The following is a 57,671-nucleotide window of genomic DNA, read 5'->3' as shown; positions in this document are numbered from 1 at the left end:
GCCAACTAAGAAAATAAGCTTACCTTTTTTATATGGTTGAGCTGAAGAAATCGCCTTTTCAATTGCATCAGGCGTATGTGCATAATCAATAAACATCTGCACCGGTAAATCTGAGCAAACTTTCTCCATACGTCCCTTTACTGGTGGTATTTGCTCAATTTGCTCAATAATTGTTTCAATTGAATAACCACGTCCATAAAAAGCAACCATAGCGGCAAGTACATTGTATATATTAAATTCCCCAAGTAAATGCATTTTCACGCGGTATATTCCCTCTGGCGTTTCAACGTCAAAAGAAGTCATGAAATCATGATACTCACAGTTAATAGCTCGGAAATCAGCTGTTTCATTGTTCAAACCATATGTCCATACTGGAAATGGTGTCATCGCAGCATAGCGTTCTGACCAAGCATCATCGGCATTTAACACGACAAATTTATTCTTTTCTAAGTCTTGTCCGAGTTGAGAGAATAATAAGCCTTTCGCATGGCCATATTCCTCCATCGTTCCATGGAAATCAAGATGATCATGTGTAAGATTTGTAAAAATAGCTACATCATATTCTACACCAGCTAGACGTCCAAGTGCTAAACCGTGTGAAGATACCTCCATAGTCATTAATCGGCAGCCTTCCATTTTTGCACGGAATATCATTTGTTGAGTCGATAATGCATCGCTTGTAGTATTGGCTGATTCATATAAAATACCATTTAAATTAAAGCCGATTGTCCCTGATAACGCTGATTTCTCGCCCATACCATGCATGATGTTTTGAATAATTCCTGTTACTGATGTTTTTCCATTTGTTCCTGTTACACCAATCATCGCCATATCTTTTGATGGATAGTCAAAAAACTTTGCAGCTAACAAGCCAACTGCTCGATCCGTATCTTTCACGATAACTTGCGCAATCGTTTCTTCTAATGGTAATTGTCGTTCTGTCACAACAATTGTTGCGCCACCTTCAACAGCTTTCTGTGCATATTCATGGCCATCTACCGTATAACCTTTAATACAAACAAACATACTATTTGGTTGCACACTACGTGAATCAATTACAATATCAGTCACTTGATCAGGTAGCACTCCAATTATTTTTTTCAAAGGTAATGCATTCAACAATTCCTCTGCATACATTTCATAGTCCTCCATTCAATCTCTACATTCATTTCATCATTTGTTGTTTATTCGACAATAAATGACAAGATGAGTCCCCCACAATCTATTGAATTTATTTTACTACTTATTCGCCCATAAAGAAAATGCTTGTTAGGACGTTTTTTTGATGAAAACGCTATCATTTTAATATATCTTTAATATTTCAATAAAATTTTGCTTATCATCACCACGTGGGGTTGATTTCCATCCGGCTGAGCGTCTACTCGGAACATCCGATGAGCTCTTTGATGCAACGCGCAGTTGCACCATCTAGCTAGTCAAAAGAGCGCTTACAGTTGCTTTTAGCCTTCGTTCCTTTTCTGCGCATGCTAAAAGTTTTCAACCCATGCTTCCCCTCCAAACAGCTTATATATGGCTTAAAAGCTCGAAATGTACTTACTTTATAAAAAAAACGACATTTATCGACAACTACATTTTCCCTAAAAAAAGTGAGGTGTCAAGAATCTTTAGTGATTCGACACCTCCTTTTACTATTTCATTATAGTTCTCACAAGCTTAACCTTTTGTTTATAAGGTGGAAAGAGAACATTCGTCTCTAACTTAGAAGATTTTTTTAATATTGATTTGGGATGTGTAAAGTTTTCAAAACTTGCCTTCCCATGGTAGGCTTTTACCCCTGATGATCCGACACCACCAAATGGCAAATGTAAATTTCCAACATGTGTAATCGTATCATTTATACATCCTCCACCAAATGGTAATTCCTCTAAAAAGTACTGGATAGCTTTCTCATGCTCGGAGAAAAAATACGCCGCTAGAGGCTTTGGTAACTGACGAATTTGGTGAATGGCTAGCGGTAAATCATCATACATCATCACAGGTAAAATTGGACCAAATAGTTCATCCTGCATCGAAGGATTTGACCATTTTACATATTCAATAATGGTAGGCTCCATATACAAATCATCACGATCTGTTCTACCTCCAAATGTAATGGCATCACGTTCTTCTACAATAATTTGTTGTAAGCGATCAAATTGTCTTAGATTGACAATACGGCCGTAGTCAGGGCTTTTTATTGCGTTTTTACCATAGAAAGAACGAATAGTTGCTTTCAATATTTTCATAAATCGGTCATAAACTTCTTTATGGACAAGGACATAGTCTGGTGCTACACAAGTTTGTCCAGTATTTGTGAATTTTCCCCATGCAATTCTTTTCGCCGCTACTTCTAAATTGGCTGTTTGATCGACAATTGCAGGACTTTTCCCGCCAAGTTCCAGGGCAATTGGTGTTAATCGTTCCGCCGCTGCCTTTGCAACAACTTTTCCGACTGCCACACTTCCTGTAAAAAATATATAGTCAAAGGACGCATGAATAAGTGCCGTCACTTCATCTTTCTCTCCTTCCACAACACGCACGTATGAAGGATTAAACGTTTCTACAATTATTTTTTTAACAATCGCTGCTGTATGCACAGATGTTTCTGATGGTTTTACAATAGCCGTATTACCACCAACAATTGCACCGATTAATGGCTCCATGACAAGTTGAAATGGATAATTGAAAGGACCAATGATTAATGTTACGCCAAAAGGCTCTCTTACAATAAAGCTTTTTCCCACCTGGTATTGAATCGGTGTTTTTACAGCTTCCGGTTTCATCCACTCTTCAACATGCTTTACCATATAAGAAATACTATCTAAAACAATGCCAATTTCTGTTGCATATGCCTCAAACTCACTCTTACGTAAATCTAAATATAGAGCATTCAAAATTTCTTTTTCATATTTTAAAATTGTTTTCTTCAGTTTTAGTAATTGCTCTTTTCGAAATTTTGTACTCTTCGTCGCTCGAGAAAAATAAAATTGACGTTGCTCTGTAATCATATTTTCTACATCTTGTGTCGTAAAATTCATAATAAAAGCACCCCTTTTTTTAAAATGGCATACATAGTTTTTTCATTTCGAAACAAACTATCTTTGTCTATACGATACAACATTGACAAGCAAAATTCCTCTTTCTAAACGAGGGATGTGTAAAGAATATGTTAGAACTGTAGACGGTTTTGTGACTCCGAGAAACTTACAACTACATATTGAAAATTTGAAATGGGGGCGTAGATGAATGACAATAACAACAGGAACTTGGTGGGAGTCCATTTTTTCTGGACCATTAGCGCACGGTATTAGTGAAGAAAAAATATCGCTATTGCAAGATGAGGCTTTCTTATATCTCACTACAGCACCGATTGAGAAAAAAGAAGAACCTGAAGTTAATTAAAAAACAGCGCGTTATAGGAGGTGGTTATTTCCTATAATGCGCTATTTTTTTCAGATGAATACTTTGAAGATTTATCGGAATACAATCTCATTTTATCGGAACAACTTTAACTTTTATCGGAATATTTTCTCATTTTATCGGAATAATTGTAGCTTTTATCGGAATAACTTCAGTTTACTAATACATTTTTCTGTAATTGTTTTAATTCTACATCAAGTCGGTTAATTGCTTCTTCCTCGATGGCAAAGCTTCCATCTTCAAGGCGAATAATTTGTTTATCAACAATATAAACAGAATGTGCAATATTTGTAGCCCCTAATACAGCTAATATTGGTTTTAATGCAAATTCTAATGCGAGTAAATGTCCAATAGAGCCACCTACAGCAATTGGTAAGATAATTTTTCCTTGCAACGCTTTTTGCGGCAGTAAATCCAAGTAAGTTTTAAGTATTCCTGAATATGAGGCTTTATAAATAGGCGTCAAAATTACGATAATATCTGCTTCTTCAACTTGTTTATTTTCTGTAATGATGGCCTCACTTGCAAAATTAGCCGTAATTAAGTCCTCAGCTGGCAATTCATGTACGTAATTTGTGTGCACTGCTATTCCTTGTACCTTTAAAGAGTTTTCCACCTTATCATGAATAGCTGTCACGCGTGAATTTCTCGAATTACTGCCATTAATAATAACTGCTTTTATCAATTTAACCACTCCCCTTTACATAGTGACTACAAAAATACTTTACGAAAATTGCAATGTCTTTTCATATTGACGTAATGTAGCACCTAAATATTTGGCCACAGCTAACATGCCATATTTTCCTACGGCTCTTTCGGCTTCTGCATTATAGTTTGTATTGGTATTTACGTCATATGTAAAAATATTCCCTTCTTCATCGATAATCGACTCAATCCCTGCGACACTTACTTTATTTTTCTCTAAAAATTCTTCATATCGCCCTATAAGCTCCTCTGAAAAACTGTCTATAATTTGAAATTTTGATTTCTTAGTTGCTGTTTCACCTACTGGGCAAAACTGATCCACTATTTGACAGCTATCAGCAGGACAAAGTTCAAATCCTTCTGATGTATCTACACGAACTGCATATAAAAATTTACCACCAACAAATTCACATCGTGTTATATAAGAATCAGGTGATTTTATATATTGTTGAATAAGCGTAATACCATCTATAGGTGACTCAAAAGTATCACTATTTACATATGCTTCTAGCGCTTCAACTGAATGAAATAGTTGTACTCCAAGTCCTTTTCCTGCTCGATTATGCTTCGTAATAAATGGTGTTGTACCAATTGTTCTTGCCGCTTCTATTAGCTGTGATTTACCAACTGTCGCTATCGTTTTAGGTGTTTGAATGCCAATAGCTTCAAGTGCACAATATTGATTGACCTTACTTACTTCTAATCTTAAGGCACGGCTTCCATTTATAACTGGACGGCCATGATACTCTAGCCAGGCGAGCACTGCCTCCGTTAGTTCAGGTGCAAATTCATGCCCCCTCGTATGTGATGAAGCACTCATACGACTATAAAAAATTCCTTGTGGTGGCTCTTTTGATAGGTCAATCAATCCTTTCGCCAAATGCCAAACCTCATAGGGTAGGTTTAGTTCCTCTAAACGATTTGTTAAATGATTTGTCCACTCATCATTTTCATGAATAATATAAATTTTCGCAGTCATAGTATCGCTCCTTACTGTATGATGGCTGATTTTATTTTCACTAAAGGCATAACATCTCTTGCAAAACGTTCCATTTCTTCTAGATGTGGAGAGAATTGAAGGAGCAAGAGATTTACACCAACTTCTTCATAAGCTAAAATGCGATCAGCCACTTGCTGAGGTGTGCCTACTAAATTTGGTCTTAGCCCTCTGTTTGAAACTGAATAATCTTGTAGTGTAATTTGTTGCTCTAACTTTGATTTACTAGTGAAGTCATTAAAGCCTGCATACCCTGCCGCATCCTCTACATTGGTAATTCGGGCTAGTTCAGCAAGTGCTTCTTCTTCTGAATCACGTACAATGACATATGCAGCCATTCCGAAAGTTTCGAACGGTCCTTTTCCAATTGCTTTTCGACGGTCAAGCATTTCCTTAATTTTAGCCCCAACTTCCTCTACTGTTCCGCCATGCATCACATAGGCGTCACATGACTTTGTAATTGCCTCTTTACCGCGATCACTTTCCCCACCTGCGTAAAGTCTTGGGTATGGTTTTCCAACTGGCTTAGGAGATAAATGTGCATTTTCTATTTTGTAATATTTACCGTCATAACTGAACGTTTCTTCTGTCCATAAACCTTTTAAAACCTCAATAAATTCCTCTGTGCGGTCATAACGTTCTCCATGCTCTGTAAAATAACCACCATATTGCTTTGCTTCTTCTTCCCACCAAGCTGAAACTACATTTAAAGTAAAACGACCATTAGCAATTTGATCAATATTTGCGGCAACTTTTGCCATTACCGCAGGATTATGATAGCCAGGCCGAACTGCAGCCAATATTTCAATTTTTTCAGTAACTGCTGCTAAAGCTGCGGCGGTTGACCACGCCTCAAGCACATCAGCATTCACGCCCTTAATATCATTTAAATATAGCTCGGCAATAAGCGTCGCATCAAAGCCAAGTCTTTCTCCTGTTTGAATAACCTGTTTTGCATAATCAAAGGTCGCAGGCATATTCTCATTTTCTACATTACGTAACCATCCTCCGAAAATCGGTAACCAAAATCCTAATCTCATTTCCCATCCTCCTTAAGTCCTTATGAATTTTCACAGCATAAAGATAAAAAAAGCTCCTATGTTTTAGTTCGTAGAATATCCGTTACGTAAAAAGAAGCCTTCTAGTCAACTCGAATTTAAAACCAAGTATTCTTATAGAATTAACATAACATAATAAAACACAAAGTCAACAGAATTTTTAGATTGTTCAATCAAAGGTAAATTTCGCTATTTGAAACCTGTAAAAATACTTATTATAATCAGCATAGGAACAAACATTTGGGCAGGCGACCTTATATTGGAGCAATGACATGCGAGAAACTCGCTTCAAAGAAGGTGTTGAGGACTTTATTGTGCAGCTGAATCATTAGGAGAGATGTAATTGTATGAGTAAATTAATGCTGTTTGCATGCTCATTAGTTTTATTATTTTTTGCTGGGAACGCTTTTTATATTGCTTTTAAAAAGTACGAAGAAGATGATGATTTTTCGGGAGGGGCTGAAACATTCTTTTTAATTGATTTGGTATTAGCTGTTGTATTATTAATTTCTGATAAATTCGCTCCCCAAAAGCATCATATTGTTATTTTTAAAACGCTCTCCATTTTATTTGGACTAATTATTTTAAGCTTTACAATATTGTTATGGATACTTTAATGAAAAGAAAAAACTACATTCTCCCAACGAGAAGGATAGCCTTCCGCTGATGAATGTAGTTTTCTAAATCTTTATTGATGAATGGCTTTACCAAAAATAGCTTTGGCAGCATCCCCTATATGCTCTGATACTGTAGGATGTGGGAAAATCATATTTGCGAGAGTGTGGGCAGTGCCGCCAGCATTTTTAGTAGCTAAAATAGCATTTAACATTTCTGTTGCCCCATCAGCAACAACACAAGCCCCTAAAATACGTCCTTCCTCTTTCGTCGCAATAAGCTTTATAAAGCCCACTGTATTACCTTCCATTAATGCCTTAGGGTTTGTATGTAAAGGCATCTGAGTAACCATACAAGGCTCTTTCACCTGCTCTTCCAGCAAACCAAATGTCGCAATTTCAGGATGTGTATAAACACAGCGAGGAATCGAAGTTTGATCAATCAGTGCTGGCTTACTTCCTAAAATATGATCCACAACATGCATTCCTTCTGCACTCGCTGAATGAGCTAGCTGGTAACCACCTACTAAGTCACCTATCGCATAAATATGTGGCTGACTCGTTTCAAGATGCTCATTGACAGCAATCAATCGACCATCAAATGCTAGACCAAGCTGCTGAGCTATCTCTGTATTTGGACGTCGACCTGTTGCAAACAAAAGATTTTCATATGTATAAATTCCTTTAGAGGTATGAATCTCATTGCCATTAAAATGTTTAAAATGGAAATCCGTTACAAGCTCAATACCAAGCTTTTTCATCTGTTCACGAATAAGTGGTCGCGCATCTGGCTCTTCCGTCTGTAAAATATCTTCACTATGATTTAGCATCGTCACCTTTGTTCCAAGTGGCGCTAAACTAAATGCCATCTCGACTGCAATAACACCACCACCGATAATTGTTAATTGCTTCGGCAGTTCTTCAAGACTAAAAAATGTATCCGTAGTATAGTAGGAAGACGTTTCTAACCCTTCAAATGGTGGTACAAATGGTTTACTTCCAGTTGCTAAAATAACATCCGTAGCTGTAAATGCATCATTATCAACTGTTACAGTCAAGTCACTAGATACTACCGCTTCTCCTCGATAAAAAGTAATTTGATTGCTCAAAATAAAGCCTTCAATATTTGTTAAAAGCTCGTCAATAATAGCGTCCTTCCGTTGCATCAATCGTGGAAAATTCACGTTTACTGTAGGAGTTTCAATGCCCCAGTCATTACCACGGTTTATTTCTTGAATAAGCTTACTGTGCTCTAACATAATTTTCGAAGGAATACAGCCGACATTATAGCAAGCCCCTCCAACTTTATCGCGCTCTACTAAAGCAACTTTCTTGCCACTTTTTGCTGCATGAATAGCTGCTACATAGCCCCCAGGCCCCGCACCAATAATTGCAATATCAAATTTTTCCACGAAAAATCACCTCATTTACCACCATAGCATTTACAAAATTTGAATGCAATGCCATAAATGTTACAGGGATTTTAGTAACATTTCGGCTGCCCCATCGTCAGCTAATGTAAAAGGAGGATTGGTATGCATAAATCATTATTATTGCTATTTTCTATGCTACTACTAGTTGCCGCCTGTCAGGACAAAGACGCATTAAAGCCCCCACCAAGTAAGAACTATTCACAAACGGCTACTACACAACAGGAAGACTTTCTTTATGAACTTTCGATTGCAAAACCTACCTTCACAGAGGGAGAACCCATAAAGATAACGGCTAAACTCACATATGTAGGGCAGGCACAAAACGTAACAATTTACCATGGAGGCTCCCCATTTTTATTTAATTTGCAGGAAACGACCCGAAATTTTGAAATACCTAGTGCAATGGATACTCCACTAATTACACGTATTCTTGAACGAAATGTGCCCTACGAAGAGTTCTACACGAGCGGCGGCGGTTATAACGAATTTTCAGAACCTAAACTCGTTGAATTTATGAAACAAACAATGAAAGGTCATTTTCCAAAAGGACATTATATCGTAAAAGGAAGTACTGACTTTTACACAGAAGACCCAAATGAACAAAAAACAGAGTACAAACCATCAGCTACAATTGAATTTAACGTGCAGTAAGATAAAAATCTCTCCTTATTCTTAATAGAACAAGGAGAGATTTTCATTATACGTTGTGATCATTGTATTCGCTTTGCTTCCGCGGGTATTCACTCCGCTCGCGGATATTCGCCCTGCTTCCGCGAGTATTCACCCTGCTTCCGCGGGTATTCGCTCTCCTTCCGCGGGTATTCACCTTGCTTTCGCGAGTATTCTCCCTGCTCACGGATATTCGCCCTGCTTCCGCGGGTATTCACCTTGCTTCCGCGGGTATTTCCTCTCCTTCCGCGAGTATTCACCCCGCCCGCGAGTATTCTCCCTGCTCCCCCGGGTATCCCCCATACCCACAGGCAAAATAATATTAGTTAATAAATATTACGTTCCCAAAAGCGTTGTTGAGCTATGGCGTTGACAAATTTTTTAGCGAAGTCTTTGTCGCCAGTGGCTAACACAATGCCTGGCCCGACATTGGCATTGGACATATTAAAAAATGTCGTTCCGGTTGTAGCAATACCAATTGGTTTGTAATGTCTATACGCTTCATTGATATAATTAACGATATAAGAATTGAACTTTGCCTGATTTTTTGCTTTTACGCCGACAACATATAACGAATCAAATAGTACCGCATCAGTAGTTATAAAGGTGTCAGTTGCTGTTAACTGTACGCCATCATTACTAGTAACAACCCCTAATTTGTCAGAAATAATGCTGTATCGAACACCTTGTCTTGTTAAAGATTTCAGCATTTCTCCAACTTCATTTGCATCAAATCCATCACCTATAAGCACGCCTACTTTAAGTGTTTGTGGCATTTTTATTGTATTTGCCTGGCTAAGTGCAGGTGATGATAACGTGACATTTACTTGCTCTCCTTTTGGACGATTAACACCAATATTATCGGCCACAGTCGTTGCCATTGCTTTATCTACACGGACAAACATATCGACAACCTGCTGTCGAACAGACTTACTTTTCACCTTCCCTACCTCAAAACTAAAGGCGTCAATGATATGTTGTTTTTCAGGGGGCGACATACTATTCCAAAACAGCCTTGCTTGAGAGAAATGGTCATCAAACGATTTACTACGTGCTCGTGTAATACGTCCTTCAACCTTTTCTTCATAATGAACGAAGCCACCTTCCCTTGCCGTTGATGTTGAAGGTGAATTGTTGGCCAAAGAATTTTTATGATAGCTCACTTTTCCTACATTAATCGTTTGTCGACTAAAGCCATTGCGCTGATTGTTATGAATTGGGCAAACAGAACGATTAATCGGTATTTCTGCAAAGTTTGGTCCTCCCAGACGAATTAGCTGTGTATCTAAATAAGAAAATAGCCGGCCCTGTAAAAGTGGATCGTTTGTAAAGTCTATGCCCGGCACAACATTTCCTGGATGGAAGGCGACTTGCTCTGTTTCTGCGAAAACATTATCTACATTACGATTCAAGGTCATTTTCCCAATCTTTTTAACTGGCACGATCTCTTCGGGCCAAAGCTTAGTTGCGTCCAAAATATCAAAATCAAATTTAAACTCGTCCTCTGGCTCAAGCATTTGTACACCAAGCTCATATTCTGGATAATCACCGATCTCGATTGATTCCCATAAATCACGTCGTTGGAAATCCGGATCCTTCCCAGCAATAATTTGCGCTTCATCCCAAACGAGTGAATGTACACCTAACACAGGCTTCCAATGAAATTTCACAAATCTCGACTTTCCTTTGTCATTGACGAAACGAAAAGCATGAACACCGAACCCTTCCATCATTCGAAAGCTTCTAGGTATTGCACGATCAGACATATGCCACATAATCATATGCGCAATTTCCTGATTGTTCGCCACAAAATCCCAAAATGTATCGTGTGCTGAGGCTGCTTGTGGCATTTCATTGTGAGGCTCAGGCTTTACCGCATGAATTAAGTCAGGAAACTTAATCGCATCCTGAATAAAAAAGACAGGTATATTATTTCCAACTAAATCATAATTGCCTTCATCGGTGTAAAACTTCGTCGCAAAACCACGAACATCACGTGCAGTATCCATCGACCCTAAGCTTCCAACTACAGTTGAAAATCTGACAAATACAGGTGTTTTCTTATTAGGGTCCTGTAGAAAGCCTGCTTTAGTATATTCTTTCATCGATTCATACAGCTCAAACTCTCCATGCGCCGCAAAACCCCTCGCATGCACTACACGCTCTGGAATACGTTCATGATCAAAATGTGTCATTTTTTCTCGAAAGTGAAAATCCTCCATAATGGTTGGCCCACGAACACCAGCCTTCAACGAATCCTCATCATTCGAAACTTTTAGCCCCTGATTTGTCGTCATCTTTTTTCCTTCATTATCGACACGAAACTGCTCTAGCTGCTGATCTTTCGCATTCTCGTCTAAATTTTTGCCCTGATTCGACTTAGATTTATCCACGCAATCCCCTTTCATTCCAATACTCATAATTCTCAATATACACTATATGATTGTCTGGAATAAACATGCTTCAAGGCGTTGCTATAGAAACTGTCTCAATATTGAGTTACGACAAAATGACTATTCTAACCCTTTAGCACAAAAATCGCCCCCGTTATTTGAAGTGAAAACTTATTTCTTCCATCCTACAGCAATATCATTGGAGGAGAATTCAATCACCAATTTAATTTGAGGTGAGTAAATATATCTGTCCCAATTTCTAACTTCTTCAACTCTATGTATAATTCTAATCAGTTTTGTTTGAATGACATGTTGAGAGTTAAGGTCAATAATATAGCAAATTTCATTAGTCACTTTATGATTTTTAATGACTAGTTCTGCTAATGCACCTTCATAATCAACAAAGTTAGAAAATATAGTTTTGTAAAACATAAATGTCCATTCAATTCCGTTAGCACCAAATGGAAATTCATCAAATAATTCTTCTGTAATTTTTTTCGAATCTTCTTTTGATAATATTTCCACTTCCTCTTTAGAAACAATATTTGGAAACAACGCATAAACTTCCTTTAAAATCGTTTCGTATTCCCTTTTTTCCTCTTCTTTTAATTCTTTTTGTTTTTGCTTGGCTAGCAACTCTTTTAAACGTTCCTTTTTATCCTTCACCATATTCACCCTAACTATTTAGTTTATTGTATGTAAAAGTTTACAAATTCATCTTTCTCCAATCTGCTCCGTTAGAACCAGATGCGACTGTCCTAATTAAATAATCTCCATCAATACTTAATGTACTATGCTATGTTCGCAAACATTTCTAAAAAGATTTATAGTTATTATTACTCGGTAATTTTACACTGTAATTCTGGGGGACAAAAATTGAAAAAAGTATTAATGGTATTTTCTTTATTTTTAGTAATGATTTTAGGTGCATGTAATTCTCTTTCTAACGATAAATTAATTAAGGATTATGTGAAAGATACACACGGATTCGACATCGTAATAAAAAGTTCGAATAAAAATTCGTTAGAATTAGGTAGGGATTCATACATTGTTTCTCCTGTTGACCATCAAGAATTAGAATTTACTGTTACAGTAAATTCGTATTCATCGGAAGATGAGTCTAAATTGAATTACAGAAATAAGCATTTAATCAAAGATAATTATTCAACTGCATTAGCAGCGGATACGGAACTACACAAATTAGATAAAGTTATTCCAGAAATCGAAAAACTTGGATTTAACGAATCATTTAATGATGAACCTAGAGTGTTTTTTAGCGAAGAGAAAGATGATATTTGGGGTTTTTTATATTCTACTTCTCATTTGGATATTAAGAATTTTGAAGAAAAAGATTTTGACCGCTTATACGAAGTTCAAAAATTAATAAAACAAAGTGGTGCGTCATTTGACCTTATTATTGTCTCAGATACGAGAGAACTAAATGATAGAGGTTCCTTAGCATTAGATATAAAAAAGTTGAAGGATGTAAATACAAAAGAAGAATTTTTGCTGAAAATGACAAAAGAAAATCCAGGCATCATTTTACGAAAAGAAGATTAAGCCAAAAGCTTCAATAGAGTATATTTTTCTAGAAAAAGGTTTAAATGACCCGGTGGGATGAAATCAAAAAACATTCTTCCACTTTAGATTTTATTAACAAGAATTTTTAAATAAGAAGAAGCATTCGGCACAAATATGTTAACCGAATGCTTTTTTTAGCTATTTTCTAAAAGATTGTTGTTATTCAGCCTATACTAATTCGTTTATCAATTCTCAAAGGTAGCCGACTATGTATTCTCTGCCTGTCGTTACTTCAATATCTTTATTTCATCTAATCCATTATTAATAGCTTCCCAGACAGGTGTGACCTCAAATTGTTCATACGGATGTTACAGATCACTGTAGACCTACCTCTACTTGTTATTTCATATATTTCAATGATCTTTAATAAACGCACCTCGTTCGTTGAATAAGGGTGCTCACTTTCCCATCCCATTTAACATCAATAAAATCTCTTCTATCACAATATCAGGCTCATCATGATGTATATAATGTCCACTACGACTAGCAATCCGGAACTTACTTGACGTTGACAGCCATTGGAATTCTGCTTGTAGACTTTGTTCAATTTTTAATATTTCTTGAGAAGGCCATCCGTCTTCAATACTATCGGGTAAACCTCTAGTAATAATTGAGAGAGGGATGTCACTTTGTCTTGAATGTTCAACAATTTGCTTATAACTCTGTATTTTATCAATTTTCTCACTATTTAACATAGGATTCTCGAAATATTCCCTATTTCCTGCAAGTAGATTTTCTGGTAGAGCCTTTTCATAGGCAAGTTCTTTATATTCTGGTGCAGCGTCAACCAAAACCAAACCACAGATATCCAGTGGATAAAGACTGGTATACAATCTGGCGACCAACCCACCAAAAGAATGTCCTACCAATATATATGGCTTCTCCACGTCAAGCGCTTGCAACAATTCGGAGAGCTCCTTGACTAGATCACAGCAAGTCCGTGGAACTGCTACATCTTGACTCCTGCCAATACCCGCCCTGTCATAGGACAAGGTTGACGTTTCATCCGATATTCTGTCTTGGACCTTTTTCCATGTTTCATGGCTATCGCCTAACCCTGCAATAAAGATTACGCTTGGTGTATTTTTACGTTGGTATTTATTGAACAGTATACGCCTATCATAGAAATCGATTATCTTTTTAAGTTGTATAGTCACTTTTAATCACCCAATTAAATTATAAACTTCACAATATTTTCCGTCTATGCAACTCTGTAATCTTTTACTAAAGCACCCCGTTAGCCACCCATGAAGCACCAAAATCAGAACTTCACCACAGAAAATGAAAGATGATTAAGTTCTTTCATGGGAGTTTAATAAGAAAAGCAAATCTAATAAAGGATAGTACATACTTATGATACGGTTCACTAATGTAGTTAGTTTTCATTTTCTATATATATCCTTACCAGCAATTCATCGCTATTTTCACCCAGACAACGTATAATAAGAGAAGCAGAAGAAGAATTCATTTTTCCTCTAGTTCAAAAAAGAGGTGCAATTACTTGAAACAGCTTGAAACAGCATTACCTGAGCAGTATGAAGCATTAAAAAAACAGGCCAATTATACGTCTAGCTGGCGAGAGCGTTTAGACGCAGTCGAAATGTTATCGGCTTATCAACATGACAAAATCATAGATTTATTAAAAAATCGTATGCAGCATGATACTGTCAACAAGGTGCAATTAGCAGCCTATGAAGCACTCGCGGCGTTTGGTGAGGACGTAGAGAAGCCATCACCTGCACGTTTTGATATTATCAAAGGTACAGATAAAATTTTCCTGCGGGTGAAAAAGAGCTTGCCTAAGGACCATACAGTGGCAGACTTTGCGGATAAACTAAAACGTATGCGTTTAGATGTCTTTGATGCGTATGAAGGCGACAAAGGTGTACAATTTATGAACTGGTTAGAGGAACGTTGGGCAAAACTATAATCAGTAGTTTTGCGATTTATGAAGGAAGGTCATTCTCTCCGCTTGTGGAGGGAATGGCTTTTTCTTATCTTACGCTGCGGTTCATCGAAACTAATATTAAATTGTATTACTTCTTTTCTTTGATCATCTATCTTTATTGTTTAATGATAAAACAAACACCTTATTAAACTATCCTGCTCCGTTAGTACAATAAGAAAAAAGAGCTGTCTAAAACAGCTCAATGTTCTTCAAATAAAGCACCCCGTTACTAAGTACATTTATTTCACAAACCTTCTCTTTTATACAGTTCTTTAATACAAGGTGCAACTATACATAACACATGAAAAACAGTAAAGGATTCGGTTCTCTTATATTGTACATAACTATTTTTATAATTTCTTTTAAAAGTGTCACACTTCCTAATCCCTAATTGTCTTAGTTTTTAGAGATATTAATCTTGTATTTATAATAATTAGGAGGTTTATTTATGAAAATATTACTTGCTGGTTCTACTGGTGTATTAGGAAAAGTGGTGATTCCGATCTTAATAGAAGAGGGGCATGAAGTAATCGGGATGATTCGGTCAGAAAAACATGTTAAAACAATGCAAGAGATGGGGGTAAAACCAGTAATTGCAGATGCGTTTGATCGAGATAGTGTTTATGCAGCCTTAATTGAAACTCAACCTGATATTGTAATGCATCAACTAACTGCACTAAGTAGTGGTGATATAATTGATAATTCGAAAATAAGAATAGAAGGAACAAGAAACCTTGTTGATGCAGCTAAATACGTTGGAGTAAAAAAGATAATTGCACAAAGTATTTCATGGGCTTATGAGCCTGGGAATACGCTAGCTATAGAAGAAACACCTTTAGATACTAATGCCGTATTACCTCGCAAAAAAACAATTGATGGAGTTATTTCATTAGAGGAAAAGGTAAAAGAAATGCCTGAGTTCGTTATCCTTCGCTATGGTACATTATATGGTCCTGGAACTTGGCTTTCGGGTAACGGTCTAATTGCTAAACAATTACAAAGTCAGGAACTAAACGCAACAAATGGGATATCATCCTTTATCCACGTAAAAGACGCAGCAAAAGCAGCTGTATTAGCTTTAAATTGGCCGTCAGGATCTGTAAACATTGTAGATGATGAACCTGCAAAAACCTCTATTTGGCTTCCCTATTTTGCTGAAGTTATCGGGGCCCCTCTCCCTCCTATAAATGATATATATGATTCTTGGGAACGAGGAGCATCAAATGAAAAAGCAAAAAAACAATATGGCTGGGAACCTATTTACCCTTCTTGGACAAAAGGATTTAAATTGTTGCATCATTATTAATAATAAAATGAAATATAATATAAGAAGGTTAAATTTATGAACATAAATAAAATTTATAAGTCTTTTATTTACACTGTTCTAATTGGACTTTTTAATTCTTGTTTCATATCGTTTATCCTTGTTTCTATAAACTTAGGATATAGCCATACATTTTTAATTCATTGGCTACCAATGTGGGGAGAAGCATTTTTGTGTGCTATGGTTTGTGCTTACATTTTTCCACGGATTATAAATAAATTTATGACATTCATTACTTTTGTAGATAAATGATAGATAAAATATAAAATGTATGTAGAATATTCCTCGGATTATGATATGCATAATATTAGAGAGGGAAGGGTTTATCGTGTTGATCAATGACTTGAATATAGAAGACTTATATAAAGAATATAAGAATTATTGTTTATCCATAGCATACTATTTACTTGGTTCAATGACAGATGCTGAAGATATTGTTCAAGATACTTTTTTGAAATTAAAAGAACATGAAAATATTGAGAAAGATATTACTAATTTAAAAGCTTATATAAATAAAATGATCGTTAACCGCTGTATGAATGAACTAAAATCAAGTAGAAAAAAGAAAGAAAATTATATAGGTACATGGTTACCCGAACCTATACTACAGACCTTCAATAGTGAGCCTCTTGAGAATCTAATCCAGTCAGATCAATTAAGCTATTCATATATGGTTCTTATGGAAAAACTTTTACCTAAAGAGAGGATAGCTTACGTATTAAGAAATGCTCTAGGGCTAAAGCATAGTGAGATTGCCGATGTTCTTAACACAACGACTATTAACAGCCGTAAGATATTGAGTAGAGCACAAATTAAAATGGGAAGAAAAAGCGAAAAAGATTTGACTGTTAATCTTCAGAAAACTTATATAGAACAATTTATATGGGCATTATCCAACGGAGATATTCATGGAATAACCCATTTGTTATCTAATGATATTCTATTTGCAGCTGATGGAGGAGGTAAAGTAAGAACGGCAATAAACATCATTGAAGGTAAAGAGCGAGTATTAGCTCTTATTTCAGGAATAGCAAAAAAGTTTTTCTTTGGAAAAAGCGCTACTGCAGCTATAATAAATAATCAATATGGAATAGTAGTTACTGAAAATGATAAAATAACAGGCGTTTTTTGTTTTGACTGGAATTCTTCATCCGAAACAATTAACAAGATTTTCTATGTAGTAGATCCAAGTAAGTTGAAATATAATCCTATTTAAGAATACGTTTGTATATGGAAAGTTCTTTACCTATAACAAAACCTTGATCGGCTACTGAAATGATCCCCCAGTTAGATTTTTATCTAACAACCGGGATCCGCTTCAAATCAGCCTATCAAGGTTTTTTCATCTCTATTCAGTTATCTTTATTTAAACGCTTGAGCAGCAGCCACAGCTTTTTTCCACCCTGCATAGATTTCTTGACGATGTGAGTCATCCATATTAGGTGTGAACTGACGATCTAAATTCCAATACTCACTAATTTCATCTGTCGAGTTCCAGAAGCCAACTGCTAAACCTGCTAAGTACGCAGCACCTAAAGCTGTTGTTTCATTAACGACTGGACGATCAACAGGTACATTTAATAAATCTGATTGGAATTGCATTAAGAAATTATTTGCAACTGCCCCACCATCTACACGTAATTTCGCCAACGGAATATTGGCATCAGCTTCCATCGCACCAAGTACATCTTTTGTTTGATACGCCAACGCTTCTAATGTTGCACGTACAAAATGTTCTTTAGAAGTACCACGAGTTAAACCGAAGACTGCACCTCGTACATCTGAATCCCAATAAGGTGTTCCAAGGCCAACGAATGCAGGAACTACATAAACACCTTCTGTTGACTCTACACGTTCAGCATATTGCTCAGATTCTGAAGCAGAACGGAACATTCGTAAGCCATCACGTAACCATTGAATCGCAGAACCAGCTACGAAAATACTTCCTTCTAAAGCGTAAGTTACTTTGCCATTTAAGCCCCATGCAAGCGTAGTTAATAAGCCATTCTCTGATTTCACTGCCTTTTCACCAGTATTCATCAACATAAAGCAGCCCGTACCGTAAGTGTTTTTAACCATACCTTCTTCGAAACAAGCCTGACCGAATAGTGCAGCTTGTTGGTCACCTGCAGCCCCTGCAATTGGAACAGCAGAGCCGAAGAACAGAGCTTCCTCCGTATAGCCATACACTTCTGAAGAAGGACGAACCTCAGGAAGCATAGATGCAGGAACGCCTAAAATGTCTAAAATTTCTTCATCCCATTTTAAATCATAAATGTTGTACATTAATGTACGAGAAGCATTTGAATAATCTGTAACATGGACTTTACCACCTGTTAATTTCCATATTAACCACGTATCAATTGTACCGAATAATAAATCGCCTGCTTCAGCTTTTTCACGAGCACCTTCAACATTGTCTAAAATCCATTTTACTTTTGTACCTGAGAAGTACGCATCGATTAATAAACCTGTTTTATCACGGAATAAGTCATTGTAACCGTTTTCTTTCAGTTCCTCACAAATAGCGTTCGTTTGACGTGATTGCCAGACAATCGCATTATAAATTGGTTTACCTGAATGTTTATCCCAAACAACAGTTGTTTCGCGTTGGTTTGTAATACCGATCCCAGCAATTTGATTGGATTCAATATTTTTTGCAGAAAGCACTGTAGCGATACAAGAAAGAATAGAAGACCAAATTTCTTCTGCATGATGTTCAACCCATCCGGATTGTGGGAAATATTGCGGAAATTCTTGTTGTGCAACGTGGAGAATGCTCCCTTTTTCATCAAACAAAATAGCACGTGAGCTTGTTGTACCTTGGTCCAAAGCTAAAATATATTTTTTTTCTGACATCGGAAATACCTCCAAATAATTTTTTAATTACTCTTCACTTTTAATATTTTTCACTGTCATTTGAGCACTGATAAAAATAATAACTACGATAATTGCTAATACCCAAAATGCGATGCTATTTTCTCCCTCAAAAATTTGTTGGAAAAATAGAGCACCGAATGTACCACCGATAATTGGACCTACAACTGGAATCCATGCGTATGACCACCCTGAGTCACGTTTACCTGGGATTGGTAAGAAAAAGTGCGCAATACGTGGACCTAAGTCACGCGCAGGGTTTATTGCATAACCAGTAGGACCTCCTAATGCCATCCCGATGACTACAATTAACATACCAACTAGAAATGGATTTAAGCCATCCGTAATTGTATTTGTTCCTAATGCTAGAATACCTAAAACAAGTATAAATGTACCAATCATTTCTGAAATTAAGTTTGATAATGGATGCTTAATAGCTGGCATTGTAGAAAATACAGCTAGTTTCGCTTCCGGATCTTTCGTACCCTTCCAATGTGGTAAATACATAAAATAAACGAGTACTCCACCTAAAAATGCACCAATCAATTGTGCGGCAATATACGTAGGTACGTCTTCCCATGGAAAATTACCGATAGTAGCAAGCGCGATTGTTAAAGCAGGATTTAAATGAGCCCCACTAATACCACCAACAGCATATGCAGCCATAGCTACAGCTAGACCCCAAGCGAATGTAATCACTACCCATCCACCGCCAAAACCTTTCGATTTGTGCAGTGATACACCTGCAACAACGCCACCACCGAATAAAATAAGAATCATCGTGCCGACAAGTTCAGCTGTAAATGTTGACATACAAAAACCCCCTTTGTAAATAGTACACCTAGCAAAAAAATAAACCCACACTTAAACAAACTGCAAGTTTCAATGCAGATGAATAAATGTGGGTTCCTTTTCCTAACCACGCGCTTTTTAACTTATGTACATTGTAGAGAAAATAACATACATAGTCAACAATATTTTTGGAAATTTTCCCACAAGTTCTTATTTGATGTTGTAATCGCTACTGCTCCAGCTGATAACGCTTCCTCTATACTTTCAGCTGTGCGAACTAGCCCACCTGTAATAACAGGAATTTTTGTACGCTGGTGCACTTCTGAAATCATAGAAGGAATAACACCTGGTAATAGTTCAATAAAATCTGGCTTCGCTGATTCTATCATTGAAAAGCTTTTTTCAAGCGCGATCGTATCAATTAAAAAGACACGCTGAATAGCAATAATCCCACGAGCTTTTGCCTTTATTAACATATTAGAACGCGTGGAAATTATTCCTGCTGGACGGATATCATTGCATAAAAAATCAGCTGCAAAGTTATCCGTTTTTAAGCCATGAATTAAATCTGCATGAATAATTAATTTTTTACCGTTCCGATCCGCCTCTCGTTTTATTGACATGAGCAAACTAATATGCACTTCTAATAGAACAATGTATTCGAATCGACTATTTAATATTTCATCAAATTGCTTTACTGTTCGTGCAGCGGGAATAATTTGTTGATTATTGAAATTCATTTGATTTCCCCTTTATATGCCACAGGACGTGGTGTTCTTAGACTGATTCCCTATATTTCAGGGTGTTTAGGCACCAGCTGAAAGAAGTTAAAAAGTCAGGTCGCCATTAAGACGACCTTCCTTTTTATTATAATGCAGTTGTAGCTCTTGTTATTTCTAAATTTAAATCTTTTTCAAATTGAGTACGTTGTTCAGGAGACCAATTTAATTGTTTTGCCATTTCATCTAATACCGCATCTTTATATTGTATAACAAGGGCGATATTAAAGAACATATAGGCTGTACGACGAATCATAAAGTCGTTTGGATGAACAACCATTTCATGATGGATACCATACAGTAGTTGAGCATATAGCCCTTGAGGTAAAACAGGATGCTGTTCTTTAGCATATTCAAAAACAGTGTCCACATTAGAACCGTAATGATGCGCTAAATGTTTTGCTTCCTCTTCCGATAATCCGATTTCGACACCCATTTTTGTTCGTTTTGATACGAAGGCATCTAAGTTTTCAGAGCCGCCAACATCACCACCAGATATACGAATATTCTTTGTATGACATGGTTTTGATGAAATACTAAAGCGTTGCTCTAAATCTTGTGCAATCTTATTTAAAACTGTTTCAGCCATTTTTCGATAACCTGTTAATTTACCGCCAGCGATTGTCACAAGACCTGAAGGAGATTCCCATACTTCGTCCTTACGAGAAATTTCAGATGGATTTTTACCTTCTTCATGAATTAATGGGCGAACACCTGCCCAGCTTGATTCGATATCTTCATCTGTGACTTTTACTTTTGGGAACATGTAATGAATAGCCTTCATAATATAATCCCGATCTTCTTGATGGATATTCATTTCACGTGCATCGCCTTCGTAAAATGTATCTGTCGTTCCAACATATGTCTTCCCATTTCGAGGAATTGCAAACACCATACGACCATCAGGTGTATCAAAATAGACAGCTTGACGTAGTGGGAATTTAGATTCATCAAAAACGATATGCACACCTTTAGATAAAATTAAATGCTTACCATTTTGTTTCCCTTCGATCGTACGAACTTCATCTACCCATGGACCCGCAGCATTTACAACTTTTTTTGCACGAATATTAAATGCCTTCTGGGCAATCAAATCTTGTGCTACGATACCATTAATTTTCTTTTCGTCATTGTATAAAAAGTTCTCTGCTTTTGTATAGTTAATGAGTGTAGCGCCTTTTTCGATGGCAGCTTTGGCAACTTCGACTGTCATACGTGCATCATCAGTACGATATTCTACATAAACACCACCGCCACGTAATTCCTCAGCTTTGACCAAAGGCTCTTTTTCCATTGTTTTTGCAGGATTTAACATATATCGACGCTCAGAACGTTTAACCCCTGCTAAAAAATCATAAACACGTAAACCAACATTCGTTGAGAATTTACCAAATGTGCCTCCTTTATGGAATGGCAGTAGCATCCAAACTGGCGTTGTTACATGTGGTCCATTTTCATAAACGATTGCACGCTCTTTCCCTAATTCTGCAACCTCTTTTATTTCAAATTGTTTTAAATAACGAAGTCCACCGTGCACTAATTTTGTCGAACGACTAGAAGTCCCAGCTGCGAAGTCTTGCATCTCAACTAACGCTACAGAAAGCCCACGAGCAATTGCATCAAGTGCGATACCACAACCTGTAATACCGCCACCGATCACCAATAAATCGTATTCTTTATTTTGTAATTCTTCAATCGTTTGTTGACGTTGTATTGCTGAAGCCGTACTCATAATAAAATTCCTCCTTAATTTAAGAACGAAAAAAAAGAGACCATTAAAAGCACATGTACACAATGTACATATGTTTTTAATGGTCTCTCAATCGCTCAAACCTTATATTAACTTAACTTCATTGTAATGTGTTTAGAGAGAAAAGGCAAGTTCGATAGGCTAAATCAAATACAAAACACCCTTTTCAATCATTTATAGGTTTAGAACGTTCATATGTACTGTTTAATTGTCATGGCTTCTGGTGTTATTTATTCCCCAATACAACAAATTTATTTATCTACATTTTGAATTGTGGATAAATAAATCTTAATTGTCGTTGTCGCATTGAATGGAGTCGCCGAGTCGTAACGAAGATCAACTTAATATATGTCATACTTTTAATAATTGTTATTCACACCTCTTTGTGCTGAAATATAAAAACAACAGGTTTTTGGGCACCCGCTGAAAGAAGTTAAAATATGTATTGTATCATTTCATGTATGTTGCAATAAGGATTATCACGGCTTTCTGTCTTGCGAAGTGCCATCATATCTGTGCAATTTTTAATAGCAACCTCATGTCGAAGTGCGATAGGAGCAATGACAGATTCATCCGCTTTATGACGAATATAACGTGTTATCCCAAGATGCTGCTCCATTTTGTCATTTAATACTGCACGAGGATACTTTTCAGACATATCGACCTCTTCAAAATGCAATAGTAGCCATAATTCGAACGCTTCATTTGAATAGGCAATATGAATATTATTCTCCTCACAAAAGTCATTCACTTCCTCTAATTGCTTTTCGGTTAAATCATCCTTATCAAAAACAATCCAAACCTCATCAAAATATTGATAGCTTGAATCTCGATAGGCATGCTGCGCAAGCTTAATAGCCGAACGTTTAACGTTTTTTATTTTGACACTTACCAGTTTGGAGCGCTTTAAAATACGCAGTTGCTCAAAATAAATGCGTTCGGTTTCACCTTCACAATAAATTAAAATGGTTTTACGCAGTGTTCGATTCCCTTGTTGACGTACTCTCACTGCTCAGACACCTCCCACTTCCTATCAATTATGCCTCGGCTGTCGCACAGATAAATTGCCACCGGACTTGGCGTTCTTCGACTGAGTTCCTCTATTTTAGCGGGGTGTTTGGATACCCGTTGAAAGAAGTTAAATATTGATCTGATAAATATTCATTAATAACCGGTGTAGCCCCAAATTCTCCTTTTAAGTAACGCTTGGCATAGGAAATATCTCCACGTTTCTTTTGCAAATCTGCAAAATCAAATAAAGAGTATAATTCGGATTCATTTTTAAAGCTTTTATTTACAAACCATATTTGATCGGAACGTAATGGCTGGTCTAATAAATCAATTTCATGACTTGTGACAACAAATTGATTCGTAACGTTACGCTTGCTGTTCATAATGGCCATTAAAAATTCGCAGATGGACACATGAAATGCTGTATCAAATTCATCTATAAAAATAGTCTTCCCCTTATTGTATGCATCTACCATGACACATGCTAAATGCAGCATACGGACTGTCCCCTTTGAATCCATCGTCCAATTGATCGTCTCTGTCCCGATTGGCGCACCTGCTTCATCGAACGATAAATAGTGCAAATCGATATCCACTTCTTGAATAACCTCTGGCGTGTCAAAATCATAGCCAATCGTATTTTTCTCTCTACGCTCAACGCGTCTTGCCGTCACATCTTGAATAGAAAAGTCTGCAACTTTTAGCAACTTCATCACTTCTTTTTTAAAGGGCTCCTCTTCAAGTTTACGAATAAGTGGATGACTTGATAACCGATTCGCTTCATCTAAAAACAATATTTTATGTAAAAACCAATCAAATATTTTCGTAGCATCTGGGTCATTAAAGACATTTAATACTGATAAGAACGCTGTATTATTACGCGTATATTTTGTCAGCTCTTGCGCTGTGCTTTCGGCAGTTTCATACAAATATTCTGTTCCATCCCATTGTCTATTAAAGAGCTGTTCTTTCAAAGATTTTGTCGTTTTAGTTAACCCTTCATAAAGTACTTGTGAAGCATTATATTGAACCTCATAATCGTACAGTACCCCATCTATGAATAATGAAATCATAAATTCAGTCGGTTTCCCTTGCTGACCTCCTAACTTAAACGGCTGGTAGGGCAAACGTAGTTGTTTAACATTATTCAGATTTTCAAAGTTAAACAATAAAGAACGTAAAATTTTTATAGCCGTGAATAAGTTCGATTTCCCACTTCCATTTGGTCCGAAAATAAAGGCACTTTTCACAAGGCATATCGAGTCAAATTTCATCGTATGTGTGTCCTTTAATTTACGAATACGGCTTCCCGCAACCATTGAAAATAGTGTTTCCTCTTTATAACTCAGGCAATTTTTCACTCTAAAATCTACTAGCATATTTGCAAGCCTCCGTTCAATTCCATAACATTCCTTTTAAAAGATAATTATACTATAGCCTAAAAAAACAACTATTACTCCGTGTAATGGTCATCACCAAAAGTTTGGGATGACTTTTGGTAAAACCTATACTATACATATAAGTTGAATGGAGTGGAGGCTGGGCGACTTCTTGGGAATCAGCGAAAGAGGAACGAAGGCTAAAACCATTACGTCCTGTGATAACACCTTCGTGACCAACATCAAATGTTTTCTGTAGCGACAGCAACAACAAATGTTTTATCTGTGCGAAAGCGTAGCGGCAGCTACAAAGCGCCCAGCTGGAACGGAAATCAACCACGTTTTGTTGATGACCCTGCGTAATTCCAATTATAAAATGCACACTTTAGGATGAATGATAAGTTTTCACCAGTAATTTAAATTATAAAAAGACGATTTTCCCTTTATGAAAGAGTAAATCGCCTTTATCATGTTGGTGATCTTTAACTACTAAGCTTTTGTGTACAACTTTTTATATTTCTACTATCTTTTCATCTTGTAACGCTTGCAATGTACGCTCTATACCTTCCGCAAATGAAGTTTTTGGCCTCCACCCTATTGCTTTTGCTAACTTTTCATTATTTAAAAACGAATGCTCAATATCTCCCTCTCTTGCAGGAGCATATTGAATTTCTAAAGGATGATTTAAATGCTGCAATAATAAAATGACTTGATGAATCGACCATGCCTCATTCGTTGATACATTATAAATGCCTTGTAATCTAGCCTGTACACCGGCGTAAATAGCATCCGCAATGTCCTCTACATATATGAAATCTCGTGTTTGCTCTCCATCTCCATAAATTGTAAAGGGCTTTTCTTCTATACTGCTTTTTAGCATACAAGGAATAACCGCTGCTTCGCCCTGCATACGTTGTCCTGGACCGAATACATTAGCAAATCTATAAATTAATGTTGGTAAACGGTAATCTTTTTGCCATTTCTCGCAGTAAGACTCACCAATACTTTTGTTTAATCCATACATCGAAATCGGTTCACTAACATCTGTTTCTTCTATTGGAGGATAGTGACTATCTCCATAAACAGCTGCCGACGAGGCGAAAACGAAATGCTTTACCTTATATTTTGACGATAAGAAGAGCATCTGACTAAGCCCTACAATATTCGATAAAACATCCTTTACTGGTTCTTGTATCGATTTTTGGACACTTGTTTGCGCTGCACAATGAATGACCACATCAAATGATGTTTCTCTAAAGAGATGCTCACAAACTTCATCTTCCACATTCAAAAGATAAGATTTATGCTCAAAGTCGACATTACGTAAATGGCCTGTACTTAAATTATCAATAATATAAACATTTGCACCTTCTTTAAAAAAACGCCTTGCGACTGCACTACCAATAAAACCATATCCACCTGTCACTAATACATTCATCCCATCGCCCCCAAAAACTATATGATGTTTTATATGCAGTAATTACTAAAATTATGCAAGTAACATATTTATCGTGTTATTTTTCGGGAACATTTCTCATACAAAAAATGTATCATCATCAAAACGTGTGGTTGATTTCCGTTCCAGCTGGGCGCTTTGCTTTCGCTACAGAAATCATTTGTTGTTGGTCACGAAGGCGTTATCACAGGACGTGATGCTTTTAGCCTTCGTTCCTCTATATCGCTAATCCCCAAGGAGTCGCCCAGCCGTTACGAAGAGACGTTTTAACAAAAGTCATCCAGAGCTTTTGGTGGTGAACAAAAAAAATGTGCCCGATATGTATCGAACACATTTTACAAATGTTAAGCTGGGCTTACTTCCAGTTCAACTGCAATTTTGATGTCTTTACCTACTAGAACACCGCCAGTTTCTAATGCAGCATTCCAAGTTAAGCCAAATTCTTCACGATTGATTGTTGTCGCAGATTCAAAGCCATAAACTTCTTGGCCCCATGGATTTGTACCTTTACCATTAAATTCAGTATTAAATGTTACTGATTTCGTTACGTCTTTAATTGTTAAATCACCTGTAATCGCAAATTCATCATCCGATTTTTTTGTAATGTTTGTTGATTTGAATGTGATTGTTGGATATTTTTCAGCATCGAAGAAATCTGCTGCTTTTAAGTGATTATCACGATCTTCACTACGTGTGTTAATGCTTGCTGCATCAATTGTAAAGCTAATGTTTGCTGTTGTTAAATCTGCAAGATCTGCCGCTTCAATATTTGCTGAATAAGTATCGAATACACCTTTCACTTTTGATACCATCATGTGCTTTACTTGAAAGTTAATTGCTGAGTGTCCTAAATCAATATTCCATTTTGCCATTTTAAATTCCTCCAATAAAATTATTTTTATCTCGAATTCGAGATATATGTTAAAATATGAAGCAACTACATTAATTATGTTCCCCAAAATTTAACGGATAAACATTTGTAGTTACTTCTTTCATACATAATAGTTACGAAAAGTAATTAATTACTTTATGTAACTTACTGTACATTAATAATTTACTTACGTCAAGTTATTTTTTAATAATTTTTTTAAAATTCAAGGTATCACGTTTTTTGAGTTAAGTAATTTATTTTCCAAGATTATTCTACCTTAGCGGTTCTTCGTATTACCTGAGCGATTTCTCCAACTCGGAAATATATAAATAAAAAAGAAGCCACCCAATGAAATGGGAAGCTCCTTATCTCAGCGTTTCACTAATTTACCTTGGACGACAAAACGATGGTCGTCACTCAAGACAGAATCCTTACAAGTGGATAGCGTAAGAATTTTGTCTTCTGGTCCAATCTCTATATTCATTTCGATTGCAGAGCGTGTTTGAATTTCGTCTGTGAATTTTAGGAATGTATCATTGCTCGTAAATTCTGTTTCAATATAATAAAAATCAATTGTTGTTTCATAAGCAGCAAACACTTCGACATCATAGCCTTCATACAGAGTGTCTAAATAAATGACAGGATGTTCGTCTGCATATTGCTGATTTAAGTAATTTTTAAGACTCCCAAACATCGTACTATTCTTCATAGCATGGCCGTACAAAATAGTATTTTGGTTTAGATCCTGCACATTATTACGATAGTCCATAAATACACTGCCTGCACGACTTTCTCGATCTTTAAAATTATGATCTAAATAAAAATCATTATTTTCAGCTTGTAGGATAGGATTATTGAGCTTTGTCCCGTCTACAGAAATCCAACCAACAATATTTTTATTTACCGATAGTAAATCATTGAATTGTGGACGGATTGTGAATGGCGTTGATGAGCTTTCTTCCACTTCATCTTCTAAAGAAGCCAATGTTGATTGATAAATCGTTTGTACTTCTTCCAGTGATTTTGAAGTCTCATAGTACGTGTATAAGTACTTGGCTAATGCAAAGCCTGAGTATAAGAATATAGCTAAATATATAAATGTTAAAAACTTAGATGTCCATTTTTTCATCGTATCACCAGTTATATTCCAAGAGGGACCATGTAAAATCCATGCTGCTCATCCTCATTGAAAATAGCTTTAACACCATAGACTTCTTTAATAACTTCCTTTGTAATGACGTTACGTGGTGCTCCCTCAGCTATTATTTGTCCAGCTTTCATCAAAATGATTTGATCGCTATAGCGAATCGCCTGATTTATATCGTGAAGTACCATAACGATTGTTAAGCTATGTTCCTCATTTAACGCCTTTACAAGCTCCAATAACTCAATTTGATAATAAATATCCAAATATGTTGTCGGCTCATCCAAACATAAAATTTCAGATTGCTGTGCTAAAGCCATAGCAATCCACACTCGCTGACGTTCCCCACCTGATAAAGCCTCTAAATCGGTATCTTTTTTTTCTAGTAAGTTCGTGCAAGTAAGTGCCCATTCAATAGCTTCGGCATCTTCCTCTTCATTTCTTTTTAACATAGTACGATGTGGTAAACGTCCAAAACTCACTAATTTTTCTATTGTTAAATCTTTTGGCGCATCATTTTGCTGATAGACAATCGCGAGTTTTTTTGCAAACTCTTTTGGCTTGTAGTGCACCAAATCCTTGTTTTCTAAAGATGCATTCCCCGATATCGGTATATTGTTGCGGGACATAACACTTAATAATGTTGATTTTCCACAGCCGTTTGGACCGATAATCGTTGTGATTTTACCCTTTTGAATGGTCGTCGATACACCATCTAAATGATTTCGAGTATTATCATGCGATACGATAATATCTTGTATTTCCATGTTTCCTCACTCTTTTCGTAATAGGAATATTAAGAATGGTCCACCGATAATCGCCATAATGGTTGAAGCTGGTATTTCAAGGGGTGCAGCCATTGTGCGACCAATCGTATCTGCCACTAATATTAATAAAGCTCCAGCTAATGCTGTAAAAGGTATAAGCACCTTATGATCATGTCCAACTAAACGACGAGAAATATGTGGCACTAACAGACCGACGAACGAAATAACTCCTGCTACGACAACGGAAACAGCTGATAATAGTACCGCGACAGCTGCTATTAATAGACGAGCACGAGCTACATGAAAGCCTAGACTTTTCGCTGTTTTGTCTTGTAATACTAGCAGATTACACCAACTATATAACGCAAAGGCAGCTATTAATCCGACAGTACCATAAGTAACAATTGTTGATACGTCCTTCCACGTACGCATCGTTAAGTTTGAACCTATAACGCTGGCAGCAGAAGTATTCAATGAGCCTCCTAAACTAATGAAAGTCTCTGTTAACCCCGTGAACATTGCATTTATAGCAATCCCGACTAAAATAAGCTTCAACGGACTTAAACCTGACTTCCATGACAACGCAAAGACGAGTGCGCAGGCAAATGCCCCACCCATAAATGCTAATACAGGTGTCATAAAAAATAGTGCTGGAAAGAAGGAAATAATAAAGAGCTGGACAAATGCCGCTCCTGAAGATATCCCAATAACTCCAGCATCCGCTAACGGGTTACGCATCACTGATTGTAATAGTACCCCTGAAACCGAAAGTGCTGCACCAGCAAACAATGCAACAATGATTCGTGGAAATCGCAAATCCCGGATAGCCTCCATTTGACTATTTCCTTCATCAAATAATGCACCTATAAATTCAAAAAAGCCCATTTTAATGCTACCTGTTGTTGCTGCATAAACTGCTGAAACAAGTAATAATACAATTACAATTGAAAAGCTTACAATTTTTTTTGTCATACCGGACTTCCCTTTTCTTTTCAAATTCCATCATGTTATATGTACATCTACAACTTTGCTTAAAACATATATAAGAAAAGCGCTCTATAACAAGGCTATGCTTGCGATACGAGCGACATTTCTAGTTTCTATTTACGATAGAAGATTTCCATTAGCTGTCCTAAAGCCTGTGGCACTTGTAATGAAGCTGTAGTACCGAACAATTCTTCCTCTAAATCATAGACTTTGCCGTTTTTTACTGCGTCAAAATGCTTCCATATATCATTCGTTTTAAATTCCTCATCAAACATTTTTACTACTTCATCTGGCATACCGTGTGATAGACGTAAAATAATATCAGGGTTACTACTATGCAAGTACTCAGTATTCGAAGACAAGTATTCAGCGTCCTGCCCCTCCATCACATTAATACCACCTGCACGTTTCACAAGGTCTCCTGCATAGGAGTTTTCAGTTGCAACTAAATAACTACCCGGAATGCCAAGTAAAATTAATACACGAGGTCCCTCTTTGTTCTTTGCAACTGTTTGAACAGCATCAATATTTTTTTGTAATCCATTCACTAACTTCTCAGCTTGTTCTATACGATTATAGCGTTCGCCAAGTGTTTTAATTTCGGAAAGCATAGCATCAACACTTTGAAAGTTTAAAAAGTGTACCGGTATTTTTAGCTGCTTGAATTTATCTTGTAAATCATACTCCAACGTTGAAACTGATAACACATCTGTTGGATTTAATGATTTAACAATCTCCATATCTGGCTCCATTGCATTACCGATAGTAGGCAATTCATCGAAGCGTTTAGCTATTTTTTTTTCTGTTTCAGGCACTGCTATAGCGTCCAATTCAAGCTTATCTAGAATGTCTGCAATAACGACCGTTCCTGCAATAATACGGTGTTCATTCTCATCAGTTGTTTCAGCTGATGGTTGTGCTTTTTCCGTAGGTGTCTCTGACTTTTGTTGCTTATTTCCATCACTACAGCCAGCGACTGCCAAAAGTAATGTCATAAGCGCCATCATGAGCAACCTACATTTCCAATTCTTTCGCATAAAGTCATCTCCTACTTATTTCTGTTCCGTCACATCTTTTCTTGAATTTTTAAAACGGCGAACGAGCAATAAGCCCGATAAAAGACAAGTTACTACTAGCAATACTATCTTTACAATGTTCAGCCGAGCAAGCTGCTGATCGACTTTAGAATCCTTCGTTATTTTTTTGGGGGTTTCTTCTTTAACATCAGCTTTCTTGTCGTCTTCTTCATCCTCAATAGGCGCATCAAGCGTACGGTCAAATGCTAACCGCTCCTCCTTAGGCACAGTTAATGAAGGCTGAAATGATGGCAGTGGTCGTGACGTCTGAGGCTGTTTGACCGCAGTCTCTTGTTGTGTTACCTCTGTTACCTTTTTCATTCCCTCTTTAACAATAACAGGTGCCTTTTTCACTTCCTCTTTAACAATAACAGGTAGCTTTTCACTCACTACTTGCTTAGAGGGTTCTTTTGTAGAAGGCTTATTTAGAAACTTTGCTACTTGTTGTGGATCGAACTTTAGATTTACGAAATATTGATGGTGATAAGAAATATCAGGTATATCAACTTTAGCCCACAGTCGTATTGGCTTTTCAAAATTACTAATTTCAAATTCAACAATTCTTGTATTGTCTACAAGTGAAATAAGCTTTGGTTCCACTTGATTTCCTTGTTGATCTACAGTTAATCCTGTTATCCAATTAGATTTTAAAATTGTCATGTGGGCATAATATTTGCCGTTTTTTTCTTTTATTTTTGCAATAGGATTTACATATGTATTCATAATGGATTGTTCGTTTTTTCCATCTACTAATAGTACGTAATTCATTGACCATTCCTTATCATAGACTTCTTCTGAAAGAGATTCTTTACTATCGTTTTCCGGAATAACTTCCTCATCCTTAGGTCCAATTATTGAAAGGGTTGTTAATTGTAATTGAAGCTCCTGGGAAAAAGGGAAATATTCCTCAGAGGCTGAAAGTGCCATCTTGCCTTTAATGAAAATAGGCTGATGTAAATCCTTGACATCAAATTGAACTAAATTTTCAGTCTGAACGTTTGACGAAAGCTCATTTTCCAGCTGGTCGATATGTATATCTCTTATACTCAATGGCTGATTTATAGTTAAATTCAAGCTATATTGACCGTTCTTCACATCAATTGTCGCCAATTCACTAAAAATATTGTCTTTCCCTCCATCTAGAGATGAAAAACTTAGTTCAACTTGATAGCTCCCATTTTCTAATACAGATTCTTCAGCTTTTGCCTGAAGCCATACAAATGGAGGGAGAAACATCAGTAAAATAGTACTCAACACGAATACTCGAAATATTTTTCTATTGTTAATCACTGTGTAAATTCCTCCAATTTCTTTAAGAACACAGTAACTTCCTTCCTCGATTAAGTGAGAAAGGAAGTTGCTGTAACCGTATTATTTATTCATGTATTGTAATGAGCCATTTAAAATTTTTGCCATATGCGCGCGTTTTAATGGACTGCTTGCATTAATAACAGTCTTACCTTTAGCATCGGCAGATCCAGTCATGATTTTACCTGCATATAAAAACGCAAATGCTTTTCTCGCTTCTTCACTTTTAACAGTTGCACCATCAGCATAATAAGACAAACTTGGATCACCATAGTTCATTTCTTTTCCTGCAACATGCGTTACTGTTCGGTAAATCATCACTGCAGCTTGTTGACGAGTAAGTGTGTCATTTGGATTAAATTTTTCAGCTTTCATAACAATTCCAGCTTCAGTTAAAGCATTAATTGCTTGTACACGTTCTGCGTCAAGCTTCGCTGTATCTTTAAATCCAGCATCTTTTGTAGAAGTTACATTTAATGAACGAGCAATCATTAACGCAAATTGAGAGCGTGTAATATTGTCATTTGGTTTAAAGTAATCTTGACCCTTAACAATTCCCTTGCTATATAATGCTAGAATTGCATCTTTATTAGCATCATTACTAATATCCTTAAATGGATTCACCACTGGTTTCACTGCGTTTTCCACAGCAAAACTAAATTGAACTTGGTGGTTCGAGTCATAATTCACGCCTTTGTCTGGCTCATTTACAACAATATGCAACTGTGCATTCACAAGTTTCTTTAAGTCTGCCACTTCAAATGAGTACTTACTTGTATTTGTTGCATCGTCTTTACTTACTAAAGTCGCTTCTTTTCCCTCTACTTTGAATCCTTTAACATATTGACCTTGAGGGAACGTCATAGTAACGATGTTTTTACCATTTACTACTGATACATCTACTTTTGATTTAATATATTGCTTCATAATCGATTCTTCAGAAGTACCGTTTTTGTAAACAGTGACAGCCACTTCATTTACTTTAACTTCTTCTTTAACCTCTTCAGACTTACCACTTTCTACTGCTTTTAAATCAAAATCATACCACTTGTCCATATTAGCTGAAGCTACGACAACGTGGATTTTCGCTGACAATACTTCGCCAGCTACCACTGGAAAACTATATGTAATTGTTCCATCTGCATTTTTCACTTCAGTAGCATCTACAAACTTATCACCTTGCTTTGTTTGTAAACCTGCGATCATTGGGGCAGATTTTGCTGCTACCGTTAATTTCGCCTCAAATTTCCCATCCTTTTCAACGATTGTACCTTGTGTTACAAGATGAGAACTAATTGCAGGTTGTGGTTCTGTTGTTCCAGGCTTAAAAGTTTGGAAATCTACAATAGTACCAGTATTCTCAGATTTAGTAGCTTCTGCTTTTACTTCAGTATTTGTAGTCGTTACATCAGCTACCTTTGCAGATGCAAATGATGGTACTGAAAGTGATGCTGCTAACAATGAAGCTAGTACTATTTTTGTTGCGCGTGATTGACGTTTTTTAGCCATTATTGACCCTCCGTTTTTGTTTGTAGTTTTTTTCTATAAAGTAAAAATGCTGATCCAGCTAATGCAACAATCAATACATATGGTGTTGCATCGCTTGTTTGTGGGTTCGGCACATGACTTTCAGAAGAATTTGTTGGAGCATTAGTCGCTTTCGAATCAGATGATTTCGTTGAAGCATCAGTCGTTTTTGTTTCAGATGCTTTTGCTACTGTTGCGCTTCCTGCAGATACCGCATCAAATACTAGTGAAACACTGTATTCGTGATGATAATTAATATCGTCAATATCAATTTTCATAGCAGTTACAACTGGTTTCGTTAAATCTTTCACTGTAAATTGTACGGTACGAGTATCAGCTGCTTTATCTTCACTTACTACAGTTGCTCCACCTGGTGGTTGGAACTTTGTAATCCATGCACTATTTTTCAATGTAATTTGTACAGTAGCTGTCCCATTTTTCAATGTGACCTTTGCTGGTTTTAGAAAATAATCATTCGCAATGGATACAGAGTTACTTTCAGGTTTATTGACCTGATATTGTATCGAATGTGTGCCGTCAGCTAGTTGGGCAGACGCTTGCGGTAACGCAAAGTTACATACAAACAAAGTTACAAGCATAACGAACATCATTAATTTCTTCATGTGTTGTACGCCTCCTCTAAAATAATAGAAAAATTCAATTCCGTAAAAACATGATTGAAAGTACCCTTCGGAATGAAAATCATTCTCAATTGAATCTCTATTACCAAGAATACGTGTTAATGCCAGTGAATGTCAACAACAAATCCAAACTTGTCCTCAATATGTCAAAATTACCTTTAAAAAAGAAAATATCACATGAAAAACATGTGATATTTCCTATTTTTAATAGAAAAGCCTCTTTCTATTCATTAATCTCAACTAGAAATCTAGTATATTCAAGAAATCATTTCAATGATCCCTATAATAATTAGTAACCAACCCGAAATAGCGGTTGAGTGTTTTCCTATGAATGTCTTTGTCAGTAAACCGCCAAAGTGAACACCCGCGCCTACTGTTATGAACGAAAAGAAACCGATAGAAATTACTGTCCATATTGCAGAAATACCATTGGCTCCAAGTGCTATTCCGCCGGCTAAACAGTTGGCTGATAAGACAAAGCCGAGCGTCATTGCTTCTCTAAATGAAATGATATAATTTTTATCCTCATCAAATACTTCAGGGTTCTCTAATATTCCTTGTTTAGATAAGCGACTAGATAATAAAGTCCATATCCCAATAACACAAAGCAAAAGACTTCCTATTAAATTTGCGAAATCTGGAGAGACATAATCAATAACTACGCCCCCAGCTGTAACTGCAACGTATGTGACGATCATTGAAATAAGGGCAATAACCGCATTGGATAATACGGGTATTTTCACTCGCTTAATACCATAAGCGAGACCAATTCCTAAATTATCTAAGTTGGCAGCTATCCCAATAAGAATGATGGCTATCCAATGCATTCCTTTCCTCCTCAATAAACTAAAATCCATTCTCACATATGATATGAAAGGAAAAATTTTTTGTTCATTCATACTTTGAATGGAATTGCTTACGGAGGGAATGGGATTACCCGCGGGAGACTTAAATTAACCTTATTCAACGTCTTGTCACGCGGGTACTATTTCCTATTCTATAGCTTGAAATTATTTAATTGTTGAGATATTTTTTCAGCGATACTTGCAGTTTGAACGGATGATTCTGCTACATGCTGTATAGCTTGTAATGTTTCTGAAATACTATTTGCTATTCCATTTGAATGATCTGATGATTCTATCGCGACTGTAGATACATTTTCAATCGCTTTTTGTATTTCTAGCATAGAGTACTTCATCGTTCCAACAAATGTTGTCACTTCAGTTATTAATGTATTAAAGTACATAGCATCTTCTTCATATTGAATTCCACTGTTTTGGAATAGTTCATAATCAGGTGTTACTTTATCGTCTATAAAGTGTAATAAATCTTGAGCATTAGTAGATACATTCTTAAATGCTTTTTCTACGTCACTTGTAACAATTTGTATTCTTTGAACGGTTTCAGATGATTGTTCAGCTAATTTTCGTACTTCGGCAGCAACAACTGCAAAACCTTTACCTTGCTCTCCTGCTCTGGCAGCCTCGATCGCTGCATTTAATGCTAACAAATTCGTTTGATCTGCAATATCTGCTATTGTGTCAGACATTACTTTTACTTCAGATACGATTTGTCCGGCTTGAATCGCTTCTAAAACTAACTTTTGTTTGTCATCATATAGATTACGAGCTGTACTAAATGCTTGAATAGCTGTTTCTTTAATATCAATGGCTCTCTCTTTTACTTCTTGTGAGAAATTAAGACTATATTTGGTTTTCTCATTTAATTTTTCCGTACTATCAAGCACTTCAATTGCAGTCGCGTTTATTTGCTCAGTTGTTGCACCTAATGTAGTACTTCCCATTGCGACTTCCTTTGAGTTTGTATCAATTTCATTCATTGAAGCAGTAATTTCCTCAATAGTTGCACTTAAATTTTCACTTAAACTTCCCATTTGTGTTGAGGTACTATTCACATTAGAAACAAGTTCCCGAATATGTGTAACAGAATGGTTCAAACCTTGCGTAATTTTCCCAAGATCATCTGGATATAATACCTCAGCATGTCGCGTTAAATCACCATCTTCAACCCCAGATACAACATCCTGAATATTGGAGATTGCTTTTTTAACATACCTACTTAAATAGATTAGAATACTTATACTAAATAGTAGAGCGATAAGCATAATAATACCGTTTTGATACAACGTTCTCTTATATGTACCATTATTTTTTTCATTGCTCAATTCGGCACTTTTAATAGTTGTTGTTTCTAATTGCTCCATCAAATCATCTCTTTGCCTTTCTTTTTCAAATAGCGGTTCTAATAATACATTGGCATCCACTTCTGTCGCATCAGAGGTAACTTGTTGAAAACTGGATTCTAATATATCTTCATAACTTTGATTTACTTCTTCCAAATACTTGAGTAATTTTTTTTCTTCACTACCCATGTTTACTTTTTTTAAATCTTTAAAGGATTGACCAATTTCTTCTTCAATAGTTGCGATTTCTTCATAATATTGAATTTTTTCATCTATATCTTGTGAGTAAAAGAAAATTTTGAACTTTAGATTCGTTATTTTTTGCTGATTCGTTGAAATGTTACTTAATAAATAGATAGAAGTTAAATTTTCATCATATAAGGATGTCGCATTATCATTCATTTTTTCAACACCCATTATGCCAGTAAACCCTATAATGACAAGTGCAACTAACACAATCGAATTGAATATTCCGAACTTCCCAATCAAAGATGCATTTTTATAAAACTTCATTTATCTCTCCACCTTAGATACATTTAATTTATATTGATAATAAAATTGGTTGATCGCCATAACCTAATGTTGATTTCCGTTCCGACTGTGCGATTCCCTATGGTATCGGTCCAACACATTTTATCTGTGCGAAAGCGTAGCGAAGCGACAGCAACAACAACACGATATTGGTCAGAGGACGTTTATCACAGGAGGTGTTTCCTCTATTGCTAATTCCAAAGGGGTCGCCTAGTTGTAACGAGAATCAACTTATATAAATGGCATCTAAAATTTCTATCAACCTAATTGTTTTTAACAAAAATGATTAATTATGGAAATTATACGTTACATTTCCCCCTATATATCCAAATCGGATTACAGAAAAATACTATCTTTTTGAATAACTTTTTCGATAAACACTTCTACTAATTTAGGGTCAAACTTAGTACCCTTCTGTTCTTTTAAATAAGAAAGAGCTTCTTCCTTTGTCCAAGCTTTTTTATAAGCTCTATCACTAACTAAAGCGTCGTAAACATCTACTATAGATATTACTCTCGCTTCAAGAGGAATTTCTTCTCCTTTTAACCCCATTGGATAGCCTGTTCCATCCCAGTTCTCATGATGATATTTAATAATATTCTCTGCTATTTTTTTGTCATCAAAAACTTTATTGTTCATTTCATTAGACAGTTTATTCAATACATCTACACCCATAAGAGGATGCATCTTCACTATTTTTTTCTCATAGAATGTTAGTGGTCCAGTTTTATACAGGATTGATTCTGGTATTCCCGATTTTCCTATGTCATGTAAAACACTGTATTCTATAATTTTACTAACATACTCTAATGATAAATTATAAGTTCTATCTTCAAAGAGGCTTAGCAACAATTCCTCTGCTAAATTTTGCACGTTCAAAAGATGTTCTGCTATATTTGCATCGCGCATTTCACTTGATAGGGCTAACAACTGAAATAGCTCCTTTTGCTCTACTTTCTTCTGATTCACTTCATCTATCACTAGTTGTTCTGCTAAGCGCATAACTCCTATATAATAAATAATTTCTTCTATTTCAATTGGCGTAATCGTTATGAATGAGTATCTTAGCTCTAAAGATTTGTTAACATGAACCATTGCCCCAGACCATGGCAGTCCTTTTTTCAATGTACTTTTTATCGATTTATACATAACAAATGGCGTTACTCTCGATTTTAAACTTTCAACTGGTAATCCAATAAGAAATTCTCTTTTACAGCCGGTAATCGTTTCATATTGTTGATTAACATCGATAATTAATTGATTTTCATCAACAATTACAACAGCATCACCTAGTTTTAAATAATATGTTAATTCCTTCGGTATTTTTTCACACATTTAGAAGACCCCTTATCCATTGTTTAATTCATTAGCAAAACTAGCAAGTCGGTCAGCCGACAATGCAACTTCTTCAAATGCTTTACCTAATTCATTGACAACATTAGCAAAAACATTAATCTCTTCTTGTGAATGTTCATTATTTTTTTGTGTTTCTTGCATAGATTGTAATATTTGCTCAAAACATATGTCTGTTTGTTTCATAATTTGTTCCCCGTCTTGAACAGATTGATTAATCATGTCCAGTGAAGCTGATAACTTTTCTACCTTAGATACAGTAAATAAAATTAAATGAGCTACATTTGAGACTGATTTTTTTGTTACTTCTGATAATTTTTTAACTTCATCCGCTACAACTGCAAATCCTCTTCCATCTTCGCCGGCCCTTGCTGCTTCAATTGCTGCGATAATAAATTAGTTTGATCTGCTATTTTCGTTACAATATCAATAATGCCTTGAACTTCCTTCGTTATCTTTAACAATTCTTCTATATCATTGGAGATTATTTGAACAGCCTCATGAACATTCTTCATATTGCTATCCTGTCTACTTATTTGAAATTTCCCATTTTGAGCTCTCTCCTCTGCTAAAGCAGATAACTCCCTTCCATCATTCGTAATCTCCACCATTTTTGTGCAATGAATATGTAATTCATGAAATGCTGCGTTAGTTTGCTCTGAAATTGATGCTAAATTTTCAGTAGAATTCATAACTTGAATTTTAGTCTGTTCCGCCTGTCCATCTAACTTTTCTTTAATTCTACTTATCTCTCTATCATATTCTTCAAGAACAACTTGTTGCTCTAAATTAAATAGTTTTGAAAGTGCTTTTACACTAGCATAATAAAATTCTTTTTCAGAAATATTCTTTTCGATCATCTCAATAATCGTTATAAACAAATTTTGAAAAGCACATAAATACCATTTTGTCTGGAGACCAATTTTCACATGCATTTGTGCTATTCTAGTCCTTTTCAAAAAATATTTATCATTAATTATTCCTGAAAACATTTCTAAAATATGTGATTTTAAAGTCTCCTTCAAAGCATCTACCGAACTATTATTATTAATTAGTGTTAGTAGAGATTCTTCCAAACTGAGATTCTTGTAAAAAAGATTAACAATATCATCGATTTTTTCTTCTACAAATGGCTGTAAGTTTTTAATTACTTGTAGCTCTTCTATTGAAAAATGAAGCATTGTTATTTGTTTCTCTACTTCACTACCCTTTTGAATATCCATTTTTATAGTACTTTCAAGTAATATAATGCCGTTTTCTATCTCTTTCTTTTTACTTTTCCAAAACATGAATCAACCTCCATTAATTTTCTTTACACTTCACTTAATAAAGTTTTCAATAATAACTTATTTTGGTGTTGATACTTAGTAAAATAGATTTCGTGTAGTCTTTTAGATAACCTTTCATAATCGCTTCTTGAAGGAACTGAATTCCATACAAATATATCTTCGATGTCTTTTTTAATAGTTAAGTATAAGCGATCCGTTATAATTAACTCCGCCTCTTCATCTTTAGAACATAACTCAACATGGATAAAGACACGTTGTATTTGATTGAATAAATAGGGAGCATCATTTATCATTGAAAATATCTTTATTTTAATGGTATCTTTATTGACAAAATCAATTGTTTGTTTTAGTAATTTATGATATCGGCCAATTAATATTTCCCTGCGTTTAAATACGATGTCGAAGGCCTGATTTTCCATTAGACGATCATAAAACTGATTCATGATTTCTATTTGTGCCGTTTCATGCATTTCTAATCTCTTTTGGTAAAGATCTTCTTTAAATAAAGTAGCTGGACCAGAAAAGGTTAAAATATAATAATGAAGATGTAGTAAATTTATAAAGAGTGCCCCATATACTTCTACATCTAAATTAACGGAGAAATGCTCCATGAATACTTCTATCCAATATAAAGTTGCTTGTACAAATAATTCCTGATTATGATGCTGTGCAAAGTTCATCAATAAACTTACTGCATTATCCGTTTTATGATAACGGCGCATACAGCTAAAGATGGAGAATAAAAACATTGTTTCTAATTCAATTTCTTCATCTGATAAATCAGTAAATTTTCTAAATATATGCTGTAATTTTCCCGATAATTGCTCATAGTTATGATGATGGTTCGTAAAGTTTGCATACATTGGATGATATTCGATTAGGCAACCTAATTTTGCGCGTGATAAGCAAATGGCTAGCCAATATAAAACTTGTTCGGAATAGGCTATGTCTACTTCCTTCATTATTTCCAATATTTCTTCTCTTGAAACTAGAGTAAATGGCCACTCTTCTCCCCAATACGAATTCCAGTAGAACAAGAAGTAAAAATAACGAAATTGCTTTTCTGTCCCTTCAAGACTCACTTTTTCATAAGACGTATACTTCAATTGAAACTGATCTAACAAAGGCTTAACTTTTTTTATTCTTCGATACATGGATGCAACGCTTGTAAAGTTTTCCAAAACAAACGTATTGACATCATAAAATTTATTGTAAAAAATCTCATTAAAAGCTTTATAGGTTAATGAGTTTTGTAAATAATATCTTTCAACAGTCTTCATAGAAAAATTATCTTTATAAGTTAATTGAAAATACTTATGCTCTTCTTTTTGGATGACAGCAGATTCAGTAATGAACTCTAAATCAATTGCTATCTCATTCATTATTTTCAAAATTGTTCTTTCAGAAAGATCCATCGTCTGGGATAATTCTAAACTTGAAAAAAGCCTCTGTTCATCGTAAATGTGATGTAGAATATTCACCTTTTGCAAAGGTAATCGATCCAAAAAATTATACATAAAAACACCTCAATGCCTTCACCAGTAAATCCTAGCAGTGTCACAACTATTAATTTTGAAATTAGATAAGCTTTTTTAACTCTTTCAATACATTCAATTCCCGTTTTTCACGACACTAAACATGTGAAAACATTTTTTCAACACTACTCTAGATAATAAGAGCTGCCAATAAGACAGCTGTTACTGATTATTTCACTTTCATTAAATACTCTTTTAAACAACAAATGTGGTTTATTTTCATCAAATTTACTCATTTTGTACAACCGTGAAAAAAGCCTCTTGTTTTCAAGGTTAGTTACACTATATCAGGCATTTTAAAACAAACAAAATCACTTTTTGTTCGTTTTTGAACATATTTTGATAATTCCAAAATTCTTTGTTTTTGGGAGTTAAATTTTATTTTCATCTCCATACAAGTTCATCTACTGGAATCCATTATAAGAGGTTGTTTCTCAACGCTTTTTCCTGAAATTTTACTAGCAAAACCCCTCATACTTAAGTGTAGAATAGAACGTCCTAAGCACTTTCAAAGTGAGCTAAGCAAATAGCTCTTGAGTAAGCAAAAGGCTTTCACCCGTTCGTTTAAAATGGAAAAAGAGGCGTATCAAATTACCGATACATCCCCTTCTTGGTATGAATTATAAAGGAATTGCTCGATACATGAACGCTGGAATTTGAGAGCATGTTAAGTTTTTTTAGTACAAAGATTTTCTTAAATAAAATACGTATGCTTAAATTAAAAATCGAACTATAGCATTATCGATAAAATTATTAAAATCAATATTTGTTAGTTTCCGAACATATTTTGATAATCTTTTTTCTTGCAAATTTTAATTCGTTCAATTTCAGCCCCATTCTGTACTTTTGAACTCAAAGGATGTTTGATTTACCTCAATATCGTGAAATGTATCAAACATCTACGAAGTTCCTTTCTATTAAACTTTTACTTCTTTTGCATCGGTAAAAACGCCAAGTCCTGTGGATTATCGAGCTAACCGACATTGCGTCGGCCCTCATGCGCCTAAGCTCAAAGCCCATTTCGGACGCAATTATGCCGAGGCATAATTGATAATCTACCTATTGAAGTCGATTTGACAAAAGTAACAACCTTTTGATAACTTTAAGTTGTTACTTGTTAATTTTTAGATACATATCATCCTATATTAAGGAAAGGGAGATCTTATGAGATTCAATAAATTAATGAAGATAGGATTGGCTTTTGCAGTCATGTTCGTATTAACTGCTTGTGGCTCAGGTGGTGAAGACACGAAAAATAAAGACAAAAAAGAAGTGAACTTAGCCTATGTTGAGTGGGATACTGAAATTGCTTCAACAAACGTAGTTGGACAAGTTCTAGAAGATTTAGGATATGATGTAACACTAACACCACTAGATAACGGGATTATGTGGGAGGCTCTTGCCAAAGGAGAGGTTGATGGCATGGTGTCTGCTTGGCTACCACAAACGCATGCCCCTCAAGTTGAGAAGTATAAGGATAAAATAGACGATTTGGGTAAAAACCTAGAAGGTGCAAAAATTGGCCTAGTTGTCCCTAGTTATATGGATGTAAATTCTATCGAAGATTTAACAGATGAAGCTGGTAAAACGATTACTGGCATTGATCCAGGAGCAAATATGACAGCTACTACGGAAAATGCTTATAAAGAATATAAAAACCTAGAAGGCTGGAATGTAGTTACCTCATCTGGAGGGGCAATGACAGCAGCTCTTACTCAAGCGATTGCGAAAAATGAAGAAATCATCGTGACAGGTTGGTCTCCGCACTGGAAGTTCAACGCTTTTGATTTAAAATATTTAGACGATCCTAAAGGTATATACGGAACTGAAGAATATATTGGTACATTTGCACGTAACGGATTGAAAGAAGATAATCCGGGAGCGTATAGTGTTCTTAAAAACTTCCACTGGACTTCAGAAGATATTGAAAGTGTTATGTTTGATATTATGAAAGGCGCTGATCCTAAAGAGGCAGCAAAATCATGGATCAAAGACAACGAGGATAAAGTTTCAGAGTGGACAAAAGATGTAAAATAGTACAAATGGCAAGTTTTATAAACTCGTCTAGCGATTTTACATATGAAGAATAGCGTTAAAACAACAATACCTTCTGCACTTTAGTTGATGATAATTGGAACGTAAGATTCTATCTTTAGAATTAGGTCAAACATCAAAACCTATTTCCTTTGCAGATTTCACCTAAAAAAGTCGATTTCCAGAGCATATGGAATCGACTTTTTTTATATCGCAATTGTGTGAGAAGTTGAGCATGGAGCACATATTCTATGAAAGCGTTTTGGTTCAAATTATTTACTTTTCCATATAAAACGCTTCACACCTAATATAACGAGTGATACAATGATGCCTCCAATAATCATCATACCAATAGAGATTAAGGTGCCAATTCCAGGCACTGATTCGTGTATAAGTCCGTAGATGGATTTTTTAGTTTGGTTATTTGTAAGTGCTAAGATATACTCTTCATAAATTTCATATGAATGTCTTCAGCCAATCATCAAAGGATTTTTCCAAGTTTTTTTCTAGGTTATCCTCTGAAGAATCTAATTCCAATTTATATAAATAGCAAGTTTCCCCTGCTACAGTACCAGTTTTTTTGGCCACATCTAAAATACCATCTTGGTAATAAAACTCCCACACGGTTTCACTTACTTGGTAAGCTATTACTGCATGAATGATTTCATAATTATCAGTAATTCTATCAATATGATAATGATCGTGTAGAAACATAGTATATTCAGATAGTTCATATTTAAATCGATCCAACATTTTTGATGCTAACTCTTCAAAAATATTCGTTTCCATACGAACAGAGTACATAATTTCACCTTTAGTAATCTGGGTCGACACATCTTGAATTGAATTTCTTTTTGAGAAATTCCTCAATAAATTCTTGAATCTGAAGAATATTCACAGAAGAATACTCCTCCAACAAATATATATGATATTTTAATTTCAATTATTTTTCCTCACTTTATGTAGTCACTGAGACCGATTCCTTATTAGCTTCTAAATAAAATATAAACTCAATTCAAATAGCATTAATTTATTTGCGTTGTAATTTTTTAAATCTCTTATCATATTTAGCTCTATTCAAAAAATCCTCATACCAGTATGCATATAAGTCGTGACGACCTGCCTTTTGAAAGATACTTAAGATCTCTTTTTCAGTGGAATTATATCGAAATTCCAACTCCTGAGCTAAAAGATAAGCTTTATGATATATTTCTGCTGCTTGTTCGAAATCCTTTAAATCCACATATAAATGACCTAATCGAACTAATCCACTTGCTTCTATTTCTATTGGATACTCATGTTGTTTTAAATGTTTCAATAATAGTTCTATTGCTTTCTGTTTAAAGTGAAACAAACTTAAAAACTCAATCTTCCATAATAACCTATTATATCGTTTAAATGATTTTTTCATTTTCATTTTCATTTCACCAACTATTTACTTTTTTGAATGGAATTCTTCTGTGTCGAACTTAAAATGTAGATACATATAGATACCCAAACAAAATAGTTAACAACATTAAAACGAACGAATAAATTATTTTCCTAATTGTAAAAGGTAAATACGTAACGACTACCCAAATTATATTCACCCAAAAAGGTGCACAGCTTATTGTTGAGTTAGGATTTTCTGAATTCGACTCTTTCATAAAAATACCCATTATCACGCTTAATAATGTAACCGAAAATAGTAGACCCGAAATAATATTAGCTTCATCCATAATGTAAAGACCTTTTGCATATGTATCCTGATAGTAGAGCTATTAATAGTTCTTCTAACATTGTGATAATCTCCCTTTTTAAACCTGATGTTTTAACTCAAAAGATCAAGCTCTAAATACAATTGAATCGCAATAAAGGTGAAAATCACCAATACAATCAACAGGTGATCAAGCCCCATAAGCCTGCTTTTTTATTGATTTTTTTATAATGGATTAAATAAAGCTCAACCATCCAAATAATCCAAAGAAAAATATAAATCATAAAGCTGTTTTTTCTTTTGGCTGTTTTCGTATACTTTGTTGTTTCCTATTGTTCTGAAAATATTATCTAAGTAAAGATGAAAAGGATGAAACAGCATAAACTATCACACCAATACCTATGAATACCCCCAGCATTGTGATTTTTCTCAAATTACCCGATTCTTTTTGCATCTCTTCGTAATATTTTGCCGCCATAAATACACCCGTCATCATTAAGAGCGCACAAGATATATACGAAACGATGTTCGTGCCATTATTCTTACCGATAGCGTTTGTTAGTAACGCTAATGAGTTTATAAGAGTCAGAAATGAAAAACTTGGTTTTTCATTCGATTCTAATTTTCTACTTTTCTTTTTCGACACTTTATAGTCATGGTTCACATTTTCTAACGATACATACTCCCCAACGATAGCTTCTACTTGTTCCGCATATTTTTTCCGAACTTTAATTATATAAAACACTATGTATACTTCATCGTTTTTTTTCGAGCGGAATCTATTAGACGATTGCTTTAAAATGTCTTTGATTCCTATTTCAAACGGAATGTTACTGCTCTTTATGTGTTTAAAAATTGCCTGGACATTATCTCCTGAATGACCGACTAATATTTTCTTTTTAAACAAACTCAGCACCTCTTTGTAGGCATATTTATAGCCGTTAATCATGATATCTGGTCGTTAAAATGTTACGCATGCGTCATATGTGTAAGATGCAATAAGCTGCCATTTTCATCTTTCACGCCTAGCACATCATCACGATAGTTTGAGAGGTACTGTTAAGGTACTCCTTTATATCATTGAGAGTGGGTATCCGTTATCATCGTAAACATAACTTTTTACTGCGTAATTATAAAAATTTGATATATCTCCAAAGACATCCAATATATATTATCACTGTTCTCATCTGCAGTTTAACGGAAATATATAGATGTTAATTTATTCATATTATTAATAACGTTCTTTGCTTTTGTTGTAAGTAGAATTTAGTTGAAGTAAAGATAAAATCCATTTATTCAGCTTTTTAACCAAAAATAAAAGTAAAGCCTGTTGACAAACTCTACAAGCTTCACTTTATTTTCACCTCTTTATATTAGAGAAAGGACTGTCCTCAAAAGGCATTTTTCATAGCCTTTTGGGACAGTCCCTTGTTTGTTAACCATTATTTTAATACTTCAGGATGGAAGCCATCTTTTTGGAAGTAATTTTCACGTGACCAAATATTTAATTTTTCATTTTCTGCAGCTTGCTGAATGTCTCTAAATTCATCCTCAAACGTATTGTTTGGTTTATGGATAAAGCGCACTGCTGCAAGTCCTTCTTTTAGTAAGGATTCCTGTAGCATTACATCATCAATAAAGACATAGGCTAATAAACGATCATAATGATCTGTTTCTGGTCCAACATCGTAAACCGCTTCAATCTTTTTGGCGTTTTGTAGCAATTTAATCGTATAGTCCCTTGCCTCTTCAGCATAAGGCTGTGCTTCACCCTTGTTATAATTCATTTCTGGTGTATCTACCATCAATAGGCGAATTTTTTGTTTCTTGCCATTTATTGTCGTCTGAATCGTATCACCATCATATGCTTTAATATAATCTACATCAAAGCGCTTATTTCCTGTTTTTTCTTCAACCTGTTCAATAGAAATAGTACTATCTTGGTTAGTTGATGTTGTATCCTTCTCCTGGGCTGGTGATCTGCCAAAAATCATATACAATGCAACTGCAATAATGATTGTACCACTCGTAATTAACGTTTTTATATCTTGCATTTTCATGTAGTAGTTCCCTCACAACTTCATCTTTATTACATTTTAAGGAAGATTCTAAAAGAATCCTTAAAAGTTTCACGATGTTTCTATTGTAAAATATCAGGCTACTACATTCAAGCTATGTAGTTGCAACAGCAACCCAATGGTTTGGAGAAACTTCAACAAGCTGACTATTTTCTATTTCATAGTGTGTTTGTTTGTCTTTGTGCTCGGTATCCATATATTTTTTCTTTTCGATCGCAGGATCTGGAATTGGTATTGAGTGTAATAGAGCTTGTGTATACGGATGCTTTGGATTGGTGTACAGCTCCTCACTTTCTGCAAGTTCTACAATCTTCCCTCCATACATGACTGCTACACGATCGCTAATATGTTTAACCATAGACAAATCATGAGCAATAAATAAGTATGTCAATCCTAGGCGCTGCTGTAAATCCTTTAACAAGTCTACAATCTGCTTTTGAATAGAAACATCAAGGGCTGAAAGTGGTTCATCACAAACGATAAAATTTGGCTCCACTGCTAATGCTCTTGCGATGCCAATACGTTGGCGTTGTCCACCTGAAAATTCATGCGGATAACGCATTGCATGTTCTTTGTTTAAGCCTACAAGTTCAAGTAATTCCTCCACACGCTGATGACGCTCTTCATTCTTTTTAACGAGTTTATGAATATCTAGAGCTTCCCCAATAATATCTACTATTTTTTTTCGAGGATTCAACGAGGAATATGGATCTTGGAAAATAATTTGCATATGACGCCGCATTGCTTTAAGTTGCTTTTTCGTTAGTCTTGTAATTGGTACACCTTGATATAAAACTTCTCCATTCGTAGGCTGATGAAGCTGTAAAATTGTTCGACCTGTCGTAGATTTTCCTGAGCCCGATTCACCTACCAAACCTAACGTTTCCCCTGGATATATATGAAATGACAAATCGTTGACAGCCTTTACCATTTGACCATGCCCTAATGTGAACTCCTTTGAAAGATGTGTCACTTCGATTAATGGTTTATTTTTATCTATTTCGAGCTGTACATTCGTAATTTGCTTAGGCTGCTTTTTCTCATGGAGCTTTGGTAATGCATTCAATAGTTTTTTAGTATAAGGATGTTGAGCATTTTCAAAGATTTCCTCTGTTGTACCTTGCTCAACAATCTCCCCTTCCTTCATAACAATAATTCGATCACACATGCCAGCAACAACACCTAAATCATGGGTAATTAATATGATTGAGGTACCCATCTTTTTTTGCATGTCTCGCATTAATTTTAAGATTTGCGCTTGAATAGTTACATCAAGGGCTGTAGTCGGTTCATCTGCAATTAGTAAAGATGGTTGACAGGCAAGTGCCATGGCAATCATAACACGTTGGCGCATTCCTCCTGAAAACTCATGCGGATATTGTTTATATCGTTCCTCTGCATTTCGAATCCCTACAAGCTTTAATAACTCTATTGTTTGCTTATAGGCCTCAGCTTTGGACATTGACTGATGCTTTATTAAACTTTCAGCTACTTGCTCTCCAATACGAATAGTTGGATTTGTAGATGTCATTGGATCTTGAAAAATCATACTAATATCTTGTCCGCGGATTGTCTCCATTTGTTTTTCGCTCAATGAAGTAATCTCTTGTCCTTTAAACAAAATATTTCCTGACTTTAGAAATGAAGGTGGTGATGGTAATAGACGCATAATTGAACGAGCCGTTACACTTTTCCCACTACCTGACTCTCCTACAATTCCGAGTGTTTCACCTTTATTTAAATGAAAATCAACGCCTTTAACGGCTTCAAATTCTGTTTCTCCCGTAATAAAAGATACACGAAGATCGCTTATTTCTAGAAGCTTTTCACTCATTCAATCCATCCTTTTGTAAATTTTGTGATTGACTTAATTATTTGTATAATCCATACTTTACAATACTGATAGGAATTATACAATATAATTATAATCAATTATGCCTCGGCATAATCGCGTCCGGAATCGGCTTTGTGCTTGCACAAAGAACTCCTTTCCGATTTCCGTGACATCCGCCGGAGGCTTTAACTTCTTTCTACTGAAAGAAGCTGAATCTTTCATCCTGCAATCTGTTCAATAGGGCCTTACAAAAATGAGTCGGCTACAACGCGTATGTTGATGCTGTTTTGTCCTCACTTTAGAATCTATTATTTTATTTACGTCTGGAGGAAATGCATGGTTATTTCAAAAGATCATTCTACAACTAAGGAACATGTATTCTTTTTTTCAGTTTATCAAAAGCTCATGCACCATAAGCCTTACAATGTGCTACTCTTTCTTTTAAGTATTTTAGTACACCCTTTTACATACTTATCTTATCGGAAAAGAAAACATTCAAATCAATACCGCCAAGCTTTTGAGCTACGAAGTCAGTATTACAAAGAAAAGGGTTTGTTCGCACAATGGCAATTTAAATTTGCTGAGCAAGAATTAGCCAAAGCTAAGTTCTTTCATGAATTTGTGTCAGAAAAACAATTACAAAAAACTGCTTCGAAATTAGCAGATTCAAAAATACAGCAGTTAGTAGAGCAAGATTTTTTGAAGGATGGTTTAGAAGATCCATCCTATTTACAATTTTTTAGTCAGCAACTTAAAAATAAAAACTTCGTTGCTCTTACTTTTTTACCAGCTGTTTTATTTTATGTAGTCCTTCTATTGTGTGCGAATCCATTTCTACAATTTATCATTGAACGAATACTACAGAGTTTCATTGTTATTGTAGGTGTCGCGACACTAGTGTTTACAATTTTGTATTTATCGCCATTCGATCCAGCGAGAAACTTACTTGGTGTTGCGGCAACGCCTGAGCAAATTGCTAACTTTAATCATATTCATGGTTTGGATCAGCCGTATTTATCTCAATTATGGAATGCACTATCCGGTCTCTTCACATTTGATTTAGGTACTTCCTTTGCAGGGAAAGAAACTATTACACATAGCATTGTAAACAAGTTTCCTGTCACACTTGAAATAGCCATCCTATCACTATTAATGGCTATCGCTATTGCTATTCCGGTCGGCATTATTTCCGCTGTTCGTCCAAATTCATATTTGGATTATACATTTATGTTCATCGCCTTGATTGGATTATCCATCCCCAGCTTTTGGCAAGGCTTACTATTTATTTTAACATTTGCCTTAAAGCTGCAATGGTTCCCAGCTACATATAATCCTCAAAACTGGCTTTCTTTAATAATGCCGATTATTGTCTTAGGGACATCCATTACGGCTTCCATTGCCCGTATGACCAGATCCAGTATGCTTGAGGTGATACATGAGGACTACATTATTACAGCGAGAGCTAAAGGCTTGAATGAATTTAAGGTGATTTCAAAGCATGCTATTCGCAATGCCATGATTCCTATAATTACAGTGATTGGACTTCTCTTTGGTGGAATGTTAGGTGGGGCATCTGTTACAGAAAAAGTTTTCAATATTAGTGGTATCGGTAGCTATATTGTTGATAAGCAGTTTATTCCGGACATTCCAGCTATCCTCGGTGGGGTCGTCTATATTGCTATTACAATTTCGATCGTAAATTTATTCATCGATATTATGTATGCCTTTTTCGATCCACGCATTCGCTCGAAAATGAAGAAGTCTTAAAGGGGGGATCACCCGTGAAAAACAGCTTACATGTCAAACTACTTTTGAAGATAACACAGGAATATGTCAATTCACATTTTACACTTGTCTTTTCCTTGCTATTTTCTTTATTGTTTCTAGCATATAGCTATAATTTTTCTACTCAAAGTTGGCGACCAATCGTCTTAATCTTTTTTGTCATTTATGCAATTACCACAGCTTATGTTGGTTTCCTGACTTTACGCATTAAACAGGATTTAGCAAGCTATAGTGACATACGAAAAAGCACTCGATTACTTGGTTATCCACTGTTATTAACAATTGTTTCAGGTAATATTTTTTCTACATCTTTTGCTTTTTTACTTATTTCAAGAAGTAAGACAGCTGAATATACTTTTGCTGCTTATGCTTTGATCACTCAGCTTTTTATTATCGGTATTTCAGCACTGAACTTATTTAAACCGTACGTCACAGATACTTATTTACTTGCAATGGGTCTTTTCTTACTCCTTGCAATCTTTTATATCGTGATGTTAATGCTATGTACAAAATTTGTGACTTCCGAGGCTGCGCCAAAATGGATGCTGTTACCTGGTATTTTGTTGCTTATTGCTTCATTGACTGGCAATCTATTTGCCACATTGCTAGGGTATAGCCTTATTCAAAAAGCTCGAAAGGCGAATCCCTCTACAATTGAAAAATGGCAAAGAATTTGGGAAAAGATTTTACGCAATACGATGGCCGTCTTCGGATTATTTTTCATAGTGCTAATGTTTTCTTTGTCCGTAACAAGCTCTTGGACATTTGACTATGACTTCGCTATTGAAAATAACTATGGGGCATTATTACAAACACCTTCGTTAGAATATCCGCTAGGCACCGATAATTACGGGCGTGACCTATTTTCTCGCATTGTTTTCGGTGCACAAATATCGCTTATTGTCGGATTTTTCTCAACAATTATACCTGCATTAATCGGCGGAACCCTTGGAGCATTTTCTGGTTATTACGGGAAAGCGACTGACAACATCATCATGCGAAGTCTTGATATTTTATATGCCATTCCTGGAATTCTACTAGCTATTGCTATTATCGCAGCGTTTGGTGCCAATACTATGAATTTAATTATCGCACTAAGTGTTGGAGCCATTCCAACTTATGCTCGTACTATGCGCGCTAATGTAATGCAGCTCTCTAATTTCGAATTCGTAGAATCAGCCAGAGCTTTAGGAGCATCTGATGCTGCAATCATTTTTAAACATATTGTCCCTAACTCGTTAGCACCGATGATTGTCAAAGCAACATTAACTATTGGTGGTGCTGTGATTTCAACAAGTAGTTTAAGTTTTTTAGGGCTTGGCATTGAGCCACACATTCCTGAATGGGGCAATATCCTAAAAGTCGGTAGTACGTACCTGGAAACACATTCCTATGTCGCTATTTTCCCAGGTCTTTGTATTATGCTTCTCGTTCTCTCCTTTAACTTTTTAGGAGATGGGTTACGAGATGCTTTAGATCCAAAATCAAATTAATAATGGAGGTTCTTACATGAAAAGATTACTTGTATTCTTATTCATTGCCGTCTTAGCATTAGCAGGCTGTGTACAGACAAAAACTGAAGTAGAAGGTAGTAAAGATTCAAAAGAGAAAGGTAAAAAGACAGTTGAAGTATTAGGGATGGCCGCTTCTGAGGAAGATATGAATATTGTTCGAGATCAACTAGTTAAAAATGGCTTTGAAGTTAAACTAAATATTCAACCTGATTATGGTTCATTTTCAGCACAAAAAGATGCTGGCAATTATGATTTAGCTCTTTCTAGCTGGACAACAGTAACAGGAAACCCTGATTATGCTGTTCGTGGTTTGTTTAAAACGGGCGGTGACTATAGTATTGTATCTGATTCAAGTTTAGATGCGCTCATCGAGGAAGCGAGTACGTTGACAGGTGATGCAGCCGCTGCAAAATATAAAGAATTAGAACAGCTTTTAGTATTCGATCAAGCTTATATTGCTCCGTTATATATTTCAAATAAATATCAAGGCATTTACTCTGAATTAGTAAACCCAAAAACTGTACATCTACCAAAATCCCGTGCGCAAGTATGGGAAAATATCGAATTCAATGATTCATCCAAAAATGCAACTGAACCGTTGATTTTACATCAAACAATAGATTCGTTAACATCTCTTGATCCTATTAAAGGGAATGACGGTTCTATTAATACATTAAATACGAATATGTATGTACGACTTGTAAACTTAACAGATACAGATGAAGTCATTTCTGATGGTTCATTATCTTATAATCATGCTATTGCTGAAGGGAACCAAGAATATTATTTCATTTTACGTGATGATCTTAACTTCGCTGCTGTAAAAGATGGTACTGCCGTTGATACAGGTGAATTGGTTTCAGCAGAAGACGTTGTATTCTCATTAAATCGTGCAAAAGATTCAAAGTCAGTTCCAGACCATCGCACATATAGTCTTCATGAAAATATCGAAACAGTCGAAATCGTTTCTGACTTAGCTGAATTACAAAAGAAAAAAATTGCAGGCTCTGATCAGTCTGTATTAGATGCATTATCCCAAAACCTCCCTGCTTCTGTAACGCAATTAGCAAAAGACAAAGGGACTGTGAATAATGCAGCTGGAGCATACCAAGTCGTTAAAATTACAACACCAACACCATTCCCACAAGTGTTAAATTATTTAGCACACCAATCTGGTGGTATCGTTTCTGAAAAACAAGTAACAAGCATTAACACATATGATGTAGCAGCCTATAATCCAGACAAGGATATTGCCTATGGTGACCAAGCTACGGTGACGGAAGGCACAGCAACATACAACAACCATCTTTACGCTAGTGGTCCTTACATTCTTATAAAGAAAAATGATTATGAAGCACAATTTGTGAAAAATCCTGCCTACCGTGTAGGTAGTGAATATGAACCGAAGATCGCAAAAATTAATGTTCGTTTTATCGCTGATAACGATAGTGCATTATCAGCATTACGTAATGGTGAGATTCATGTACTTCAGTCAGTACCAGAAACAAAGCTAGACATTGTAAAATCTGATACGAAACTAACGTTAAATACTGCTGATAGTAATGCCGTATCATACCTACAAATGAATACATCTGGTCGCCCTGTTTCAGTTTCAGTAGACCTACGTAAAGCAATTCTTTACTCTATAAATCAAGATGAATTTATTAGCTATTATCAAGGCAATAAAAAACCTGCTGTATCCACTGTTTCACCACTCATTAATACTGGATTGAAGCTTGAAGCAGACAGTAAAAAGGTAAAAGAATATTTAAAAGCCTATAACGATTAATTATCGGTATACAAAACAATTCATAGACACTAAATAGGCAGAGCCTCCTCAAATTATCGAGGAGGCTCTGTTCGTATTGTTAAAAAATGGTTAATAAATTTTTCTGAATGTTGTCTTGTAATTCCCGTTTTATTTATCACTTATCACTTTAAAATTGGACGCGTCATAAGGTACATGATGAGTGAAGTGGTTGATTGGAGTGGAGACTGAGCGACTCCTCGGGGATCAGCGATATAGAGGAACGAAGGCTAAAAGCATCACGTCCTGTGATAACGCCTTCGTGACCAACATCGTGCTGTTGCTGTCGCTGCGCTTTCGCACAAACAAAACCAAAACCCTCTGCTGCCGCTACGTTGCACTCACGCTTTCGCGCAAAAGACATCTGTTGGCCCGAGACCCTGCAGCGTAGCGGATGTTTTCTGTGCGAAAGCGTAGTGCTAACGTAGCGGCAGCACCAAAAGCGGCTCATTGGAACGCCCCCAGGAAAGCGCTCAGTCGGAACGGAAATCAACCCCTCGCTTTGCCAAAAAGCCCTATTTTATTTACAACGTAAACAGAGCCTCCTCATATTATTGGAGAAGGCTCTGTTATCTTTATTAATACTCTTTTAAATTTCATGATGTGATTTTGGTTTTGGTCCTAGATCTTCGGGCTCAATATCTGCAAAGGTCTCGCCCTCTTCCTCCAAATCACGCATACGATGGGCAATACGTGATGCGGCAGAAGCAGCAATACTGCCAACTAAATCATCTAAAAACGTATTTACATGATGTCCAGGTTCTGTGTCCAACTTCTTAATAATACCGATTTTTTGCTTATCTAAGTGACCGAAAGTTGTTACCGCTATGCTACCGTATGTAAAAACAGATCCAAGTGCGATTGTTTCATCCACACCAAATAACCCCTCATCGGATTCAATAATTTGCTGTAACGGTGCCGACAATAACTTTTTCTCTGCAAGTTCATCTAATTCAATCCCTACTAATAAAGCATGTTGAACTTCACGCTTACGTAATACACGCTCGACAGAATGAATACAGTGGTCTAATGTTAAACCTTCATTATAGGATTTTTGCATTTCATAAACGATTTTAGCAATATCCTCTAGCGATACACCACGACGAATGAGTGCAGCTTGAGCTGCCTTCGCTACTTCTTCAGAGTGTATGCGAGTACTTTTATCATGCATAACTATCCCTCACTTCGATTTGATTGCTAGAATAGTGCTAGCCCAACCTATTATACCTTTACTTTAGCTATATGGTACAATTTCGATACAAACATGAGAAGGAGTGTCATCAGTGGATAAGGGAACTGTACAAGATTTAAAGTTCTATAGTGAAGCTTTACAGGAGGAATTATTGCTCTATATTTATGTTCCTGCAAATTATTCTCCACTATATAAATATAATATTTTAATTGCATCAGACGGCAAAGATTATTTCCAGCTTGGAGGTATTACAAAACTTGCTGATGAACTTATCGATGACTATGAAATCGAAAATTTAATCATTGCATTCGTTCCTTATAAGGACATAAAGGATCGACGTGTTAAATATATTCCAAGTGGAGAGCAACATGAAGCATATCTTCGTTTTTTAGCACACGAGCTTGTGCCCTATTTAGACACTGAATATGCAACCTATCAAATGGGAATGGGTCGTGGAGTCATTGGTGACTCAATGGCTGCTACCGCATCTTTAATGGCCGCATTAAAATATCCAAGTATTTTTGGCAAGGTTATTTTACAATCACCGTATGTTGATGAAAATGTTTTGCAAGCTGTAGAGAATTTTAAAGATCCAGGCTCAATCTCTATTTACCATATTGTTGGAAAAGAAGAAGATAAAGTTGTCACAATGGATAAAACCATTAAAGATTTTTTAACACCAAATCGTCAGCTTCATAATCTCATGTTAGACAAAGGATTTTCTTTATTCTATGAAGAGTTTAATGGCAATCATACATGGAAATATTGGAAACCTGATCTACGTCGCGCATTAATTGAAAATTTCAATTAATATAGGCGAATCAAATTACGAAATCGGAAATTTCTGTTATACTTAAATAAAAAATTGTTTACTTTCGGGAGGTAATGGCCTATGAAGTACGGTATTGTGGCATTTCCATCAAAAAAATTGCAAGATTTAGCGAATACGTATCGCAAACGATACGATCCTCATTATGCGAAAATTACTCCGCATATTACATTAAAGGACAGCTTTGATGCGACAGATGATGATATTCAATCTATTATTAAGCAATTAGATGAACTTGTTGCCAACTATGCACCTTTAAACGTTCATGCATTACGCATAAGTTCATTTTTCCCTACAACAAATGCGATTTATTTCCGCATTGAACCAACTGAACAATTAACAGCATTCCACCAAGCACTTGAAGAAAAAGTACCTTTTGGTGAGTCAAAACATGTATTTGTACCACATATCACGATTGCTCAAAAAATGACGGATTCCGAGCATGATGACATCTTTGGGCAATTACGTATGACAGGCGTTGACGAAAAAGATACAATTGATCGTATTCATCTTTTATACCAATTGGAAGATGGCTCATGGACAACATATGAAACATTCCGATTGTCAGGAGCTGAGTAATCCTTGTACAACGTTAAGATTGTGGAAACAGCAAAAGAGCACGAGGATGCGTTCGCAGTTCGCAAACAGGTTTTTGTTGAAGAACAAGGTGTGCCGCTGCATTTAGAATGTGATGCTGAGGATGCATCCGCAACACATTTTATTATGTACGAAGACAATGATCCTGTAGGTGCTGCACGTTTACGTAATATCGTGGACGATGCTGCAAAAATTGAACGTGTCTGTATTTTACAAGATCAGCGAGGCAAAAAACTAGGTGCTTTAATTATGAAAGAAATGGAAAAGTACGCTATTTCAATAAATAAGAAAAAACTAAAACTCCACGCACAAAGTTATGCTATTCCTTTTTATGAAAAGCTTGGCTATGCGGTAACATCTCCCGAATTTATGGATGCTGGTATCCCACATCGTGCTATGGAAAAAACGATTTAATTTCTTTCACCTCAAATCGGTGTTACGAAAATGCTACGGCATATCGTAACACCTTTTTTATTTTTTCTACAAAACTTTAAAGGTTGATTTATAAATGAAAGTCCATTTAACCAACCTTTTAAATATCAAATTATTTCATCATTTTAGTAATTTTATCGAAGTCTAGTGAAGCACCATCTTGAATAATAGATTGAACTAACTTATCTTCAAGCTCTTGCGTAATTTGTCTATTGGACACCTTACTTACGCGTCGTACGATTTTTCTTACTTGTTTTTCACTTTTAAAATCAGCATGTTGGATTGCATTTGCTAATGCGAAGATCTCATCCATCGATACCCCAGTTTTTTGTTCAATTGAATTAAAAAACCCGCGATTCATGTTCCCCCTCCTATCAGTTAAAATTAATTTATTTCCATTCATATTTTATGCACAAAACATTCAAAAAATAGTGAAGGCTTTAAACTTTATTCAG

General features: G+C 35.7%; 52 protein-coding genes (1 of these 52 only partly in view). 15 read left to right on the top strand and 37 right to left on the bottom strand.

All coding sequences use genetic code 11. From position 1 onward, the window contains the following. Positions 1–1,137 carry the 5' portion of a UDP-N-acetylmuramoyl-L-alanyl-D-glutamate--2,6-diaminopimelate ligase gene (locus ACQKN4_RS01770; protein ID WP_079559627.1) on the bottom strand. The gene continues 330 nt to the left of window position 1, outside the view, so only the first 1,137 of its 1,467 coding nucleotides appear in the window; it begins with the start codon at positions 1,135–1,137; its stop codon lies off the left edge, out of view. 512 nt (positions 1,138–1,649) lie between these two features. After that, complete coding sequence (locus ACQKN4_RS01765; RefSeq protein WP_079559626.1) at positions 1,650–3,038, bottom strand: aldehyde dehydrogenase; 1,389 nt, start codon at positions 3,036–3,038, stop codon at positions 1,650–1,652. Positions 3,039–3,246: 208 nt separating this feature from the next. Between ACQKN4_RS01765 and ACQKN4_RS01760 the strand changes: the two genes are divergently transcribed. Beyond that, a complete protein-coding gene (locus ACQKN4_RS01760; RefSeq protein ID WP_170938872.1) occupies positions 3,247–3,402 on the top strand; it encodes a hypothetical protein in 156 nt (51 codons plus the stop codon). Positions 3,403–3,571: 169 nt separating this feature from the next. Here ACQKN4_RS01760 and ssuE read toward each other — a convergent pair whose 3' ends face one another. From ssuE to ACQKN4_RS01745, 3 genes are read right to left on the bottom strand one after another with little or no spacing between them, the layout of a single operon-like run. Continuing rightward, positions 3,572–4,105 (bottom strand): NADPH-dependent FMN reductase, encoded by a 534-nt coding sequence (gene ssuE / locus ACQKN4_RS01755; protein WP_079559625.1) that lies wholly within the window; start codon positions 4,103–4,105, stop codon positions 3,572–3,574. A 39-nt stretch (positions 4,106–4,144) separates the two neighbouring features. After that, entirely contained in the window at positions 4,145–5,104 is a 960-nt protein-coding gene (locus ACQKN4_RS01750) for an ATP-grasp domain-containing protein (protein ID WP_079559624.1), read from the bottom strand. 11 nt (positions 5,105–5,115) lie between these two features. After that, entirely contained in the window at positions 5,116–6,162 is a 1,047-nt protein-coding gene (locus ACQKN4_RS01745) for an LLM class flavin-dependent oxidoreductase (RefSeq protein ID WP_427481924.1), read from the bottom strand. Between the two features lie 365 nt (positions 6,163–6,527). Here ACQKN4_RS01745 and ACQKN4_RS01740 point away from each other — a divergent pair, with 365 nt between their 5' ends. Beyond that, a complete protein-coding gene (locus ACQKN4_RS01740) occupies positions 6,528–6,797 on the top strand; it encodes a hypothetical protein (protein WP_079559622.1) in 270 nt (89 codons plus the stop codon). 71 nt (positions 6,798–6,868) lie between these two features. Here the strand turns inward: ACQKN4_RS01740 and lpdA are convergent, their stop codons facing one another. Beyond that, positions 6,869–8,206: a dihydrolipoyl dehydrogenase gene (lpdA, locus tag ACQKN4_RS01735; RefSeq protein WP_427481922.1), complete on the bottom strand. Its 1,338-nt coding sequence runs from the start codon at positions 8,204–8,206 to the stop codon at positions 6,869–6,871. A 123-nt stretch (positions 8,207–8,329) separates the two neighbouring features. Here lpdA and ACQKN4_RS01730 point away from each other — a divergent pair, with 123 nt between their 5' ends. Further along, positions 8,330–8,878, top strand: coding sequence for a hypothetical protein (locus ACQKN4_RS01730; protein ID WP_079559620.1), 549 nt, complete (start codon positions 8,330–8,332; stop codon positions 8,876–8,878). A gap of 344 nt (positions 8,879–9,222) precedes the next feature. Here the strand turns inward: ACQKN4_RS01730 and ACQKN4_RS01725 are convergent, their stop codons facing one another. Beyond that, a complete protein-coding gene (locus ACQKN4_RS01725; RefSeq protein ID WP_427482144.1) occupies positions 9,223–11,304 on the bottom strand; it encodes a catalase in 2,082 nt (693 codons plus the stop codon). 156 nt (positions 11,305–11,460) lie between these two features. Next, positions 11,461–11,958: a hypothetical protein gene (locus ACQKN4_RS01720; RefSeq protein WP_427481920.1), complete on the bottom strand. Its 498-nt coding sequence runs from the start codon at positions 11,956–11,958 to the stop codon at positions 11,461–11,463. A gap of 207 nt (positions 11,959–12,165) precedes the next feature. Between ACQKN4_RS01720 and ACQKN4_RS01715 the strand changes: the two genes are divergently transcribed. Then, the gene (locus ACQKN4_RS01715; RefSeq protein ID WP_427481918.1) at positions 12,166–12,849 is read left to right on the top strand and encodes a hypothetical protein; all 684 of its coding nucleotides are present in this window, start codon (positions 12,166–12,168) and stop codon (positions 12,847–12,849) included. Positions 12,850–13,268: 419 nt separating this feature from the next. Here the strand turns inward: ACQKN4_RS01715 and ACQKN4_RS01710 are convergent, their stop codons facing one another. Beyond that, entirely contained in the window at positions 13,269–14,027 is a 759-nt protein-coding gene (locus ACQKN4_RS01710) for an alpha/beta fold hydrolase (protein WP_427481916.1), read from the bottom strand. Between the two features lie 344 nt (positions 14,028–14,371). Between ACQKN4_RS01710 and ACQKN4_RS01705 the strand changes: the two genes are divergently transcribed. From ACQKN4_RS01705 to ACQKN4_RS01690, 4 genes are all read left to right on the top strand, one after another. Beyond that, on the top strand, positions 14,372–14,800 hold the full coding sequence (locus ACQKN4_RS01705) for a HEAT repeat domain-containing protein (protein WP_427481914.1): 429 nt from the start codon (positions 14,372–14,374) through the stop codon (positions 14,798–14,800). A 466-nt stretch (positions 14,801–15,266) separates the two neighbouring features. Beyond that, on the top strand, positions 15,267–16,124 hold the full coding sequence (locus ACQKN4_RS01700; protein WP_427481912.1) for an NAD-dependent epimerase/dehydratase family protein: 858 nt from the start codon (positions 15,267–15,269) through the stop codon (positions 16,122–16,124). A gap of 36 nt (positions 16,125–16,160) precedes the next feature. Next, positions 16,161–16,394: a DUF2798 domain-containing protein gene (locus ACQKN4_RS01695; protein WP_427481910.1), complete on the top strand. Its 234-nt coding sequence runs from the start codon at positions 16,161–16,163 to the stop codon at positions 16,392–16,394. 91 nt (positions 16,395–16,485) lie between these two features. Next, positions 16,486–17,358, top strand: a complete 873-nt coding sequence (locus ACQKN4_RS01690; protein WP_427481908.1) for a sigma-70 family RNA polymerase sigma factor — start codon at positions 16,486–16,488, stop codon at positions 17,356–17,358. 146 nt (positions 17,359–17,504) lie between these two features. Here the strand turns inward: ACQKN4_RS01690 and glpK are convergent, their stop codons facing one another. The 21 genes from glpK to ACQKN4_RS01585 all read right to left on the bottom strand — a co-directional run bounded on the left by glpK (position 17,505) and on the right by ACQKN4_RS01585 (position 41,400). Then, positions 17,505–19,001: a glycerol kinase GlpK gene (gene glpK, locus ACQKN4_RS01685; RefSeq protein WP_427481906.1), complete on the bottom strand. Its 1,497-nt coding sequence runs from the start codon at positions 18,999–19,001 to the stop codon at positions 17,505–17,507. Positions 19,002–19,028: 27 nt separating this feature from the next. Beyond that, on the bottom strand, positions 19,029–19,832 hold the full coding sequence (locus ACQKN4_RS01680; protein ID WP_079559610.1) for an MIP/aquaporin family protein: 804 nt from the start codon (positions 19,830–19,832) through the stop codon (positions 19,029–19,031). 155 nt (positions 19,833–19,987) lie between these two features. After that, positions 19,988–20,551 carry a glycerol-3-phosphate responsive antiterminator gene (locus tag ACQKN4_RS01675; RefSeq protein WP_079559609.1) on the bottom strand — a complete coding sequence of 188 codons (564 nt, stop codon included), beginning with the start codon at positions 20,549–20,551 and terminating at the stop codon, positions 19,988–19,990. Between the two features lie 127 nt (positions 20,552–20,678). Further along, positions 20,679–22,322 carry a glycerol-3-phosphate dehydrogenase/oxidase gene (locus ACQKN4_RS01670; protein ID WP_427481903.1) on the bottom strand — a complete coding sequence of 548 codons (1,644 nt, stop codon included), beginning with the start codon at positions 22,320–22,322 and terminating at the stop codon, positions 20,679–20,681. A gap of 451 nt (positions 22,323–22,773) precedes the next feature. Beyond that, the gene (locus tag ACQKN4_RS01665; protein WP_079559607.1) at positions 22,774–23,349 is read right to left on the bottom strand and encodes an RloB family protein; all 576 of its coding nucleotides are present in this window, start codon (positions 23,347–23,349) and stop codon (positions 22,774–22,776) included. A 91-nt stretch (positions 23,350–23,440) separates the two neighbouring features. Beyond that, positions 23,441–24,730 (bottom strand): AAA family ATPase, encoded by a 1,290-nt coding sequence (locus ACQKN4_RS01660; protein WP_079559606.1) that lies wholly within the window; start codon positions 24,728–24,730, stop codon positions 23,441–23,443. A 511-nt stretch (positions 24,731–25,241) separates the two neighbouring features. Further along, positions 25,242–26,168 (bottom strand): NAD-dependent epimerase/dehydratase family protein, encoded by a 927-nt coding sequence (locus ACQKN4_RS01655; RefSeq protein WP_079559605.1) that lies wholly within the window; start codon positions 26,166–26,168, stop codon positions 25,242–25,244. Between the two features lie 362 nt (positions 26,169–26,530). After that, positions 26,531–27,058: a YceI family protein gene (locus ACQKN4_RS01650; RefSeq protein ID WP_079559604.1), complete on the bottom strand. Its 528-nt coding sequence runs from the start codon at positions 27,056–27,058 to the stop codon at positions 26,531–26,533. Between the two features lie 369 nt (positions 27,059–27,427). Next, positions 27,428–28,186, bottom strand: a complete 759-nt coding sequence (gene srtB / locus ACQKN4_RS01645; protein ID WP_427481899.1) for a class B sortase — start codon at positions 28,184–28,186, stop codon at positions 27,428–27,430. Between the two features lie 11 nt (positions 28,187–28,197). Then, positions 28,198–28,968: an ABC transporter ATP-binding protein gene (locus ACQKN4_RS01640; RefSeq protein ID WP_427481897.1), complete on the bottom strand. Its 771-nt coding sequence runs from the start codon at positions 28,966–28,968 to the stop codon at positions 28,198–28,200. A 6-nt stretch (positions 28,969–28,974) separates the two neighbouring features. Beyond that, the gene (locus tag ACQKN4_RS01635; RefSeq protein WP_079559601.1) at positions 28,975–29,940 is read right to left on the bottom strand and encodes a FecCD family ABC transporter permease; all 966 of its coding nucleotides are present in this window, start codon (positions 29,938–29,940) and stop codon (positions 28,975–28,977) included. 128 nt (positions 29,941–30,068) lie between these two features. Then, the gene (gene isdE, locus ACQKN4_RS01630; RefSeq protein ID WP_079559600.1) at positions 30,069–30,992 is read right to left on the bottom strand and encodes a heme ABC transporter substrate-binding protein IsdE; all 924 of its coding nucleotides are present in this window, start codon (positions 30,990–30,992) and stop codon (positions 30,069–30,071) included. A 15-nt stretch (positions 30,993–31,007) separates the two neighbouring features. Then, on the bottom strand, positions 31,008–32,321 hold the full coding sequence (locus ACQKN4_RS01625) for an NEAT domain-containing protein (RefSeq protein ID WP_427481894.1): 1,314 nt from the start codon (positions 32,319–32,321) through the stop codon (positions 31,008–31,010). Between the two features lie 81 nt (positions 32,322–32,402). Then, positions 32,403–33,848, bottom strand: a complete 1,446-nt coding sequence (locus ACQKN4_RS01620) for an NEAT domain-containing protein (RefSeq protein WP_427481892.1) — start codon at positions 33,846–33,848, stop codon at positions 32,403–32,405. Next, entirely contained in the window at positions 33,848–34,489 is a 642-nt protein-coding gene (gene isdC, locus ACQKN4_RS01615) for a heme uptake protein IsdC (protein WP_427481890.1), read from the bottom strand. The genes ACQKN4_RS01620 and isdC overlap by 1 nt, the downstream gene beginning before the upstream one ends. Positions 34,490–34,764: 275 nt before the next feature. Beyond that, a complete protein-coding gene (locus tag ACQKN4_RS01610; RefSeq protein WP_079559596.1) occupies positions 34,765–35,334 on the bottom strand; it encodes a manganese efflux pump in 570 nt (189 codons plus the stop codon). A 170-nt stretch (positions 35,335–35,504) separates the two neighbouring features. Further along, positions 35,505–37,223 carry a methyl-accepting chemotaxis protein gene (locus ACQKN4_RS01605; protein ID WP_427481887.1) on the bottom strand — a complete coding sequence of 573 codons (1,719 nt, stop codon included), beginning with the start codon at positions 37,221–37,223 and terminating at the stop codon, positions 35,505–35,507. A gap of 354 nt (positions 37,224–37,577) precedes the next feature. Beyond that, positions 37,578–38,576, bottom strand: coding sequence for an HD domain-containing phosphohydrolase (locus ACQKN4_RS01600; protein WP_427481885.1), 999 nt, complete (start codon positions 38,574–38,576; stop codon positions 37,578–37,580). 12 nt (positions 38,577–38,588) lie between these two features. Then, entirely contained in the window at positions 38,589–38,975 is a 387-nt protein-coding gene (locus ACQKN4_RS01595; RefSeq protein WP_427482142.1) for a methyl-accepting chemotaxis protein, read from the bottom strand. Then, the gene (locus ACQKN4_RS01590) at positions 38,927–39,883 is read right to left on the bottom strand and encodes a protoglobin domain-containing protein (protein WP_427481883.1); all 957 of its coding nucleotides are present in this window, start codon (positions 39,881–39,883) and stop codon (positions 38,927–38,929) included. Before ACQKN4_RS01590 ends, ACQKN4_RS01595 begins: the two co-directional genes overlap by 49 nt. A gap of 23 nt (positions 39,884–39,906) precedes the next feature. Further along, entirely contained in the window at positions 39,907–41,400 is a 1,494-nt protein-coding gene (locus ACQKN4_RS01585; RefSeq protein ID WP_427481881.1) for a helix-turn-helix domain-containing protein, read from the bottom strand. 1,182 nt (positions 41,401–42,582) lie between these two features. On the opposite strand from ACQKN4_RS01585, the gene ACQKN4_RS01580 reads away from it, so the two are divergent. Then, entirely contained in the window at positions 42,583–43,455 is an 873-nt protein-coding gene (locus tag ACQKN4_RS01580; protein ID WP_079559592.1) for a glycine betaine ABC transporter substrate-binding protein, read from the top strand. Between the two features lie 453 nt (positions 43,456–43,908). Here ACQKN4_RS01580 and ACQKN4_RS01575 read toward each other — a convergent pair whose 3' ends face one another. The 5 genes from ACQKN4_RS01575 to ACQKN4_RS01555 all read right to left on the bottom strand — a co-directional run bounded on the left by ACQKN4_RS01575 (position 43,909) and on the right by ACQKN4_RS01555 (position 49,060). Beyond that, positions 43,909–44,286 (bottom strand): hypothetical protein, encoded by a 378-nt coding sequence (locus ACQKN4_RS01575; protein WP_427481878.1) that lies wholly within the window; start codon positions 44,284–44,286, stop codon positions 43,909–43,911. Positions 44,287–44,482: 196 nt separating this feature from the next. Further along, complete coding sequence (locus tag ACQKN4_RS01570; RefSeq protein WP_427481876.1) at positions 44,483–44,869, bottom strand: hypothetical protein; 387 nt, start codon at positions 44,867–44,869, stop codon at positions 44,483–44,485. A 625-nt stretch (positions 44,870–45,494) separates the two neighbouring features. Continuing rightward, positions 45,495–46,055: a hypothetical protein gene (locus tag ACQKN4_RS01565; RefSeq protein WP_427481874.1), complete on the bottom strand. Its 561-nt coding sequence runs from the start codon at positions 46,053–46,055 to the stop codon at positions 45,495–45,497. 535 nt (positions 46,056–46,590) lie between these two features. Further along, positions 46,591–47,208: a thermonuclease family protein gene (locus ACQKN4_RS01560; RefSeq protein ID WP_079559587.1), complete on the bottom strand. Its 618-nt coding sequence runs from the start codon at positions 47,206–47,208 to the stop codon at positions 46,591–46,593. A gap of 112 nt (positions 47,209–47,320) precedes the next feature. Beyond that, the gene (locus ACQKN4_RS01555; protein WP_427481871.1) at positions 47,321–49,060 is read right to left on the bottom strand and encodes an ABC transporter ATP-binding protein; all 1,740 of its coding nucleotides are present in this window, start codon (positions 49,058–49,060) and stop codon (positions 47,321–47,323) included. 336 nt (positions 49,061–49,396) lie between these two features. On the opposite strand from ACQKN4_RS01555, the gene ACQKN4_RS01550 reads away from it, so the two are divergent. The 3 genes from ACQKN4_RS01550 to ACQKN4_RS01540 are packed head-to-tail and all read left to right on the top strand — an operon-like array spanning position 49,397 to position 54,148. Beyond that, entirely contained in the window at positions 49,397–50,827 is a 1,431-nt protein-coding gene (locus tag ACQKN4_RS01550; protein WP_427481869.1) for an ABC transporter permease, read from the top strand. 14 nt (positions 50,828–50,841) lie between these two features. Next, positions 50,842–52,338: an ABC transporter permease gene (locus ACQKN4_RS01545; RefSeq protein WP_427481867.1), complete on the top strand. Its 1,497-nt coding sequence runs from the start codon at positions 50,842–50,844 to the stop codon at positions 52,336–52,338. A 16-nt stretch (positions 52,339–52,354) separates the two neighbouring features. Further along, positions 52,355–54,148: an ABC transporter substrate-binding protein gene (locus ACQKN4_RS01540; RefSeq protein WP_079559583.1), complete on the top strand. Its 1,794-nt coding sequence runs from the start codon at positions 52,355–52,357 to the stop codon at positions 54,146–54,148. Positions 54,149–54,755: 607 nt separating this feature from the next. On the opposite strand, the gene ACQKN4_RS01535 is transcribed toward ACQKN4_RS01540, so the two are convergent. Beyond that, positions 54,756–55,337, bottom strand: coding sequence for a phosphatidylglycerophosphatase A family protein (locus tag ACQKN4_RS01535; protein WP_079559582.1), 582 nt, complete (start codon positions 55,335–55,337; stop codon positions 54,756–54,758). 112 nt (positions 55,338–55,449) lie between these two features. Here ACQKN4_RS01535 and ACQKN4_RS01530 point away from each other — a divergent pair, with 112 nt between their 5' ends. From ACQKN4_RS01530 to ACQKN4_RS01520, 3 genes are all read left to right on the top strand, one after another. Beyond that, a complete protein-coding gene (locus ACQKN4_RS01530; protein WP_079559581.1) occupies positions 55,450–56,169 on the top strand; it encodes an alpha/beta hydrolase in 720 nt (239 codons plus the stop codon). A gap of 81 nt (positions 56,170–56,250) precedes the next feature. Next, entirely contained in the window at positions 56,251–56,766 is a 516-nt protein-coding gene (locus ACQKN4_RS01525; protein ID WP_079559580.1) for a YjcG family protein, read from the top strand. Between the two features lie 3 nt (positions 56,767–56,769). Then, positions 56,770–57,198, top strand: coding sequence for a GNAT family N-acetyltransferase (locus tag ACQKN4_RS01520; protein WP_079559579.1), 429 nt, complete (start codon positions 56,770–56,772; stop codon positions 57,196–57,198). A gap of 130 nt (positions 57,199–57,328) precedes the next feature. Here the strand turns inward: ACQKN4_RS01520 and ACQKN4_RS01515 are convergent, their stop codons facing one another. Further along, entirely contained in the window at positions 57,329–57,577 is a 249-nt protein-coding gene (locus ACQKN4_RS01515; protein ID WP_386827010.1) for a stage VI sporulation protein F, read from the bottom strand. Positions 57,578–57,671 lie beyond the last annotated feature (94 nt).

Origin of the sequence: Lysinibacillus sp. NPDC093692 (assembly GCF_050280125.1) — a bacterium.
Lineage (GTDB): Bacteria > Bacillota > Bacilli > Bacillales_A > Planococcaceae > Lysinibacillus.
This window is presented reverse-complemented; position numbering and strand designations above follow the sequence as displayed.

Coding starts and splice junctions, on each gene's coding strand:
- ACQKN4_RS01560 (WP_079559587.1), bottom strand. CDS start 47,208: ATGAAAATGCAAGATATAAAAACGTTAATTACGAGTGGTACAATCATT.
- ACQKN4_RS01535 (WP_079559582.1), bottom strand. CDS start 55,337: ATGCATGATAAAAGTACTCGCATACACTCTGAAGAAGTAGCGAAGGCA.
- ACQKN4_RS01600 (WP_427481885.1), bottom strand. CDS start 38,576: ATGTGTGAAAAAATACCGAAGGAATTAACATATTATTTAAAACTAGGT.
- ACQKN4_RS01745 (WP_427481924.1), bottom strand. CDS start 6,162: ATGAGATTAGGATTTTGGTTACCGATTTTCGGAGGATGGTTACGTAAT.
- ACQKN4_RS01760 (WP_170938872.1), top strand. CDS start 3,247: ATGACAATAACAACAGGAACTTGGTGGGAGTCCATTTTTTCTGGACCA.
- glpK (WP_427481906.1), bottom strand. CDS start 19,001: ATGTCAGAAAAAAAATATATTTTAGCTTTGGACCAAGGTACAACAAGC.
- ACQKN4_RS01675 (WP_079559609.1), bottom strand. CDS start 20,551: ATGAATTTCAATAATCAACAAATTATTCCCGCTGCACGAACAGTAAAG.
- isdC (WP_427481890.1), bottom strand. CDS start 34,489: ATGAAGAAATTAATGATGTTCGTTATGCTTGTAACTTTGTTTGTATGT.
- ACQKN4_RS01610 (WP_079559596.1), bottom strand. CDS start 35,334: ATGCATTGGATAGCCATCATTCTTATTGGGATAGCTGCCAACTTAGAT.
- ACQKN4_RS01570 (WP_427481876.1), bottom strand. CDS start 44,869: ATGAAAATGAAAAAATCATTTAAACGATATAATAGGTTATTATGGAAG.
- ACQKN4_RS01620 (WP_427481892.1), bottom strand. CDS start 33,848: ATGGCTAAAAAACGTCAATCACGCGCAACAAAAATAGTACTAGCTTCA.
- ACQKN4_RS01695 (WP_427481910.1), top strand. CDS start 16,161: ATGAACATAAATAAAATTTATAAGTCTTTTATTTACACTGTTCTAATT.
- ACQKN4_RS01515 (WP_386827010.1), bottom strand. CDS start 57,577: ATGAATCGCGGGTTTTTTAATTCAATTGAACAAAAAACTGGGGTATCG.
- ACQKN4_RS01580 (WP_079559592.1), top strand. CDS start 42,583: ATGAGATTCAATAAATTAATGAAGATAGGATTGGCTTTTGCAGTCATG.
- ACQKN4_RS01680 (WP_079559610.1), bottom strand. CDS start 19,832: ATGTCAACATTTACAGCTGAACTTGTCGGCACGATGATTCTTATTTTA.
- ACQKN4_RS01640 (WP_427481897.1), bottom strand. CDS start 28,968: ATGGAAATACAAGATATTATCGTATCGCATGATAATACTCGAAATCAT.
- ACQKN4_RS01740 (WP_079559622.1), top strand. CDS start 6,528: ATGAGTAAATTAATGCTGTTTGCATGCTCATTAGTTTTATTATTTTTT.
- ACQKN4_RS01635 (WP_079559601.1), bottom strand. CDS start 29,940: ATGACAAAAAAAATTGTAAGCTTTTCAATTGTAATTGTATTATTACTT.
- ACQKN4_RS01590 (WP_427481883.1), bottom strand. CDS start 39,883: ATGTTTTGGAAAAGTAAAAAGAAAGAGATAGAAAACGGCATTATATTA.
- ACQKN4_RS01700 (WP_427481912.1), top strand. CDS start 15,267: ATGAAAATATTACTTGCTGGTTCTACTGGTGTATTAGGAAAAGTGGTG.
- ACQKN4_RS01670 (WP_427481903.1), bottom strand. CDS start 22,322: ATGAGTACGGCTTCAGCAATACAACGTCAACAAACGATTGAAGAATTA.
- ACQKN4_RS01720 (WP_427481920.1), bottom strand. CDS start 11,958: ATGGTGAAGGATAAAAAGGAACGTTTAAAAGAGTTGCTAGCCAAGCAA.
- ACQKN4_RS01730 (WP_079559620.1), top strand. CDS start 8,330: ATGCATAAATCATTATTATTGCTATTTTCTATGCTACTACTAGTTGCC.
- ACQKN4_RS01750 (WP_079559624.1), bottom strand. CDS start 5,104: ATGACTGCGAAAATTTATATTATTCATGAAAATGATGAGTGGACAAAT.
- ACQKN4_RS01650 (WP_079559604.1), bottom strand. CDS start 27,058: ATGGCAAAATGGAATATTGATTTAGGACACTCAGCAATTAACTTTCAA.
- isdE (WP_079559600.1), bottom strand. CDS start 30,992: ATGCGAAAGAATTGGAAATGTAGGTTGCTCATGATGGCGCTTATGACA.
- ACQKN4_RS01660 (WP_079559606.1), bottom strand. CDS start 24,730: ATGCTAGTAGATTTTAGAGTGAAAAATTGCCTGAGTTATAAAGAGGAA.
- ACQKN4_RS01585 (WP_427481881.1), bottom strand. CDS start 41,400: ATGTATAATTTTTTGGATCGATTACCTTTGCAAAAGGTGAATATTCTA.
- ACQKN4_RS01555 (WP_427481871.1), bottom strand. CDS start 49,060: ATGAGTGAAAAGCTTCTAGAAATAAGCGATCTTCGTGTATCTTTTATT.
- ACQKN4_RS01525 (WP_079559580.1), top strand. CDS start 56,251: ATGAAGTACGGTATTGTGGCATTTCCATCAAAAAAATTGCAAGATTTA.
- ACQKN4_RS01540 (WP_079559583.1), top strand. CDS start 52,355: ATGAAAAGATTACTTGTATTCTTATTCATTGCCGTCTTAGCATTAGCA.
- srtB (WP_427481899.1), bottom strand. CDS start 28,186: ATGAAAAAATGGACATCTAAGTTTTTAACATTTATATATTTAGCTATA.
- ACQKN4_RS01605 (WP_427481887.1), bottom strand. CDS start 37,223: ATGAAGTTTTATAAAAATGCATCTTTGATTGGGAAGTTCGGAATATTC.
- ACQKN4_RS01655 (WP_079559605.1), bottom strand. CDS start 26,168: ATGAATGTATTAGTGACAGGTGGATATGGTTTTATTGGTAGTGCAGTC.
- ACQKN4_RS01765 (WP_079559626.1), bottom strand. CDS start 3,038: ATGAATTTTACGACACAAGATGTAGAAAATATGATTACAGAGCAACGT.
- ACQKN4_RS01725 (WP_427482144.1), bottom strand. CDS start 11,304: ATGAAAGGGGATTGCGTGGATAAATCTAAGTCGAATCAGGGCAAAAAT.
- ACQKN4_RS01550 (WP_427481869.1), top strand. CDS start 49,397: ATGGTTATTTCAAAAGATCATTCTACAACTAAGGAACATGTATTCTTT.